The 52,514-nt window shown below is 71.5% G+C and carries 48 protein-coding genes and 1 pseudogene; 25 read left to right on the top strand and 24 right to left on the bottom strand.

Annotated elements, in window-relative coordinates:
- Window positions 1-159 precede the first annotated feature (159 nt).
- A complete protein-coding gene (locus tag ABZZ79_RS21125) occupies window positions 160-1,428 on the top strand; it encodes an ATP-binding protein (RefSeq protein WP_356690903.1) in 1,269 nt (422 codons plus the stop codon).
- A 33-nt stretch (window positions 1,429-1,461) separates the two neighbouring features.
- Here the strand turns inward: ABZZ79_RS21125 and ABZZ79_RS21120 are convergent, their stop codons facing one another.
- Window positions 1,462-2,055 carry a GtrA family protein gene (locus ABZZ79_RS21120; RefSeq protein WP_356690901.1) on the bottom strand — a complete coding sequence of 198 codons (594 nt, stop codon included), beginning with the start codon at window positions 2,053-2,055 and terminating at the stop codon, window positions 1,462-1,464.
- Window positions 2,056-2,207: 152 nt separating this feature from the next.
- Here ABZZ79_RS21120 and ABZZ79_RS21115 point away from each other — a divergent pair, with 152 nt between their 5' ends.
- From ABZZ79_RS21115 to ABZZ79_RS21105, 3 genes are read left to right on the top strand one after another with little or no spacing between them, the layout of a single operon-like run.
- A complete protein-coding gene (locus ABZZ79_RS21115; protein ID WP_356690899.1) occupies window positions 2,208-3,347 on the top strand; it encodes a 5-(carboxyamino)imidazole ribonucleotide synthase in 1,140 nt (379 codons plus the stop codon).
- A complete protein-coding gene (gene purE, locus ABZZ79_RS21110; RefSeq protein ID WP_356690897.1) occupies window positions 3,344-3,868 on the top strand; it encodes a 5-(carboxyamino)imidazole ribonucleotide mutase in 525 nt (174 codons plus the stop codon). The genes ABZZ79_RS21115 and purE overlap by 4 nt, the downstream gene beginning before the upstream one ends.
- Window positions 3,869-3,873: 5 nt before the next feature.
- Complete coding sequence (locus ABZZ79_RS21105) at window positions 3,874-5,052, top strand: dipeptidase (RefSeq protein ID WP_356691162.1); 1,179 nt, start codon at window positions 3,874-3,876, stop codon at window positions 5,050-5,052.
- Here the strand turns inward: ABZZ79_RS21105 and ABZZ79_RS21100 are convergent.
- Window positions 5,001-6,137 carry an alkene reductase gene (locus ABZZ79_RS21100; protein ID WP_356690895.1) on the bottom strand — a complete coding sequence of 379 codons (1,137 nt, stop codon included), beginning with the start codon at window positions 6,135-6,137 and terminating at the stop codon, window positions 5,001-5,003. The genes ABZZ79_RS21105 and ABZZ79_RS21100 overlap by 52 nt on opposite strands.
- 55 nt (window positions 6,138-6,192) lie before the next feature.
- Between ABZZ79_RS21100 and ABZZ79_RS21095 the strand changes: the two genes are divergently transcribed.
- Both ABZZ79_RS21095 and ABZZ79_RS21090 read left to right on the top strand, forming a co-directional pair.
- On the top strand, window positions 6,193-6,552 hold the full coding sequence (locus ABZZ79_RS21095) for a MerR family transcriptional regulator (RefSeq protein WP_356691160.1): 360 nt from the start codon (window positions 6,193-6,195) through the stop codon (window positions 6,550-6,552).
- A 101-nt stretch (window positions 6,553-6,653) separates the two neighbouring features.
- Window positions 6,654-7,772 (top strand): dipeptidase, encoded by a 1,119-nt coding sequence (locus ABZZ79_RS21090; RefSeq protein ID WP_356690893.1) that lies wholly within the window; start codon window positions 6,654-6,656, stop codon window positions 7,770-7,772.
- 22 nt (window positions 7,773-7,794) lie between these two features.
- Here the strand turns inward: ABZZ79_RS21090 and ABZZ79_RS21085 are convergent, their stop codons facing one another.
- Window positions 7,795-8,154, bottom strand: coding sequence for a VOC family protein (locus tag ABZZ79_RS21085; RefSeq protein ID WP_356690891.1), 360 nt, complete (start codon window positions 8,152-8,154; stop codon window positions 7,795-7,797).
- 116 nt (window positions 8,155-8,270) lie between these two features.
- On the opposite strand from ABZZ79_RS21085, the gene ABZZ79_RS21080 reads away from it, so the two are divergent.
- Window positions 8,271-8,771 (top strand): CGNR zinc finger domain-containing protein, encoded by a 501-nt coding sequence (locus tag ABZZ79_RS21080; RefSeq protein WP_356690889.1) that lies wholly within the window; start codon window positions 8,271-8,273, stop codon window positions 8,769-8,771.
- Between the two features lie 382 nt (window positions 8,772-9,153).
- On the opposite strand, the gene ABZZ79_RS21075 is transcribed toward ABZZ79_RS21080, so the two are convergent.
- Complete coding sequence (locus ABZZ79_RS21075) at window positions 9,154-10,497, bottom strand: UDP-glucose/GDP-mannose dehydrogenase family protein (RefSeq protein WP_356690887.1); 1,344 nt, start codon at window positions 10,495-10,497, stop codon at window positions 9,154-9,156.
- A gap of 190 nt (window positions 10,498-10,687) precedes the next feature.
- Between ABZZ79_RS21075 and ABZZ79_RS21070 the strand changes: the two genes are divergently transcribed.
- Window positions 10,688-11,845 carry an acyl-CoA dehydrogenase gene (locus tag ABZZ79_RS21070; protein WP_356690885.1) on the top strand — a complete coding sequence of 386 codons (1,158 nt, stop codon included), beginning with the start codon at window positions 10,688-10,690 and terminating at the stop codon, window positions 11,843-11,845.
- A gap of 199 nt (window positions 11,846-12,044) precedes the next feature.
- Here the strand turns inward: ABZZ79_RS21070 and ABZZ79_RS21065 are convergent, their stop codons facing one another.
- From ABZZ79_RS21065 to ABZZ79_RS21030, 8 genes are all read right to left on the bottom strand, one after another.
- On the bottom strand, window positions 12,045-12,398 hold the full coding sequence (locus tag ABZZ79_RS21065) for a tyrosine-type recombinase/integrase (RefSeq protein ID WP_356691158.1): 354 nt from the start codon (window positions 12,396-12,398) through the stop codon (window positions 12,045-12,047).
- 475 nt (window positions 12,399-12,873) lie between these two features.
- On the bottom strand, window positions 12,874-13,341 hold the full coding sequence (locus ABZZ79_RS21060; protein ID WP_356690883.1) for a hypothetical protein: 468 nt from the start codon (window positions 13,339-13,341) through the stop codon (window positions 12,874-12,876).
- Between the two features lie 93 nt (window positions 13,342-13,434).
- A complete protein-coding gene (locus ABZZ79_RS21055) occupies window positions 13,435-13,659 on the bottom strand; it encodes a DUF397 domain-containing protein (protein ID WP_356584535.1) in 225 nt (74 codons plus the stop codon).
- A 534-nt stretch (window positions 13,660-14,193) separates the two neighbouring features.
- Window positions 14,194-15,024: a helix-turn-helix transcriptional regulator gene (locus ABZZ79_RS21050; protein WP_356690881.1), complete on the bottom strand. Its 831-nt coding sequence runs from the start codon at window positions 15,022-15,024 to the stop codon at window positions 14,194-14,196.
- A complete protein-coding gene (locus ABZZ79_RS21045; RefSeq protein WP_356690879.1) occupies window positions 15,021-15,545 on the bottom strand; it encodes a DUF6879 family protein in 525 nt (174 codons plus the stop codon). Before ABZZ79_RS21045 ends, ABZZ79_RS21050 begins: the two co-directional genes overlap by 4 nt.
- A complete protein-coding gene (locus tag ABZZ79_RS21040) occupies window positions 15,529-15,720 on the bottom strand; it encodes a hypothetical protein (protein ID WP_356690877.1) in 192 nt (63 codons plus the stop codon). The genes ABZZ79_RS21045 and ABZZ79_RS21040 overlap by 17 nt, the downstream gene beginning before the upstream one ends.
- A 453-nt stretch (window positions 15,721-16,173) precedes the next feature.
- Window positions 16,174-16,362 (bottom strand): DUF397 domain-containing protein, encoded by a 189-nt coding sequence (locus tag ABZZ79_RS21035; RefSeq protein WP_356690875.1) that lies wholly within the window; start codon window positions 16,360-16,362, stop codon window positions 16,174-16,176.
- Window positions 16,363-16,373: 11 nt separating this feature from the next.
- Window positions 16,374-17,222 (bottom strand): helix-turn-helix transcriptional regulator, encoded by an 849-nt coding sequence (locus ABZZ79_RS21030; protein WP_356690873.1) that lies wholly within the window; start codon window positions 17,220-17,222, stop codon window positions 16,374-16,376.
- A 224-nt stretch (window positions 17,223-17,446) separates the two neighbouring features.
- Between ABZZ79_RS21030 and ABZZ79_RS21025 the strand changes: the two are divergent.
- The 3 genes and pseudogenes from ABZZ79_RS21025 to ABZZ79_RS21015 all read left to right on the top strand — a co-directional run bounded on the left by ABZZ79_RS21025 (window position 17,447) and on the right by ABZZ79_RS21015 (window position 19,613).
- A pseudogene (locus tag ABZZ79_RS21025) lies at window positions 17,447-17,936 on the top strand (ATP-binding protein).
- A 40-nt stretch (window positions 17,937-17,976) separates the two neighbouring features.
- Entirely contained in the window at window positions 17,977-18,798 is an 822-nt protein-coding gene (locus ABZZ79_RS21020) for an SAM-dependent methyltransferase (protein WP_356690871.1), read from the top strand.
- The gene (locus tag ABZZ79_RS21015) at window positions 18,795-19,613 is read left to right on the top strand and encodes a class I SAM-dependent methyltransferase (protein WP_356690869.1); all 819 of its coding nucleotides are present in this window, start codon (window positions 18,795-18,797) and stop codon (window positions 19,611-19,613) included. The genes ABZZ79_RS21020 and ABZZ79_RS21015 overlap by 4 nt, the downstream gene beginning before the upstream one ends.
- Window positions 19,614-19,662: 49 nt before the next feature.
- Here the strand turns inward: ABZZ79_RS21015 and ABZZ79_RS21010 are convergent, their stop codons facing one another.
- The gene (locus ABZZ79_RS21010; RefSeq protein ID WP_356690867.1) at window positions 19,663-20,943 is read right to left on the bottom strand and encodes an LCP family protein; all 1,281 of its coding nucleotides are present in this window, start codon (window positions 20,941-20,943) and stop codon (window positions 19,663-19,665) included.
- Between the two features lie 119 nt (window positions 20,944-21,062).
- Between ABZZ79_RS21010 and ABZZ79_RS21005 the strand changes: the two genes are divergently transcribed.
- On the top strand, window positions 21,063-21,620 hold the full coding sequence (locus ABZZ79_RS21005; protein WP_356690865.1) for an acyl-CoA thioesterase: 558 nt from the start codon (window positions 21,063-21,065) through the stop codon (window positions 21,618-21,620).
- 85 nt (window positions 21,621-21,705) lie between these two features.
- Here the strand turns inward: ABZZ79_RS21005 and ABZZ79_RS21000 are convergent, their stop codons facing one another.
- Entirely contained in the window at window positions 21,706-23,067 is a 1,362-nt protein-coding gene (locus ABZZ79_RS21000) for an LCP family protein (RefSeq protein WP_356690863.1), read from the bottom strand.
- Between the two features lie 228 nt (window positions 23,068-23,295).
- On the opposite strand from ABZZ79_RS21000, the gene ABZZ79_RS20995 reads away from it, so the two are divergent.
- Window positions 23,296-24,324 (top strand): glycosyltransferase family 2 protein, encoded by a 1,029-nt coding sequence (locus ABZZ79_RS20995; protein WP_356690861.1) that lies wholly within the window; start codon window positions 23,296-23,298, stop codon window positions 24,322-24,324.
- A gap of 165 nt (window positions 24,325-24,489) precedes the next feature.
- On the opposite strand, the gene ABZZ79_RS20990 is transcribed toward ABZZ79_RS20995, so the two are convergent.
- The 4 genes from ABZZ79_RS20990 to ABZZ79_RS20975 all read right to left on the bottom strand — a co-directional run bounded on the left by ABZZ79_RS20990 (window position 24,490) and on the right by ABZZ79_RS20975 (window position 30,444).
- Window positions 24,490-26,145 carry an LCP family protein gene (locus ABZZ79_RS20990; protein WP_356690859.1) on the bottom strand — a complete coding sequence of 552 codons (1,656 nt, stop codon included), beginning with the start codon at window positions 26,143-26,145 and terminating at the stop codon, window positions 24,490-24,492.
- A gap of 113 nt (window positions 26,146-26,258) precedes the next feature.
- A complete protein-coding gene (locus ABZZ79_RS20985; RefSeq protein ID WP_356690857.1) occupies window positions 26,259-28,010 on the bottom strand; it encodes an LCP family protein in 1,752 nt (583 codons plus the stop codon).
- A gap of 252 nt (window positions 28,011-28,262) precedes the next feature.
- Window positions 28,263-29,480, bottom strand: coding sequence for an LCP family protein (locus tag ABZZ79_RS20980; protein ID WP_356690855.1), 1,218 nt, complete (start codon window positions 29,478-29,480; stop codon window positions 28,263-28,265).
- 205 nt (window positions 29,481-29,685) lie between these two features.
- Window positions 29,686-30,444 (bottom strand): TIGR03089 family protein, encoded by a 759-nt coding sequence (locus ABZZ79_RS20975; protein WP_356690853.1) that lies wholly within the window; start codon window positions 30,442-30,444, stop codon window positions 29,686-29,688.
- Between the two features lie 152 nt (window positions 30,445-30,596).
- Here ABZZ79_RS20975 and ABZZ79_RS20970 point away from each other — a divergent pair, with 152 nt between their 5' ends.
- Together ABZZ79_RS20970 and ABZZ79_RS20965 are read left to right on the top strand one after the other, a co-directional pair.
- Window positions 30,597-32,018 (top strand): peptidoglycan recognition protein, encoded by a 1,422-nt coding sequence (locus ABZZ79_RS20970; RefSeq protein ID WP_356690851.1) that lies wholly within the window; start codon window positions 30,597-30,599, stop codon window positions 32,016-32,018.
- 187 nt (window positions 32,019-32,205) lie between these two features.
- The gene (locus ABZZ79_RS20965) at window positions 32,206-33,288 is read left to right on the top strand and encodes an NDP-sugar synthase (RefSeq protein WP_356690849.1); all 1,083 of its coding nucleotides are present in this window, start codon (window positions 32,206-32,208) and stop codon (window positions 33,286-33,288) included.
- A 441-nt stretch (window positions 33,289-33,729) separates the two neighbouring features.
- On the opposite strand, the gene ABZZ79_RS20960 is transcribed toward ABZZ79_RS20965, so the two are convergent.
- The 4 genes from ABZZ79_RS20960 to ABZZ79_RS20945 form a co-directional block, all read right to left on the bottom strand.
- Window positions 33,730-34,737: a DNA-3-methyladenine glycosylase 2 family protein gene (locus ABZZ79_RS20960; protein ID WP_356690847.1), complete on the bottom strand. Its 1,008-nt coding sequence runs from the start codon at window positions 34,735-34,737 to the stop codon at window positions 33,730-33,732.
- A gap of 91 nt (window positions 34,738-34,828) precedes the next feature.
- Window positions 34,829-36,136 (bottom strand): coenzyme F420-0:L-glutamate ligase, encoded by a 1,308-nt coding sequence (locus ABZZ79_RS20955; protein ID WP_356690845.1) that lies wholly within the window; start codon window positions 36,134-36,136, stop codon window positions 34,829-34,831.
- Window positions 36,133-37,092 (bottom strand): 2-phospho-L-lactate transferase, encoded by a 960-nt coding sequence (cofD, locus tag ABZZ79_RS20950; RefSeq protein ID WP_356690843.1) that lies wholly within the window; start codon window positions 37,090-37,092, stop codon window positions 36,133-36,135. Before cofD ends, ABZZ79_RS20955 begins: the two co-directional genes overlap by 4 nt.
- Window positions 37,093-37,125: 33 nt before the next feature.
- Window positions 37,126-37,656, bottom strand: a complete 531-nt coding sequence (locus tag ABZZ79_RS20945; RefSeq protein WP_356690841.1) for a cysteine dioxygenase family protein — start codon at window positions 37,654-37,656, stop codon at window positions 37,126-37,128.
- 714 nt (window positions 37,657-38,370) lie between these two features.
- On the opposite strand from ABZZ79_RS20945, the gene ABZZ79_RS20940 reads away from it, so the two are divergent.
- The 3 genes from ABZZ79_RS20940 (at window position 38,371) to ABZZ79_RS20930 (ending at window position 43,901) form a co-directional block, all read left to right on the top strand.
- Entirely contained in the window at window positions 38,371-38,634 is a 264-nt protein-coding gene (locus ABZZ79_RS20940; RefSeq protein ID WP_010986447.1) for a WhiB family transcriptional regulator, read from the top strand.
- 180 nt (window positions 38,635-38,814) lie between these two features.
- A complete protein-coding gene (locus ABZZ79_RS20935; protein WP_356690839.1) occupies window positions 38,815-42,423 on the top strand; it encodes a glycosyltransferase family 2 protein in 3,609 nt (1,202 codons plus the stop codon).
- A complete protein-coding gene (locus tag ABZZ79_RS20930) occupies window positions 42,420-43,901 on the top strand; it encodes a DUF5719 family protein (protein WP_356690837.1) in 1,482 nt (493 codons plus the stop codon). Before ABZZ79_RS20935 ends, ABZZ79_RS20930 begins: the two co-directional genes overlap by 4 nt.
- A gap of 40 nt (window positions 43,902-43,941) precedes the next feature.
- Here the strand turns inward: ABZZ79_RS20930 and ABZZ79_RS20925 are convergent, their stop codons facing one another.
- Window positions 43,942-44,391, bottom strand: a complete 450-nt coding sequence (locus tag ABZZ79_RS20925) for a metallopeptidase family protein (RefSeq protein ID WP_356691156.1) — start codon at window positions 44,389-44,391, stop codon at window positions 43,942-43,944.
- 297 nt (window positions 44,392-44,688) lie between these two features.
- Between ABZZ79_RS20925 and ABZZ79_RS20920 the strand changes: the two genes are divergently transcribed.
- The 6 genes from ABZZ79_RS20920 (at window position 44,689) to ABZZ79_RS20895 (ending at window position 50,697) form a co-directional block, all read left to right on the top strand.
- Entirely contained in the window at window positions 44,689-45,105 is a 417-nt protein-coding gene (locus tag ABZZ79_RS20920) for a DUF3499 domain-containing protein (protein WP_356690835.1), read from the top strand.
- Window positions 45,106-45,280: 175 nt separating this feature from the next.
- Window positions 45,281-46,645, top strand: coding sequence for a phosphomannomutase/phosphoglucomutase (locus ABZZ79_RS20915; protein WP_356690833.1), 1,365 nt, complete (start codon window positions 45,281-45,283; stop codon window positions 46,643-46,645).
- Window positions 46,646-46,980: 335 nt separating this feature from the next.
- Window positions 46,981-47,151, top strand: coding sequence for a Trm112 family protein (locus ABZZ79_RS20910; RefSeq protein WP_007382472.1), 171 nt, complete (start codon window positions 46,981-46,983; stop codon window positions 47,149-47,151).
- 90 nt (window positions 47,152-47,241) lie between these two features.
- Window positions 47,242-48,369 (top strand): SIS domain-containing protein, encoded by a 1,128-nt coding sequence (locus ABZZ79_RS20905; RefSeq protein ID WP_356690830.1) that lies wholly within the window; start codon window positions 47,242-47,244, stop codon window positions 48,367-48,369.
- Window positions 48,370-48,443: 74 nt separating this feature from the next.
- Complete coding sequence (manA, locus tag ABZZ79_RS20900; RefSeq protein ID WP_356690828.1) at window positions 48,444-49,595, top strand: mannose-6-phosphate isomerase, class I; 1,152 nt, start codon at window positions 48,444-48,446, stop codon at window positions 49,593-49,595.
- Between the two features lie 124 nt (window positions 49,596-49,719).
- Window positions 49,720-50,697 (top strand): cation diffusion facilitator family transporter, encoded by a 978-nt coding sequence (locus ABZZ79_RS20895; RefSeq protein WP_356690826.1) that lies wholly within the window; start codon window positions 49,720-49,722, stop codon window positions 50,695-50,697.
- Between the two features lie 95 nt (window positions 50,698-50,792).
- Here the strand turns inward: ABZZ79_RS20895 and lepB are convergent, their stop codons facing one another.
- Complete coding sequence (lepB, locus tag ABZZ79_RS20890; RefSeq protein WP_356690824.1) at window positions 50,793-51,488, bottom strand: signal peptidase I; 696 nt, start codon at window positions 51,486-51,488, stop codon at window positions 50,793-50,795.
- 349 nt (window positions 51,489-51,837) lie between these two features.
- On the opposite strand from lepB, the gene ABZZ79_RS20885 reads away from it, so the two are divergent.
- Window positions 51,838-52,514: adenosylhomocysteinase (locus tag ABZZ79_RS20885; protein ID WP_356690822.1), on the top strand; the 677-nt coding region annotated here is incomplete at its 3' end.

The following is a 52,514-nucleotide window of genomic DNA, read 5'->3' as shown; positions in this document are numbered from 1 at the left end:
GCAACCCCTTCAGGGGCGCGGGGAACTGCGCGACAAGCCCGTGACGACCTGCGGCCGATCGGCGACGGCAACCCCCCGAGGGCATGGGACGGCCGCTTGGGGCGTTGATGTCGGGGATGTTGGCAGACTGGTGGTTGTGAAGCCGCTCCCGGAGGATCTGTGCGTCGTCGTCTGATTCAGTCCACGCTCGCTGTCGTGCTCGTCGTGATCGCCGTGTTCGGCGTGTCGTTGGTGATCGTCGAGACGAGGACGATCACCACCACCGCCCAGGAGCGGGTGAACTCCGAGTCCGTGCGGCTGGCTGGCATCGTCGACGGGCGGATCCTCGGGGACGAGCAGATCTCCGCGGAGATCCTGCGCGAACAGGTCGGCGACGCCCGCTACGCGGTCATCCGCATCCCAGGCCGGGAGGCCATCGAGATCGGGGACGAGCCCGACGGCGATGTCATCGAGCACACCGCGCGGGGCGAGGAGGGCGAGACGGTCACCGTCCAGGAGCCCCGCTCGCAGATCACCCGCGAGGTCGGCCGCACCCTGCTGATCATCGGCGCGGTGGCCCTGCTCGCGGTCATCGCGGCGGTCCTGCTCGCGTTGCGCCAGGCGAGCCGTCTGGCCTCCCCGCTCACCGACCTCGCCGAGACCGCCGAACGCCTCGGCTCCGGCGACCCGCGCCCGCGCCACAAGCGCTACGGCGTCCCCGAGCTGGACCGGGTCGCCGACGTGCTGGACGCCTCCGCCGAGCGCATCGGCCGCATGCTGACCGCCGAGCGGCGGCTGGCCGCGGACGCCTCCCACCAGTTGCGCACCCCGCTCACCGCGCTGTCGATGCGGCTGGAGGAGATCACCCTCACCGACGACCCGGAGACGGTGAAGGAGGAGGCGACCATCGCGCTGACCCAGGTGGAACGCCTCACGGACGTCGTCGAGCGGCTGCTGACCAACGCCCGTGACCCGCGTACCGGCTCCGCCGTCACCTTCGACCTCGACGAGGTCATCCAGCAGCAGCTCGCCGAGTGGCGCCCCGCGTACCGCGGTGTGGGCCGGGCCATCGTCAGCTCCGGCAAGCAGCACCTCCAGGCGGTCGGCACTCCGGGCGCGGTCGCGCAGGTGCTGGCGGCGCTGATCGAGAACTCCCTCATGCACGGCGGCGGCACCGTCGCCCTGCGCACCAGGGTCACCGGCAACCAGGCCGTCATCGAGGTCACGGACGAGGGGCCGGGCGTCCCGGCCGACCTCGGCGCGCGCATCTTCGAGCGGGCCATCAGCGGCCGCAACTCCACCGGTATCGGCCTCGCCGTAGCCCGTGACCTCGCCGAGGCCGACGGCGGCCGGCTGGAGATGCTCCAGGCCCAGCCTCCGGTCTTCGGCCTGTTTCTGTCCCGCACGGCCCCGCTGAAGCCCGAGGAGAACGCCCCCACGGTGCGGTGAGGGGCCCGGCCGGGCGCGTTGCCGTGGCGGCCCTCAGACCCGCTGCCTGACCCGCTGCCGTCCCGACCGTGCCCCGCCGGCGGAGCGGTGGGCGGCCCTGCCCGAGCCGGTCCGGGCCGTGCCGGGCGGCTCGGTGGCGGCGGTGGCCCGCGGGGCGGGCGTCTCCTGCGGCAGGGTCTTGAAGACCCAGCTGCGGTAGGCCCAGAAGCGGAACAGGGTCGCGACACCGATGCCGAGGAACTTGAAGACGTTGTTCTGCACCGGGCTGTCCCAGCCGAGCCCGTACGTCGCCGCGTACAGCACACCGTTCTCGATGACCAGGCCGATCGCGCTGAACACGATGAACAGGGTCATCTCACGGGTGCGGCCGCTCTTGTCGCGGTCGCGGTAGGTGAAGTACCGGAACCCGATGTAGTTGAAGACGATCGCCGCGACCGTGGCGACGACGCTGGCCCGCACCACCTGGAGGTCGGTGACACTGCGTACCAGGTTGAACACGCCGAGGTTGACCAGCAGCCCCGCACCGCCGACGGCGCCGAACTTCGCCACCTCCCGGAGCAGGTGGTCGATGCGCAGCCGCAGCGCGCCGGGCGGCGCCGAGTGAAGCCCCGAGGAACCACGTCCCATGGCGATGAAGGCCCCGTCCGTCGGAAATCGTCAACTCGGTCATGCTAACCACCCCCCTCCGGTGATCGCTTGCCGCGGAGCACAGAGGTTGCCGACGGGGCCCGGTCAGGAGCGGAATCCGGCCGTCCCCGCGCGGCGGATACCCTGGGGGCGTGACGTTCCCGGTAGTCGGCATGGTCGGCGGGGGTCAGCTCGCTCGTATGACACACGAGGCGGGCATCCCGCTCGGCATCAGGTTCAAGCTCCTCAGTGACACCCCGCAGGATTCCGCGGCGCAGGTCGTGAGCGATGTCGTCATCGGCGACTATCGCGATCTCGACACGCTGCGTGACTTCGCGCGCGGGTGCGATGTGATCACCTTCGATCACGAACACGTTCCCACCGAGCATCTGCGGGCTCTGGAGGCGGACGGCATTCCCGTGCGCCCCGGCCCCGACGCGCTGGTGCACGCCCAGGACAAGGGGGTGATGCGCGCGAGGCTCGACGCGATCGGTGTGCCCTGTCCACGGCACCGGATCGTCTCCGGCCCGCAGGACGTGGCCGCGTTCGCCGCGGAGGGCGACGGCTTCCCCGTGGTCCTCAAGACCGTCCGCGGCGGCTACGACGGCAAGGGCGTGTGGGTCGTGGACTCCGCCGAGGAGGCCGCCGAGCCCTTCAAGGCGGGCGTCCCGGTCCTCGCCGAGGAGAAGGTCGACTACGTCCGTGAGCTGGCCGCCAACGTGGTCCGCTCCCCGCACGGCCAGGCCGTCGCCTACCCGGTCGTGGAGTCCCGCCAGGTCGGCGGCGTCTGCGACACGGTCATCGCCCCGGCCCCCGGCCTGGACGAGGCGCTCGCCCTCAGGGCCGAGGAGATGGCGCTCAGCATCGCCAAGGAGCTCGGGGTCGTCGGCCACCTCGCCGTCGAGCTGTTCCAGACCCGCGACGGCCGCATCCTCGTCAACGAGCTGGCGATGCGCCCCCACAACTCCGGCCACTGGACCCAGGACGGCGCGGTCACCAGCCAGTTCGCCAACCATGTCCGCGCGGTCCTGGACCTTCCGCTGGGCGACCCGCGCCCGCGGGCGCGCTGGACGGTCATGGCGAACGTCCTCGGCGGCGACTTCCCCGACATGTACTCCGCGTACCTGCACTGCATGGCCCGCGACCCCAAGCTCAAGATCCACATGTATGGCAAGGACGTGAAGCCCGGCCGCAAGGTCGGTCACGTCAACACCTACGGCGACGACCTGGACGACGTGCTGGAGCGCGCGCGTCACGCTGCCGACTACCTGAGAGGCACCATCACCGAATGAGCCCTGTTGTTGGCATCGTCATGGGGTCGGACAGCGACTGGCCGGTCATGGAAGCCGCCGCCCAGGCCCTCGACGAGTTCGAGATCGGCTACGAGGTCGACGTCGTCTCCGCCCACCGCATGCCGCGCGAGATGATCGCGTACGGCGAGCAGGCCGCGGACCGGGGTCTGAAGGCGATCATCGCCGGGGCGGGCGGCGCCGCGCACCTGCCCGGCATGCTCGCCTCCGTCACGCCGCTGCCGGTCATCGGCGTGCCGGTGCCGCTGAAGTACCTCGACGGCATGGACTCCCTGCTGTCGATCGTGCAGATGCCGGCCGGTGTTCCGGTGGCGACCGTGTCCGTGGCCGGGGCCCGCAACGCCGGTCTGCTGGCCGCCCGCATCCTCGCCGCGCACGACGAGGAGCTGCTGGCGAAGATGCGGGAGTTCCAGCAGGAACTGAACGACCAGGCCACCGAGAAGGGCAAGCGCCTGCGCGCCAAGGTCGAGGGGTCCGTCGGCGGCTTCGGCTTCGGGAAGTGACCGCGATGACCGCCCTGGAGGCAGTCCGGGAACTCCTCGCGGAGTTCCCGGTCGTCGACGGTCACAACGACCTGCCGTGGGCCCTGCGCGAGCAGGTCCGCTACGACCTCGCCGCCCGGGACATCGCCGTACGGCAGGACGGCCGTCTGCACACGGACCTGCCCCGGCTGCGCGAGGGCGGGGTCGGCGCGCAGTACTGGTCGGTGTACGTGCGCACGGACCTGCCCGACCCGGTCACGGCGACGCTGGAGCAGATCGACTGCGTACGGCAGCTGATCGACCGTCATCCGCGTGAGCTGCGAGCCGCGTTCACGGCCGCGGACCTGGAGGCGGCGCGCGGCGAGGGCCGGATCGCCTCGCTGATGGGCGCCGAGGGCGGGCACTCGATCGCGAACTCGATGGGCGCGCTGCGCGGTCTGTACGCGCTGGGCGTGCGCTACATGACCCTCACCCACAACGACAACGTCGACTGGGCGGACTCCGCGACGGACGAGCCGAACGTCGGCGGGCTGTCCGCGTTCGGCCGCGAGGTCGTGCGGGAGATGAACCGCCTCGGCATGCTGGTGGACCTCTCCCACGTGGCCGCGACGACGATGCGGGACGCGCTGGACACCTCCACGGCCCCCGTGATCTTCTCCCACTCCTCCTCGCGGGCCGTGTGCGACCACCCGCGCAACGTCCCCGACAACATCCTGGAGCGGCTGCCCGCCAACGGCGGCATGGCGATGGTGACGTTCGTGCCGAAGTTCGTGCTCCAGGCCGCGGTCGACTGGACGGCCGCCGCCGACGACAACATGCGCGTCCACGGCTTCCACCACCTCGACACCACCCCCGAGGCCATGAAGGTCCACGCGGCCTTCGAGCAGCTGCACCCGCGCCCGGTCGCCACGGTGTCGACGGTCGCCGACCACCTCGACCACATGCGTGAGGTCGCGGGCGTCGACCACCTCGGCATCGGCGGCGACTACGACGGCACGGCCTTCACACCCGAGGGCCTCGGCGATGTCTCCACCTACCCGCACCTGCTCGCCGAACTCCACGACCGCGGCTGGTCCAACGCCGACCTCGCCAAGCTGACCTGGCAGAACGCGGTCCGGGTGCTGGACGCGGCGGAGGACGTGGCCCGCCACCGTCAGGCCACGTGCGCCCCGTCCAACGCGACGATCGAGTCGCTCGACGGCTGACCGTCCTCCCCGAGGGCGGGGTAGTCGGTGTACCCGGCCGCCCCGCCCGTGTACATGAAGTACCGCTCGCGCACCGGGTTCAGCGGGGCGCCGAGGCGCAGCCGCCGCACCAGATCGGGGTTGGCGAGGAACGGGCGGCCGAGGGCGACCAGGTCCGCTCCGGCGGCGAGCATCTCCTCCGCAGCCGTGCGCACGGCGTCGGTGGTGAGGTCGGTGAGGACCGGGTTGCCGATCAGCGTGCCCGGCCAGTCCCGGCGCAGCCGCCGCAGGAGTGCCGAGTCGGGGACCGCGTGCACGATGTGCAGATAGGCGAGCCCGAGCCCCTTCACACGTGCGACCAGCGCCGGGTACAGCTCGTCGGTCTCGCCCTCGTCGATGCCGTTGACCGTGTTGCCGGGGGAGACGCGCAGCCCCACCCGCTCGGGGCCGATCTCCGCGGCCACGGCCTCGACGACCTCCGCGGTGAAGCGGATCCGGTTCTCCACCGGGCCGCCGTAGCCGTCGGTGCGGAGGTTGGTGTTGCGGGACAGGAACTGGTGCAGCAGATGCCCGTTTGCGGAGTGCACCTCCACGCCCTCGAACCCGGCGTCGAGCGCGCGGCGCGCGGCGGCCGCGAAGTCCGCGACCGTCTCCCGGATCTGCCCGGCGGACAGCTCCCTCGGCACGACGGCCGTCCGGTGGCCCTCGGGCGTGAAGATCGTCTCCGGCAGCGGCACCGGCGAGGGCGCGACCGGAAGGTGGCCGCTGGTCGCCGGATGACCCACCCGGCCGCCGTGCTGGAGCTGGAGGAACATCCGCCCGCCGGCCGCCCGCACGGCGTCCGTCACCCGCCGCCATCCGGCCACATGGGCCGGGGTGTGGATCGCGGTGATGTTCGGGTACGTCTGCCCGACCGCGTTCGGCGTGGCCGCCTCGGCGATGATCAGCCCGGCCGAGGCGCGCTGGACGTAGTACTCGACCATCAGGTCCGTGGGTGTGCCGTCCTCGGCCGCGCGGTTGCGGGTGAGCGGGGCCATCACGAGGTGGTGGGGGAGGGCGAGGGGACCGAGTGCGGCGGGCTCGAAGAGTGCTGTCGTCTGCGTCATGGCCGTACCGTAGAAGCTGACATCAGTGTCAGATTCAAGCCCGGAGGTGCGGACGGTGCGGATCGGTGAACTGGCCCGGCGGACCGGTGTGAGCGAGCGGTCGCTGCGCTACTACGAGACCCAGGGGCTGCTGCGCGCCGAGCGCACGCCCGGCGGCCACCGGGACTACGCGGAGGCCGCCGTCGACCGGGTGGTGCTGATCCAGGAGCTGTTCGCGGCCGGACTGCACAGCGACAAGATCCGGCAGCTGCTGCCGTGCATGCGGGACGCCGACGGCGGCCCCTCCGAGATCGCCACACCGAGGCTGGTCGCCGACCTCGCCGCCGAGCGCCGGCGCATCGACCGGATGATCGCCGACCTGGTGCGCTCCCGGGACACCCTGGACGAGGTGATCCAGGTGGCGAGCGACGGCTGACATACCCCCGAACGGGCCCGCCCACCAGGAAGGCCCCGGACGCCCGTGCGACGGTGACGGTACGGCGGAGCGCGCCGTGATCCCGACATACGGAGACCGTCATGGCCGACCTCCACGACGAACTGCACCCCAGCACCGGGATCGCCGAGCTGCCTCTCGCGGAGCCGTTCGAGGAGACGGTCCCCGAGCCGTCCCTGGCCGTCCCCGAGGGGGCCGCTCCGCTCGAACAGGCGCACGCCCTGCTGGCCACGCACCCCGTCGCCGACGGCTACAGCGGACTGCCCTGGGCGCTGCGGCACCTGCCCTGGTACGACCTCCAGCTCGGTGAGAGCGCGGTCGACACGGATGTGCCACGGCTGCGGGAGGGACAGGTCGGGGCGTTGTTCTGGTCGCTGCAACTGCCCGAGGGGCTGGCTGCCGACCGGGCCGTGGGCGCCACGCTGGAGCAGCTCGACCTGGTGCGCTCGGTCATCGGCTCGCACGCCGAGGGGCTGCGTCCGGCCCGCACCGCCGGGCAGGTCATCGACGCCCGCAACTGCGGACGCGTCGCCGTCCTGCTCGGCCCGGCCACGGCCGCCGCCCTGGACGACTCCCTGCCCATCCTGCGTGTCCTGCACCGGCTCGGGCTGCGTGTCCTCACCCTCAGCGGCACCTCCTGGGCCAGCGAGGCCGGGCTGACCCGGTTCGGCGAGGAGGTCGTGCGCGAGATGAACCGGCTCGGGGTCCTCGCCGACCTGTCCGGCGCCTCCGAGGCCACCGTCGCCCGCACGATCACTTTGTCCAGGGCGCCCGTGATGTGCACCCGCTCCGCCGCCCGCGCGCTGCGCCCCCACCCGTCCAACCTGCCCGACGACCTGCTCGCCGAGCTGGGTGCGGCGGGAGGCCTGTGCATGGTGCCGCTGACCGCCGAGCAGACCGGGCCGACCGTGCGGGACGTCGCCGACCATCTCGACCACGTCCGTGCGGTCGCCGGGCCCGGTTGCGTCGGTCTGTCCGGCACCTACGACTCCGGCGCGGCCCACCCCCAGGACCTCGGCGACGCCTCCGGGTACCCGCGTCTCGTCGCCGAGCTGTTCCAGCGTGGCTGGCCGGCGGCCGACATCGCCCTGCTCACCTGGGGCAACGTCCAGCGCGTGCTGCGCACCGCCGACTCCACGGCCCGCGCCGCTCAGCAGCGCCGCGAGCCGTCGACAGCGAGGATCGCCGAGTTGGACGGCTGACCGCGGGATCCACCACGGGGTCTCAGCTCGCGCAGAGACAGAAGGGGTGACCCGCCGGGTCGGCGTACACCCGCCAGCCCCGTGCCCGGTCCTCGGCGTCCAGTGGGCGGGCGCCCAGGGCGAGCACCTCCTTCTCTGCCGCGTCCAGATCCCGGACGTTCAGGTCCAGATGGAACTGCTGGGAGTGATCGGCGGCCGGCCACTTCGGCGGCACGAAGCCCGGCGCGGCCTGGAACGCCAGCGACTGGCCGCCCGGCACCTTCAGATCCACCCACTCGCCCTCGCCCTCGACGCTGCCGCCCAGGACGGCGGCGTAGAACCCGGCGAGCGCGGCGGGATCGGGGCAGTCCAGGACGACGACACCCAGTTCGGCGACAGCCATGACTCCTCCTCGGGAATACGGGGTTACCGCTAAGTACTGGTAACCGGTAACCGTTACCCCATGGTCCTCCATAAGAGGTAACGTCGCAAGGGAGATCGGGGAGGTAGCGTGCAGCCATGAGCGAGAGATCACCCGCGCCCGGAGGCCTCGCCCTGATCGAGTCCCTGGTCAACACGCTGGACATCGAGTCGGGCGCCGACGCGCTCGACACGGCGGACGGGCGGGCGCGTCTCGGTCTCACCGAGGAGGAGCTGGTGCACGCCCGCGACCTGCGTGAATCCCTGCGCGCGACCCTCCTCGCCCACGCCGGCCACCCGCCGCACCGCACGGTCGCCCCGCTCGGCACGCTGCTCGCCGGCGCGCCCCTGCTGCTGACCGTCGAAGACGGTGACGGCTCGGCCCGGCTGACACCCGCGGACGACGGCCCCCTGCTCTCGCGCGTCGCCGCCGCGGTCGCCGAGGCCCTGGTCGCCGGTACGTGGACCCGCCTCAAGGCGTGCGAATCGGACACCTGCCACTGGGCGTACTACGACCGCAGCCCGGCCGGACGCGGCCGCTGGTGCTCGATGCAGGTGTGCGGGGCGCGCGCGAAGATGCGGCGGTACCGGGCGAAATAGCCCTGCTGCGCAAAGGATGCGTGAGGCGCGTGACGTTCACCGGCCGCGGCGGGAGTGTGTGGGGCAGAATGCGGGAAGACGCCGGTTCGGCCGACTGAGCCTCGGCCGAACCGGCGTCGCCAGTTCGCGGCGAACGCCGTTGCCTGCCCGACGGACGCCAGGGCCCATTAGCCCCCGTGGACCGGCCAAGGCTCGTGGAATCGTCAAGCCCCCGTGGGCCCGTGAAGGCCGGTGGACCGGAAGGCCCGTGGACCGGTGAAGGCCCGTGGGCCTGTGAAAGCCCCGAAGCTCCGCCACGCCCTCGACGGTCTCCCGCCACGCCCTCGACGGTCTCCCGCGGCGCCCTCGACGGTCTCCCGCGGCGCCCGGTCCTCCACGGCACTCAGGCCGTGGGGCGTCCCATCGCCCGGTACGTCCAGCCGGCCCGCCGCCACAGCTCCGGGTCCAGCGCGTTGCGCCCGTCGAGGATCACCCGCTGCTCGACCGCCTCGCCCAGCCGGGCCGGGTCCAGCTCGCGGAACTCCCGCCACTCGGTCAGATGCAGGACGACGTCCGCGCCGCGCACCGCCTCCAGCGCCGTGTCGGCGTAACCCAGGGTCGGGAACAGCCGCCGCGCGTTGGCCATGCCCTTCGGGTCGTAGACGGTCACCTGGCCGCCCTGGAGGTGTATCTGCCCGGCGACGTTGAGCGCGGGCGAGTCCCGTACGTCGTCGGAGTCCGGCTTGAAGCTGGCGCCGAGCACCGCCACGCGCCGGCCCAGGAACGAGCCGCCGCCGAGGGCCTCGCGGGCCATCTCCACCATCTGGCCGCGCCGGCGCATGTTGATCGAGTCGATCTCGCGCAGGAAGGTCAGCGCCTGGTCCGCGCCCAGCTCGCCCGCGCGGGCCATGAACGCCCGGATGTCCTTCGGCAGACAGCCGCCGCCGAAGCCGATCCCGGCGCGCAGGAACTTCTTGCCGATGCGGTCGTCGTATCCGATGGCCTCGGCCAGCTGGACGACGTCGCCGCCCGCGGCCTCGCAGACCTCGGCCATGGCGTTGATGAAGGAGATCTTGGTGGCGAGGAAGGAGTTCGCGGAGGTCTTCACCAGCTCGGCGGTGGGGAAGTCGGTCACCACGAACGGGGTGCCCTCGCCGACCGGCGTCGCGTACACCTCGCGCAGCAGCTTCTCGGCGCGCTCGCTGCGCACGCCGACCACGATCCGGTCCGGGTGCAGGGTGTCCTGCACCGCGAAGCCCTCGCGCAGGAACTCCGGGTTCCAGGCGACCTCCGCGTCCACCCCGGCCGGCGCGTGCTCGGCCAGATAGGCGGCCAGGCGCTCCGCGGAGCCCACCGGCACGGTCGACTTGCCGACCACCAGCGCGGGGCCGGTCAGATGCCGGGCCAGCGAGGCGAAGGCGGAGTCGACGTAGGACATGTCGCAGGCGTAGTCGCCGTGCCGCTGCGGGGTGTTGACGCAGACGAAGTGCACATCGCCGAACGCGGCGGCCTCGGCGTAGTCGGTGGTGAAGCGCAGCCGCCCGGACGAGCCCTCGATCCCGGCCACGTGCTTGCGCAGCAGCTCCGCCAGGCCCGGCTCGTACATCGGCACCTCGCCCCGCCGCAGCAGGTCGATCTTCTCCTCGACGACGTCGAGACCCAGTACCTCGAAGCCCAGCTCGGCCATGGCCGCGGCGTGGGTGGCGCCGAGATAGCCGGTGCCGATCACGGTGATCTTCAGGGCCATGGAAGAACGCTCCAGGAGTGCGGCGACGGTGATGCGCTGCCCGAGCATAGCCGGGGCCCGCGGAGCCCATTCAGCGGGCACTTTCCGCGTTGTCGTCTACCTCACGTATCCGCCTCGGGAGGGGACGCACTAAAATTTGGGTTACTTAACGGTAATTAGCGTCAGTAGCGTCTTTGGAGCGTGAGAGACCTTGGCCGGATCGGCTGACTTCGACCTGTACCGCCCGTCCGAAGAGCACGACATGCTCCGCGACGCCGTCCGCTCCCTGGCCGAGGCGAAGATCGCCCCGTTCGCCGCCGCGGTGGACGAGGAGGCCCGCTTCCCGCAGGAGGCCCACGACGCGCTGGTCGCGAACGACCTGCACGCCGTCCACGTACCCGAGTCCTACGGCGGCGCGGGCGCCGACGCGCTCGCCACGGTGATCGTGATCGAGGAGGTGGCGCGCGTGTGCTGCTCGTCCTCCCTGATCCCGGCCGTGAACAAACTGGGCTCCCTGCCGGTGATCCTGTCCGGCTCCGAGGACCTGAAGAAGAAGTACATGACCCCGCTCGCCAAGGGCGAGGGCATGTTCTCCTACTGCCTCTCCGAGCCGGAGGCGGGCTCCGACGCGGCCGGCATGAAGACCCGCGCGGTCCGCGACGGCGACCACTGGATCCTCAACGGCGTGAAGCGCTGGATCACCAACGCGGGCGTCTCCGAGTACTACACGGTGATGGCCGTGACGGACCCGGAGAAGCGCTCCAAGGGCATCTCGGCCTTCGTCGTCGAGAAGGGCGACGAGGGTGTCTCCTTCGGCGCCCCCGAGAAGAAGCTCGGCATCAAGGGCTCCCCGACCCGCGAGGTCTACTTCGACAACGTCCGCATCCCCGCCGACCGCATGATCGGCGAGGAGGGCACGGGCTTCGCCACCGCGATGAAGACCCTGGACCACACCCGCATCACCATCGCCGCCCAGGCCCTCGGCGTCGCCCAGGGCGCCCTCGACTACGCCAAGGGCTACGTCAAGGAGCGCAAGCAGTTCGGCAAGCCGATCGCCGACTTCCAGGGCATCCAGTTCATGCTCGCCGACATGGCCATGAAGATCTCGGCCGCCCGCGCGCTGACCTACCAGGCCGCCGCGGCCTCGGAGCGCGGCGACGCGGACCTCACCTACCTGGGCGCGGCCGCCAAGTGCTTCGCCTCGGACGTCGCCATGGAGGTCACTACGGACGCCGTCCAGCTGCTCGGCGGCTACGGCTACACCCGTGACTACCCGGTCGAGCGCATGATGCGCGACGCCAAGATCACCCAGATCTACGAGGGCACGAACCAGGTCCAGCGCATCGTCATGGCCAGGAACCTCCCCTAGCAGGGTTTTTGCAGGTCAGGGGCGGTTTCGAGGGTCCGCATGGGCATCCTGGGCTTTCCGTCCGTTGCGGCCTGATCAGGGCCGTTCCTGGGCGTCATGCTGGGGGAATCCTGGGCGGATGTCGGGCTGGAAACGGCCACTGACCTGCACAAACAACGCAGCCCCCGGCGCGATGCCGGGGGCTGTTGTCGTATGCGGATCAGGCAATCTCTGACGCCTTCGCAGGGTCGTCGGCGCCGGGCGTGAGCATCGTTGCGATGGCGGCCCGGCCGCGCTGCTCGGCCCCTTCGAAGATGTAGTGGTAGTGCTCCCTCAGAACGTCCGTACTGCTGTGGCCCATCCAGTCGGCCACGTCGTTCTCGGGGACTCCGGCGTACAGCAGCCGCGACCCGTAGTAGTGCCGAAGTGAGTGAGCCTTGCAGTACTTCACCTGCCCCTGGCCCAGAGCCTCCATCCAGATCTTCGGGTAGAAGTACGACGCGTAGAGGTAGCCAGTACGCGTCACGTTGGGGAAGAGAAGCCGTTCCGGCCCCCATACGCCGTGGTTCTTGATGTGCCGCCGAAGCTCGAAGGCGACGTTCGGCGGGAGGGGGACGGTACGCCCTGGCTCGCTTCGTCACGAGCCTTGATGTGCCGACGCTGGATCGCGCTGTTCTTCCCCGACTCGGTATCTCCGTCCTCCGCAATCTGGAAGTCGACGCGAAGCGTCTCGGCCATGAAGTCGATCTGATCGCGGGATACCGCCATGGCCTCACCCAGCCGCAGTCCACACCCGGCCATGAGCCACAGCATCGCTCGGTATCGCGGAGGAGCGGCATCGAGCATCGCCGCCGCTCAGCCTTGAGGACAGGTTCGGGCCCGGATCGAAATACACGGTGGCCGGGCCACGTCGTCTCAGGTTCTCCCGTACGTCGGGGCCCAACCGCAGCAGGCGAAACCGCTCGCGGACTCAAACCCCTTCCGTGCGCTGCTCTAACCAACCAAGGGAACAGCCGTGGCCACTGGCCGGGGCTTCGTTGTTGCTTCGACTACGGGGCAGGGCACGCCAGTTCAGGCTTCGAGCGATTCGGGGAACACGTCACCACCGCCAGAGACAGGTACGAGGGCCGTTCGAGGTAGAACCCGAGCGACACATCAGCCCCCGAACCCAACTGCTCAGCAGCGGAGTTGATCAGGGCGGCCAGATGGGTGGTGTCACGGTCCCTCTCCGAGGCGCACCGGGGCGCGTACTCCGCCAACCGCTCCCCGAGCCAGGCCGCCCCTTCCTTCGCCTCATCCCACGTGCCACGAACTAACGAATGCGGCTTGACCAGCCAATACGCAGTTTCCAGCGGAGGCAGATCAACGGTTGGGAACTCCGCCGCCACTTCCCGGTAGCGCTGGATGAGTTCCGGTTTGCTTCCGGCCGGGGGCGGCTCGGGATGTGGGGGCCGCCGTAGCGTTTCCTGGTCGAAACGCTGTTTCGGGCCGGTCCACAGATAGCCGTGATGGTGCACCAGTCGTTCCCGTTCAATTCTCTTGAGGGGCGAAGGGCCAGCCGGTCCCGACCCGATGGAGGGATAGGCCGGGACCGACTGGAGAGGGGTGGGTCAGACGGACAGACCGAACCGCGCCGGGTCGATCCCGGCCGCGTCCAGCTCCTCCGTGGTGAACCTCAGCGGCTCGGCGCCCGGCCGCTTGCTGTCACCCAGAGCCCATGCGTCGTCGCCGATGCGGGCCAGGGTCACGCACCCCTCGGTGCAGGGGCCGCCGCACGCCTTCACGAACGAGGCCCCGTCGATGTCGAGCGCGTACAGGTCGGTTCCGTTCAGCATCACTGCACCTTCCTGCTCAACTGATCGCGGCCATGGCTGACCGCCGCCGCCCATGTCGGGCGGGAGTTCATGGAGGAGAGGGAGAGACTTCAGCGCCTGGAACCTTGGCCGCGTTCCGCGCAGCGCCAGCACTCGCATGGCGGCCAAGCGCTTGTGAGCAGCGGCGGAAGATCGTCCGTCGTGGCCACGGCTTGCTCCGGCCCCCAGGTCTGCCCTGAGTCGCGAGAGACCCGCATGGTCATCAGGGGTCGGTCGGCGAAGAGCATTGAGCCTGTTCCCTTGCTCATGACGCGTGCACCTCTGCGTGGTGCTGGCGCATCCATACATTGGCGTCGGATGCGGCGCTGTAGTCGAACGTGGAGCGAGCGTTCTCGCGGGCTACCGATATGGACAGGCAGTCAGCGCAACCGGGTTTGGGTGATGGCTCGCGAGGTGGCCCCGACAGGCACGTCCGTGCTGTCGTGTGGGTTCCAGGATCTGAAGTTCTCTCTTCGCTCTCCATGGCGCCGTCTTCGGCGGGCTGTGGATGCTGCTCTAGCCTGTTTCCTGTTCCCGCAAAAAGTCGTCGCGGATACCTTCGACCAAGCCCCGCATGTGGTCACCAGACAATGCCACTTGTTCGAATCCCTCGAACTTCTCGACGTAGAGACCAACGTCCCTAGGGTCCGTGACAACTACCTCGGCGTGGACGGTCTCAACTGTGACCATTCGATCGTCGCGGATGACGAACGCATGATTCGCAATGTCGCGCTGCTGAATCCGCAACGGGACTACACGGATCTCCACATGAGGCAGGCGGGAAATGGAAACGATTCGGTCGAGCTGTGCCGCCATCATCTGTGGCGGGACAATGCGCCACCGCAGGACTGGCTCTGTGATGATGAATCGCAGCGACTTGGCGTTGTCGTAGAGGACCGCTTGACGTTCAAGCCTGCCGTTGATTGTACGGGAGAGAGAGTCCTCACTCAGATTGTGCCGTTGGAGAACGGCACGGATGTACTCCGGCGTCTGGAGCAAGCCCGGCACCAGGGCCGGTTGAAACAGCCGGAGCGTGGACATCTGGGCTTCAAGGGCCTTGGCGGCTTGCTGGCCCTTGTGGACTCCTATGCGCTTCAACAGACGCCATGCCGTTGCCTCCGTTGCCGATGCCCGCGCAGCTTCGGTGTACTCCGCCTTGACCTCATCCGAGACACCGATGGCGGTCAGGATGCGCTCTACGTCCGTCGCGCTGGCCGCGAGCTTCGCGTTTTCAATCTTGGACAGCTTGGACGGAGACATGAGGGCGCTGCGGGCCACCGCTTTGGCCTCCTTGCCGGAAGCTACTCGCAGGGCCCGCAGCGCGGCCCCAAGCTGTGCTCTGTTCACGCCCCGTACTTGGCCCACCATTCCGTGAACGGTTCCGCGTGGGTGAGCGCCGCGTCACGGTGCCCGGCGAATTCCGCTGTTCGTTCCGATGACAGGACTTTCGAGCCCAGGTACTTTCCGGCGCCGTCGTAGTTCATCACGGCCACGGACTCGGAGTCGAAGAGCCAGAAGTCAGGTACGCTCTGCAGGGGGTTCGGCCTGTCGGTGATGTCCAAAATGAAGAACTCCTCGCCCCCGGACATGTTCTTCCGGTATCCCCACCCGAGTTCGAACCTAAGATAGTCCGTGAGCGGGCGACGCAGAATGTGCACCCGGTAGACTCGTTTCCCTTTTCCGGTGTGTGAGCGGAGTTCTTCGACCCAGCCCGCGTTGTATTCGTCCGGCTGTGGCTCCCCGGCCAGGAACGCGTGATAGGCATCGACGTTCCCCGACTTGCTGTAGTCATTGAGGGTTTCGAGCCGGAACGCCTCACGCTGGAACGTGTCGAAGAGGTCGCCGAGGGTCCTAGATGAGGTTGTCACGGATGGCCTTCTGGATCAGTTCCATCGGGATCTCGACCAGGGTTTCGTTAGCGGGAATCTGAAGCCCGTGGTCGGCCGGAGTCTCCCCCTGAACCAAGAGCGTGCCGCGATCCGTCGCGTAGATCGTCGGGCAGTCCTTGATGTCGCACGTGCTGACCAGCTTGGTGACCTTCATGGTCTGGGTTTCCCCTCTCCCGTGCTGCCAGTACCCCGCATCTGGGTTGATGCTCCCGAGGCCAGGGCGCGCGGGTCAAGCGATCACGGTTGACGGAACGGGAAACCGCGTAACCTCCCCGGAGCCTGCCGCTCCTCCGACCGGTCGGGGAGGCTGCCGCCAGTACGGCGCCGACCTGGGCAGACTCCTGACGACCATGGGGAAATGCTGGGGAGGGCTCCGCCAAGAGGGGTGTCCGTGCAGGTCAGCGCCGTATGACCCGTAAAGCATTTATGAAGGCACGAATCAGGTTCAGCGGATCGTGATGGCGCGCAATCTGCCGCCCCCGGCCGGGGGCTGTCGCTGTCCGCGCCTACCCTGCCGCGCAGGTGAGGTGGGGCAACGAGCGGTGGGGAGAACAGGTCACGGCGGCCAGATGCAGATTTCCGGCCCGGACGAGGGACACGCGCCGTCTTATGCGCCGTCGTCGGGCCCCGACGCGCCGACGAGAAAGTCCGCCCAGGCAGGGGCCGGGAAAGCGAGGCGGGCGCCGGTGGGGTTCTTGGAGTCGCGGACGTGGATGGTGGTGGGGGTGGCGGCTATCTCGACGCAGTTGGCCGCCTCGGCGCTGTACGTCGACTTCTGCCAGGTGAGTTCGGGCACGGGACGGCTCCTCAGAGGTCTGTGGCGATGCGGTGGATCAGGTCCCGGGACGCGGGCTCCGGGAGGGCGCGTGACTCCATGCGGTCCAGTACAGAGCGGTACCGGTGCAACTGGGCCTCGGCGTCGAGAAATTCGCAGCCGTGGTCGGTGTCCAGGACGACGGTGTCGAGCTGAGGGACCGGCCCGGTCGCGTACGTGATCGGCTGGCCGGCGGCCGGGAAGCCGGTCTGCCCGAAGGGCAGCACCAGGACGGTGACGGTGGGCTCCTCGCTCATCTCCAGGAGGTGCTGGAGCTGGGCTCGGGCCACGTCGGGGCCGCCGAACCCCATGCGCAAGGCCGCCTCGTGGACGACGGCTGTGTAAGGCGTCGGCCCCTCGAACAGGACGGCCTGACGTTTCACGCGGTACGAGGCGCGGTGCTCGATCTCGTACGGGCGCAGCGGCGGCACCGCCTCGCGCATCGTGGCGCGGGCGTGCTCGGGGGTCTGAAGCAGACCTGGCATGTGGACGGTGACGGCGACTCGCAGCGCTGCCGCGTGGTGTTCGAGCTCGGCCAGGTCTAGGAGGCCCGACGGCAGGTTGTCGCGGTACTGCTCCCACCAGCCCTTGTGGCGGGCCCCGGTCAGGCCGGCGAGTGCGTCGACGTAGGCCTCGTCGGCACAGCTGTAGTTGCGGGCCAGTGTGCGCACGCGGTCGGCGCTCACCGCGTACCGCCCGGCTTCGATATTGCTGATGCGGGCCTGAGGGCTGCCGAGGAGCGCGCCCGCGGCGGTCGACGTCAGTCCGGCGCGCTCGCGGAGCTTGCGCAACTCGGTGCCGAGGCGCTGCTGGCGCAGGGTCAGGGTGGGAGCTGGGGGCATGGTGAGTCGAGTCTCTCCTGAACAAGGGCTCGCGGCGTCACTCACACGGATGGTTGCTGGTAGATCTTCGCAGATCTGATGGAAGAACTTCCATCGATGCGGCTACGTTGTGCTCAGTCGCCCAATTCCCCGCCCCATAAGCCGGAAGCGCACCTACCCCAGGCACTGCCACCGCCCGGCGCGGCCGTTGGGTCAGCCCTGTCTCCCTTCTCGCGGAGGTCTACATGCGCACCGTATCCCTGCCCGACACCTGGGTGTACGCCCTTCGCCTGCCGCACGACCTCAGAGCCGCACGCGTCGCACGGATGACCGTGCGGGCCGCTCTCGACGGGCACGGCAGGCCGGAACTGCGGGACACCGTCGAGCTGTTGACGTCTGAGCTGGTCGGCAACGCCTACCGGCACACCCGTGGCCCCTGCTCCCTGCCGGCTCACCGCGCTGGGCGACGGGCGGCTGCGGGTCGGCGTATGGGACGGCGACCCGCACATCCCCGCTCCTTTCGCCGAACCGCCCGGGGGCCGGGTCGCGCCCGCCCCGCCTGACGCGGACAGCGGACGGGGACTGCGTCTCGTGCGGGAGTACGCCGACTCGTGGGGCGGCCTGACACTCGGTGACGAACTCCTCGGGCGCGGGGCCGGGAAGCTGCTTTGGTTCGAGGTACGGAGCCGTATTGACCAAGTGGCCGACGCGGACGGCCGATTGTGTCTAGGTTGAGGGCGCGATCGGATCGTTCACGACCAAGGAGACCCACCTCATGTCCGACCCCCTCCACACCCACGACGAAGGCGTCGGCCGGGTGAACCGCCTGCGCACGGACGTGTCCCACTCGGCGCGGATCTGGAACTACTGGCTGGGCGGCAAGGACAACTACCCGGTGGACCAGGAGGTCGGTGACCAGATCCTGTCGTTCGTGCCGGAGCTGCCCCGCTCGGCCGTCGCCGACCGTGCCTTCCTCGCGCGGGCGGTGCGGTACCTCGCCGGGGAGGCGGGGGTGCGGCAGTTCCTGGACATCGGGACCGGGTTGCCGACCGCGGAGAACACCCATGAGGTTGCCCAGCGCGTCGACCCTTCGTGCCGGATCGTGTACGTCGACAACGACCCGCTCGTGCTGAACCACGCCCACGCGCTGCTCACCAGCACCCGTGAGGGAGCCACCGACTACATCGAGGCGGACATCCACGACCCCGAGGCGATCCTGCGCGGGGCGGCCGCGACGCTGGACCTTGAGCGCCCCGTGGCGGTCACCATGCTGGGCATCCTCAACTTCGTCATGGACACCGACGAGGCCGCCTCCGTCGTGCACCGCCTGCTGGACGCCCTGCCCTCCGGCAGCCACCTCGCGATATCGCACCCCACGACCGAGGTCGACGGCGAGGCGATGACCCAGGCCGTCGAGTACTGGAACAGCCAGGGCTCGGCCCTCATGACCCTGCGCACCCGCGACGACCTCGCAGGTTTCTTCGACCGCGTCGAGCTGCTGGAGCCCGGCATCGTCAGCTGCTCCCGCTGGCGGCCCGAGCCGGGCGGCGAGCCCGCCCAGGTCACGCACTTCGCGGGAGTCGGGCGCAAGCCGTGAGCCCGGCCGACCCCGCCACCGCCTTCGACACCGCGGAGCGGCGGATGTGGGCCGGGCGCGCCGAGGCCTACGGCTCGACCTTCGCCCGGCTTTGCGCGCACCCGGTGCCGGAGCTGCTGGACACGGCGGACGTCGGCGCCGGGACGTACGTCCTGGACGTCGGCACCGGCACGGGCACGGCGGCCCTCGCCGCCCAGGAGCGCGGTGCGCGGGTGCGGGCTGTGGACGCCGAGCCCGCGATGGCGGCGGCGGCACGCGGCCGGGGCGTCGCCGCCGAGGTCGCCGCCCTGCCCGAACTGCCCTTTGCGGACGGCGAGTTCGACGCGGTCGTCGGCAACTTCGTGCTCAACCACGTCGGCCGCCCCCGCACCGCCCTCGCCGAGCTGCGCCGTGTCCTCAGGCCGGGCGGGCGCCTCGCCCTCACCCTGTGGAGCACGGGCCGCCAGGCGGGCATGGAGCTGTACGGCCGCGCGCTGGAGGCCGCCGGTGTGATCCCGCCGCCCGGCCTGCCGCGCCTGGAGGCCGCGGAGGACTTCCCTCGCACCGCGGAGGGCGTCGCCGCCCTGCTCACGGAGGCGGGCTTCACCGGCGCCGCCTGCGCCGAGACCCGCTTCGAGCACCGCGCGGGCGTCGAGGAGTGGTGGACCGCCGCGGTCTCGGGCCTCGCCACGATCGGCCTGATCGTCACGGCCCAGGACCCCGGCACCGTCGCCCGCATCCGCGAGGAGTACGGCCGTATCGCCGCGGCCGAGTACACGGACGGGGGCGAACTGATCCTGGAGCACGGGGCGTTGCTCGCGCGGGCGACGGCGTAGCCCGGTCACCTGCCGGAACCGGTGAGCGGTCCGGCAGGACACCGCCGGGTCAGTCGCCCGACACCGTGACCGTCTCGTCGTTCTTCAGCTGGCTCACCAGCGTCTTGACCTTGTCCTTGTCCCACAGCAGGTTGCCGCCCGTGGAGCCCGCCAGCGGCATGTTCATGGACTTGCCGTCGCCGCCGCTGACGCCCTTCATCGCCCAGAACATGTCGGCCAGGTCGAACAGGCCCATGTCCTCGTCGACGATCAGGGAGTCCAGGCCCGCGCCCATGGTCGGGTAGAGCTTGAAGGGGTTGAGGATCGTGCCCGGGGTGGCGACCTGGCTGGCCAGGGCCGACAGGAACTTCTGCTGGTTCTTGGTGCGGTCCAGGTCGGATCGGGCGAACGCGTAACGGGTGCGGACGAAGGCGAGGGACTGCTCGCCGTTCAGGGTCTGCTTGCCCGCCTCGAAGTCCGCGCCGGACTTCTTGTCCTTGAAGGCCTTCGGGATGTCGATCTCGACGCCGCCGACGGCGTCCACGATGTTCGCGAACCCGGCGAAGCCGATCTCGACGTAGTGGTCGATGTGCAGGCCGGTGTTGAACTCGACCGTGCGCACCAGCAGTTCGGGCCCGTCCTCGGCGTACGCGGCGTTCAGCTTCACGTGCCGGCCGGTGCCGGGGTAGGTCTTGCCGGACTCGGAGCCCTTGAAGGTGGGGATCTCCACGTCCGAGTCGCGGGGCAGGGAGATCAGCGTCGGGGCGCCGTCGCCGGTGTGCAGGATCATCATCGAGTCCGTGCGCTTGCCGTCGGCGGACCCCGTGTGCAGCTTCTTCTTCTGCTCGGAGGTCATGCCCGCGCGGCTGTCGGAGCCGACGATGAGGTAGTTCGTGCCCTCGCCCCCCTCCGGCCGCTCGATGACCTTGGACAGGTCGACCTCGCGGTTGAGCTTGGAGTCGGCCCAGAAATAGGTGCCGACCGCCGTGACGACCAGCACCGTGGTGACGGTGATCGCGGTCCACTTGATCCGGCGCCGCCAGTCCGGCCGGGGCCGGCCGCCGTCGGAGTAGCCGCCCCCGCCCGCGCCGCCGGGACCGCCGCCGTAGACCTGGCCGGTGTTGTAGCCGCTGTCATAGCCGTCGAGGTCGCCGCCGCCGTTGACGTACGACGGCTGCTGCGGAACCCCGGGGTGCTGCGGCGGAGCCTGGCGGCCGCTCCCGCCCGGCCCACGCCGGACCTGCGGCATCACGCGGGCGCCCTCGGGCTGCGCGTCGGCGCTACCGCGACCGTAGGCGGGGCCGCGTCTGCCGCGGTTGTCGTCGGACCATCCCTCGGGCCAATCGTTCATGGGCCCCAGTGTGCCGGTCGAAGGCGTGTGCTTCACAAGAGTGGTCGGAAAACAGGGGCAGTGCTGTTGCCAATCTGACACAAAGCTCCCACCTGCCGGTTCGGCATAAGGTGGAGGCCATGACAGACCAGGCCAGCAACGCCGACATGGACGATTCCGGCATTCCCGGCAAGTCGACCTCGGCTTCCCGGACGACGCTCAGCCACATCATGACCCACAACGACACCAACCTCCTGGGTACGGTGCACGGCGGCGTGATCATGAAGCTGGTCGACGACGCGGCGGGTGCGGTGGCCGGCCGGCACAGCGGCGGGCCCGCTGTCACCGCCTCCATGGACGAGATGGTCTTCCTGGAGCCGGTCCGCGTGGGCGACCTCGTCCACGTCAAGGCCCAGGTCAACTGGACCGGACGTACGTCGATGGAGGTCGGTGTGCGGGTCCTGGCCGAACGCTGGAACGAGTCCACGCCCGCGACCCAGGTCGGCTCCGCCTATCTCGTCTTCGCCGCGGTCGACGCCGACGGCAAGCCGCGCTCGGTGCCGCCGGTCGTCCCCGAGACCGAGCGTGACAGGCGTCGCTACCAGGAGGCCCAGATCCGCCGCACCCACCGGCTCGCCCGCCGTCGCGCGATCCGGGAACTGCGGGAGAAGCGCGCGGCGGAGGGCTACGAGGACTGACCCCGGCTCGGGCCCGGTACCGCCTGATTCCCAGCGGACCGGCCCGCCCCGGCCACGGGTTCACCCTCGAACCGGCCCGCCCCGGCTAAGGGCACCCCACCTCGTCGCCCCGCACCACCCCGAACTCCCCCTGCCGGGCGTCCTCCGCGCGGACCTTGCGCACCTTCTCGAAGTCCGTGCCCACGATCACCTTGAGCGTCGCCCCCTGCCCCTTCACCGCGCGCAGCTCACTGCCGGGCAGGGCCGTGGCGAGGGACTTGGCCGAGCGGTCCCAGCGGGGGTCGTGGGCGACGACGGTACGGCGGGTCGTCGGCCGGGCGGCGTTGGTGGGCTGCCGGGTCGTGCGGAAGCCGGTCGCGGCCAGGGCGGCGTCGACACGGCGGCCCAGACCCGCGGTGCGGGTGCCGTTCTCCACCTGGACCCGGATCTGCTGCGGTGCCACCGGGACCCGGACCGCCGTCCTGCGCGGGCGGTGCGCTGCCAGGGGCCGGTCCTCGCGCAGCGCCCGGAACAGCTTGGCCGACTTCACCGGGTCCCATTTCAGGGTGGAGCCGATGCCCTTGACCGCGTAGGCCATCTTCCCGATGGGGACGGTGGCGAACTCCGAGGACGAGGGGGAGAAGTCGCGCATCGCCCGCCCCAGGTCCAGGAGTTCGTCCGTGCCGAAGCCCTTGTCCGCGCGGACCGAGCCGAGCACGGCCCGGGTCACGTCCCGGAACTTCAGCGGGTTCAGCAGGACGCCCGAGGAGGTCGCGCGCTCCACCAGCGCCGCCAGGAAGCGCTGCTGGCGCTGCATACGGCCGAGGTCGGAGGCGCCGTCGACATGGCGGGCGCGGACGTACTGCAGGGCCTGGCCGCCCTTGAGGTCGTGCGGGCCGGCGGGCAGGTTCAGGCCGGTGTAGGAGTCCTTCAGCGGTGCCGTCGTGCAGATGCGGACGCCGCCGAGGTGGTCGACGGTCTTCATGAAGCTGGTGAAGTCGACCTCCAGATAGTGGTCGATCTTCACATGCGTCATGTGCTCGACCGTCCGCACGGTCAGCTGGGGACCGCCCTCGGCGTAGGCGGCGTTCAGCTTGATGGGATGCGCGTGATGCCGCTCACCCGTCGTCCGGTCGACGTGTGCGGGCAGTTCGGCGTAGGAGTCGCGGGGGAGCGAGATCACACTCGCCCGCTCCCGGTCCTCCGAGATGTGCACGATCATGACCGTGTCGGTGCAGCGGCAGGGCGCGCCGCCCAGGCGGTACTTGCGGCGCTCGGCCTCGGAGATCCGGTCGCGGCCGTCGGTGCCGACCAGCAGCACGTTCATGCCGTGCCCGGCCTGCGGCCGGTTCTTCATGTCCTTGAACGGGTCGACGCGCGCGATGTCCGCGTCGAGGCTGGTGACGACCGCGTGCCCGATCCCGGCGGCGGCCAGGACCACGACCGACAGGCTGGTCACCGCCCGCATGGCCCAGCGGGGCCGTCTGGGCCGCGCGGCGGGGCGTGGGGGGCGGCGGGACGGCCGCGGGCGGGGTTGGGGCCGGCCGGGCGACCTGGGCGGCGTGGGCAAGGGACACCTCCGGTCGAGGCCGTACGCGGGAGCCGTGAGCACCGTAGGCCGATACGATCTCCACCCCGGTGCACCGCCACGGCCGGGGCGCACTGGTGTCCCCCGTTCGCGGTAACGTGAGCACCGATGAACGCCAAGTCCGACGTGCAGCTCCCCGCCGTTTCCGTGATCATGCCCGTCCTCAACGAGGAACGGCATCTGCGCGGTTCCGTCCAGGCGATCCTCGCGCAGGAGTACGCCGGTGAGACGGAGGTCGTGATCGCCCTCGGTCCGTCCACGGACCGTACGGACGAGATCGCGGCCGAACTGGTGCGCGAGGACCCTCGCGTGCACACCGTGCCCAACCCCACCGGACGCACGCCCGCCGCCCTCAACGCCGCGATCAAGGCCTCCCGGCATCCGGTCGTCGTCCGCGTCGACGGGCACGGCATGCTCTCGCCGGACTACATCGCGACCGCCGTACGGCTCCTTGAGGAGACCGGCGCGCAGAACGTCGGCGGGATCATGCACGCCGAGGGCGAGAACGACTGGGAGCACGCGGTCGCGGCCGCGATGACCTCGAAGATCGGCGTGGGCAACGCCGCCTTCCACACGGGAGGCCAGGCCGGGCCCGCCGAGACGGTCTACCTCGGCGTCTTCCGCAGGGAGGCGCTGGAGCAGCAGGGCGGCTACAACGAGGAGTTCATCCGCGCCCAGGACTGGGAGCTGAACTTCCGCATCCGCGAGGCGGGCGGCCTGATCTGGTTCTCGCCGGAGCTGAGGGTGTCGTACCGCCCGCGGCCGAGCGTGCGGGCGCTGGCCAAGCAGTACAAGGACTACGGCCGTTGGCGCCATGTCGTCGCCCGCTATCACTCGGGCTCGATCAACCTGCGCTACCTCGCCCCGCCGACGGCGGTCTGCGCGATCGCGGCCGGCCTGGTCGTGGGTCTGGCCCTCACCCCCTGGGGCCTGCTGATCCCGGGCGGCTACCTCGCCGCGATCACCGCAGGCTCGCTCCCCGCGGGCGGCGGCCTGCCGCTCAAGGCCCGCCTCCAGATCCCCCTCGCCCTCGCCACCATGCACATGTCCTGGGGCTGGGGCTTCCTGACCAGCCCGAAGGCACTGGCCCGCAAGGTGATCGCGTCGCGGCGGCCTGCGGTGCTCGCCGAGCGCTGACCGCGAACGCGAACGAGCGAACCGGTCCTCGCACGGACTCGGTTCGCTCAGCGGCAGTGGTCAGTCGTCAGTGGTCAGTGGGCAGTAGGCAGCGTCAGCGGCAGTGTCGTCGTCGGCCCGGCCGGGCCCGAGGCGGCGCGGCACCATCGCCCGCGCCGGACGTCGTCACCAGGTGAACCCCGGGTTCACATGCATGCATGCCTCGTCGTCCGCGCCGTTGAGGGCGTCGGCGGTGTCGGGCAACTTGTCGCTCCGGGCGGGCACCTTGTACGTGGTGCCCTCGCGCCAGTCGGCGCCGACGACCAGGGTGACGCCGCTGACGTCCGTCGAGCGCTGGACCGCGCTCAGCGGGATCTTCAGGGCGCGGGCCACCGCCTGCGCGTCGCCCTCCAGGTCGGCGCTGGGGAACCGCACCACCGTGCGCTTCTCGGCCGGGGGCGTCAGGGGATCGAACACCGCACCGGTGAAGCCCTGCCGCGCGAGCAGACCCGCCACCTCCGTGGCACGTCCGTTGGCCGGGCCCAGCACGTCGGTGCGCGTGGCGTTCTGGACCTGGACCGCGATCTCGGCGTCCGGCGCGGCCGGGTCGCTGGAGACCTGTTCCGTCTTCTTTTTCTTCTTCTTGTCCTTGCCGTCCAGCGCGATGTCCTCGCGCACCAGCCGGAACAACTGCTCGGCGTCCTCGGTCGGCTCCACGCGCGCGCCCACATAGCGGTTGGGCATCGTGGTCATGGTGACGCGGTCCGGCGCCACCCCCCGCAGTTCGTTGCTGAGGTCGTAGAGCTTCTTGACGCTGTTCAGACCGGGGTCGACCGTGAGCGCCCGGGTGGCTTCCTCGGCGAGCTTGCGCAGCTTGTTGGGGCTGCTCAGGGTGGCGTTCGTACGCAGCTCGCGGACCAGGGAGTTCATATACATGTGCTGGGCCTTGGCGCGCTGGAGGTCGCTGCCGTCGCCGAAGCCGTAGCGGGTGCGCAGCCACTGCAGGGCCTGCTCGCCCTTGACCGGGTGGGTGCCCTCCTCCAACTGCAGGCCCGAGCCGTGGCCCTGGCTGTCCCGGGAGCGGATGTTGGCGTCCACGCACACCGGGACACCGCCTATCGCGTCGGCCATCGACACCACGCCCGCGAAGTCGACCATGACGAAGTGGTCGATGTGGATGCCGGTGAGCTCCTGCCAGGTGGCCACCGTGCAGCCGGGACCACCGTGGCTGAGGCTCACGTTGGTCATGTCGCGGTTGTCGCTCGCCTCGTAGACGTGACCGTCGTCGGGGTCGGTGCACTTGGGTATCTGGACGAGAGTGTCGCGCGGCATGCTGATGACCGACATGTTGGAGCGGTCGGCGGACAGGTGCAGCAGCATCTGCACGTCCGCGCGCGGCGGCGTGCCGAACGTCTCCTTGGCGCCGCCGAGTTTCTGGTTCGCCTCGGAGTCACGCGCGTCGGAGCCTATGAGCAGGATGTTCAGCGGTGTCTGCCCGGCGGCGTTCGGTGTGGGCGCGGCGACGTCGCTGTCGCCGAGGTTGAGATGGTCCTCTTTGATGTTGGCGTTCAGGTGCCGGTAGTAGAGATACCCGGCGCCGGCCGTGCCCACGATGAGCAGCGCCACGGCGCCCGCCGTCCAGCGCAGGACGCGCGCGCCGCGCCGCGGCGCGCGCCGGGACCGCCGTCCGCCGTCCAGCGCCTCGGTCCGTGTCTCCGGCTCCGTGTCCGGTGAGGTGCCGGGCGCGGAGCCGGCCGAGGCCCGGCCGGCGTCCGCACTCGCCTCGTCAGCGTGCCGGACCCGCTGCAGGGTCCCCTCCCCTTGCACACTGCTCTGCGTCATTTCCCGTCCTCCCCACCCTCGCGGCCATCGAACGGGCCTGCCATGCGTCTTGTCAGACGCGTGACAGGCCCGTCTGGTCGCCTGCGGCGCTCAACTTCCCGGCCGGGGCCTCGTCAGCTGGCGCACTGAACCTTGTCCGCCGTGGTCTTGTCTTTCACGTCGATCTTCGCCTGACCGGTCAGCGGGATCCCCGCCCCCTTGAAGTCCTTGCCCAGGGTCAGTGTCATCGTCGGCAGGCCCTGGGAGTTGGTCACGCTCTCGCCCGGCTTCATCGCCGCGCCGGACAGCCCCATGATCGCGGCGAGCGCACGGGCCTGGTCGGCCTGGTCGGGCGCGTACTCCAGTGTGGTCTTGGCGAGATCGGCGGGCGCGTTGCCGCCGTTCTCCGACTTGGTGACGCCCTCGTTCAACTGGAGCCAGTTGAGCGTGTTCTGCGCGGAGCCGTCGGCCGCCCCGCCGTTGAGGACCTGCACCCGCACGTCGGAGGCGGGGGCCTTGGTGCCCTTCAGCCGGGCCGCGAGTGCCGCGCTCTCCTGCTTCTTCTTCTGCTTGACCTCGGTGAAGGAGACGTCGTTCTTGATGGCGTCGAAGATCGGCGGTGCCATGGTCTCGTCGAGGACGACCGTCGCCTTCACCGTCTCGGCCGGATTGTCCTTCACCGGGACGGTCGTGAAGGAGAGGTTCTTCATCGGCACCTTCTTCAGCTCCAGTGCGATGTCCTTGAGCGTGCCGACGTCGCCGATGGCCTTGTCGACGGTGAGCGCCTCGGTGGCCGCCTCCGCCAGCTTCACCAGCTTCGTGGGGCTGGTCAGCGTGTCGCTGGAGGACATCTTGCGCATCAGCGAGGCCAGGAACTGCTGCTGCACCTTGATGCGGTCGAGGTCGCCCATGTTGCCCCAGGCGTGCCGGGTGCGAACGAACGCCAGCGCCTGCTCGCCCTCGATGGTGGAGGGACCGGCGGGGAGCTTCAGATGCGACTTGGGGTCGTTCACGGCCTTCTCGACGCACACGTCGACGCCGTCCACGGCCGTGGTGAGCGTCTTGATGGCGTTGAAGTCGGCCAACATGAAGTGGTCCGGCTTGACGCCGGTCAGGTCGTGCACGGTGCGCATGGTGCAGCCGGCGTCGCGGCCGTCGACTGTCAGGCTGTAGCCGAAACGATTGTGGGCGCCCGGGATCGTCGCGAAGGAGCCGTCCGTCTGCTTGGTCTCGCAGTCCGGGATGTCCAGGATCAAGTCGCGCGGAATGCTCAGCACTGTCGCGTTCGACCGGTCCTTGGCCACATGCAGCAGCAGCGTGGTGTCGGCGTGGCCCGAGCTGCCCTTGTCGCCGTAGCCCTCGTTGCCCTCGCCGGTGCGTTTGTCGGTACCGATCAGCAGGATGTTGAAGGCCTCGTCCTTGCTGAAGTTGCTCGCGGCCGCGTCGCCGACGTCCGTCGTGTTGACGTTGCCCTCAAGGTGCTTCAGATAGAGGTAGCCCGCCGTGCCGACGGCGACCAGGACCAGAGCCATGGTGCCGCCGGTCCACATCAGGATCTTCTTGCCCCTGGGCTTCTTCGCCGTACGCCGCCCGCGCCGCCCCGGCGGCTCCTCGGGTGCGGTGCGCCGTCTGCGCGGCGGCGGGACCTCGCGGCCCGGCGCGCCCTCACGGCCCGGCGCCTCGGGCGCGGTGCGGCCGCCCGGCGCGGGCGTCCGCGAACGGGCGGCACCCTGCGCGGCACGGCGCGCTGCCGCCCGCGGTCCGGGCACGCCCGACTGCGCTGCGGAATTGGCCAGTCGCAGTTCGTATTCGCCGGTGTCCGGATTGAGCACCCACTGGTCTGCGGGATCGATGTTGTCCGCCCGCCCACGGCCTTGCGCGTCCACGGTTGTCCGAATCCTCCGTCGGGGCCACGCGGCGCCTTCCCCCTCAAAGGCGCTCGGCTCTCGTACAAACAGTGCGCGACCCCGGACAGGACCGGGTAGGTCGCTGTGCCGGGGGCACCGGAAGCGCTCACACTATCCGCCCAGTTCAGCGTGGGGCGACGACGGTGACAAATTCCACGCCCATACAACCGGGCAATCCCGCCCAATTCCTTGAACGCGCGTTCGTCCGGGCCGGACTACTTGGGGATGGCTTTACCCGCAGTCGTCCTCGGCGGCGGTGTTTCCGCGGAACGTGGGGGCGGGGGAAGAGGAGTCTTCGCCGTACTCGGAGTGATCGTACGACTGCGAATCCGGATCGCTGTCCGTCGCGGAATCCCGCGGAGCTTCCTTGGAGACGTTGATCGGCGCGTCCCTGCGCAGCCGGGCGAACAGTTTCTCGGCGGCCGGTTCCACGAGCTGGTCGCGGTTGGGGTTGTAGGCGTACGACTCCCGCGGGACGGTCAGAAACCGCACTCGTTCCGTGGGGATGTCGCGCACGCCGCGCACGAGTTCGTACAAACCGCGCAAACTCGCCAGCGAGGGGTCCGTCGTCAACGAGGACGTGGCCGCGTCCAGCACCGGATAGAGCTTGACCGGATTCAGCAGTACGTCGTTGCTGCGCACCTTGCTGACGAGCGCGCCGAGGAAACGCTGCTGGCGGTCCATGCGGTCGGTGTCGCTGCCGTTGCCGATGGATTTGCGGGCGCGGACGTACCCGAGGGCCTGCTCGCCGTTCAGCCGCACGCGACCGGCGGGCAGCCGCAGCTTGGCCGCCTTGTCCCGGATGGGCTTCGTCAGACAGATCTCCACGCCGTCGACGGCGTCGACCATCTTCTTGAACCCGCTGAAGTCCACCACGATGTGGTGATCGATCCGGATCCCGGTCAGCTTCTCGACCGTTCGGATCGTGCAGGCCGAGCCGCCCGTCTCGAACGCGTAGTTGAACATCGCGAACATCGGCTCGGTGCGCGTGCCGTCCGGCTTGCGGCAGCCGGGTACGTCCACCATCAGGTCCCTCGGCAGCGACACCGCGGTCGCGCTGCGCCGGTCCGCCGACAGATGCAGCAGGATCGTCGTGTCCGAGCGCTCGGTGCCCGAGTCGCGCCCGTACTTGCGGTTCCCGCTCCCGGCGCGCGAGTCCGACCCGATCAACAGCAGGTTCCGCGCGCCCTTGACCAGCGCGGTGGGCCGTTCCTTCTCGTACCGCGCGAGCTCCGCCGCGGCGGCCTCGTCGGGGGTGATGTTCCCGTCGAGCTTCGCGTACAGGACCGCTCCCGCGGCCGCGGCCCCCACGACGACGACCGTCACGCCGATCGCGGTCCCCCGCACCCAGCGTCTGCGCCGCCGGCGTATGAGCCCCCGCCCCGAGGCCACCGCCCCGGCCCCGACGACCCCCCGCCTCCCGGAACCCGAACCCGTGCTCTCGCTCACGTCTGAGTCCCCCTCACGGCGTCCGGGCGTCTCGTCCTGTGCCTACGACGATGCCGTGGATGGCGGCGGGGTGCGGGGTGGGGGTGGGCCGAACGGGGGACAGGGGCGAGGCTGACCTGCGGCCCCGTGGGGCGGGGCCGCAGGTCAGCCTAGCTGTCGCGGGTCGGGGCCGAGGCGGGTTACTTCGCGGGCCGGGTCAGTCGGGTTACCTCGCCGTCGCCGTGACCCGCTCGCTCTCGATCCGCTTGGTCAGCGTCTCGTCCGACGCCTGCTCCAGGTGCCGGCACAGTACGACCGAACCGCCGGAGGCCAGCGGCCCGTACAGGCCCGCGCTCAGGCCCTCCCATGTGTCGTACGGCAGCGCCGACAGGAGCCGGGAGCCGGGGCCGGTCAGTCCGAGGGGTGCCGCCTCGGCGCGGGCGCGCTCCACGACCTCGGCGCCGGTCAGCCCTGCCCCGGCGACGACCAGCGCGGGCTCCTCCGGGTCCACGGGCGCGTACGCGACGAAGCGGTCGCCGAAGGTCGGCACCTCGACGGCGTAGTCCTCGTAGCCCGCCGGAGGTCCGCCGGTGAAGCGCCGGCCCAGCGGCGCCAGCGACAGCGCGTAGCGCTCCCCGGCACAGGCCAGGCCCTCGTCGAAGCGGCCCGGACCGGCCACGACGTGGTCCGCCCGCGCCGGATCCCCGTCGACGTCCGCGACCACACCCACCGAGGAACAGGCCAGCAGCCACACCGCCGTCTGCCAGTGCGCGGGCAGCAGAAGCGCCACCCGCTCGCCCGGCTGGGCGGACATCCCGTCCTGGAGGAGGTTCGAGGTCTTGGCCACCCAATTGGCGAAGGTGGCCACGGACAGTTCGACGCGTTCGCCGGTCGCGTCGTCGTAGAAGGTCACGAGCGGTCGCGCGGGGTCCGCGGCGAGCGCGGAACGCAGCAGGTCGGCAGGGGTGCGGTCGGTGGCATTCACCCGCGCAAGCGTACGCGTGCCGACGCGCCCGCGCCGCAGCGCCATGCCACCGGTTCGGCCCAGCGCATACCACCGGTTCGGCCCAGCGGCGGCCGACGGCCCGTCAACTCATCGATGGACAGATTTGTATGACTATGTCCAGGATCAGGGGCATGCGTGGATTCCTTGCCTCTTCGATCGGCGTCACCTGCGCGGCCGCCCTGGCCCTGCCGCTGACCCTGCCCGCAGCCACGGCGACGGCCCGCCCCGTGCCGACCGCGGAGCGGGCCGACGACGCCTCCGCCGCGGTTCCCGGACGGACCCAGTCCCTGCCACTGGTCCCGCTCGCCGCCGAACGTGCCCTCGGCTCCGCCGCCGTACAGGGCCTGACCCGACGCGACGTACGCCACTTCTCCCTCGTCGGCGTCGTATGGGACGACCCGGACGCCGAACTGCACGGCCGCGTCCAGGTCCGCACCCGCGACTCCATGACGGGGGAGTGGTCCGGCTGGCAGGACGTCGAGACCCACAACCATGAACACGCCGCCGACCCCGACACCGCCGAGCGCGTCACCGGCCGGGTCCGCGGCGCCACCGCCCCGCTGTGGGTGGGCGATTCCGACGGCGTCGAGGTCCGGGTCCGGGCCGTCGCCGAGTCCCGAGTCGAGGAGACCGGCCGCGGTGCCCGCACCGCCACCGCCGGGGCCTCGCTGCCGTCGGGCCTGCGCCTCGAACTCGTCGACCCCGGACAGGCCGACGACGCGGCGCCCGTGTCCGGCGCCGTCCCCGCCTCTGGTGCCGTACCCGCTTCCGTTGTCGTACCCGCCGACTCGCCGCGTACCGGCTCGCTCGGTCCCGACGCCGCCCTCGCCTCCGCCGCCAACGCCCCGCTCGCACCGCTCGGCGCCACGGAGCTGCCCGCGCTGAGCCGTGCCGCGACGGAGCGGGAACTGGCCCTGCTCCCGGAGGGCGGGACGCGCGCCCAGCCCAAGATCGGGCCGCGGCCGCGCATCGTCACCCGTCGCGGCTGGGGCGCGGACGAGTCGCTGCGCGAGAAGAAGTTCGTCTACACCAAGTCGGTCAAGGCGGCCTTCGTGCACCACACGGCATCCGGGAACAAGTACCAGTGCTCACAGGTGCCGTCCGTCATTCGCGGTATCTACCGCTACCACGTCAAGAGCATGGGCTGGCGGGACATCGGCTACAACTTCCTCGTCGACAAGTGCGGAAACATCTACGAGGGCCGTGCCGGCGGGGTGGCGAAGGCCGTTCTCGGCGCCCACACTCTCGGGTTCAACACCAAAAGCACGGGGATCGCCGTGCTCGGCACGTTCAACACCTCCAAGCCGTCGGCCTCCGCGGTGACCGCCATCGCGAAACTGACGGCCTGGAAGCTCGGCATCTACGGAGTGGACCCGCGTGCCAAGACCTATCTCACGTCCGGTGGCGGGAATCTCTACCAAAAAGGTAAGAATGTACGACTGAACGTGATCTCCGGTCACCGGGACGGCTTCGCCACGCAGTGCCCCGGCGGGCTGCTGTACGGCAAGCTCGGTTCGGCCCGGACGAACGCGGCCCGCTTGCAGGGGCGCTGACCGGCCGGCCCCAGCCGCTTGGGGGGTATACGTCGTATGCCGGGAGCACGTTCGGGGGGCATGTTCACCGCCGTCGGGGGGAAGGGACGCGACACCGCCGGCAGTCGAGAGCGCCAGACAACGTTCTGCATACACTGACCGGCCGAATGACAGTTCGGCCGGTCCCGGCAGGAAGCAGAGACGACAGGTGACAGAAGCGATCCTCCTGGTCGGCGGCAAGGGCACGCGACTGCGCCCGCTCACGGTGTACACACCGAAGCCGATGGTCAGGGCGGCGGGGGTGCCGTTCCTCACGCACCAGTTGGCGCGGGCGAGGGCGGCAGGGGTCGAGCACATCGTGCTCGCGACGTCCTATCTGGCGGACGTCTTCGAACCGTACTTCGGTGACGGTTCGGCGCTCGGTCTGCACATCGAGTACGTCACCGAGGACGAGCCCCTCGGGACGGGCGGGGCGATCCGGAACGTGGCCTCGCGTCTGCACTGCGGGCCCGACGATCCGGTGCTCGTCTTCAACGGCGACATCCTGACCGGGCTCGACATCCGGGCGCTGGTCGACACCCATGCGCGGTCCGGCGCGGATGTCTCCCTTCACCTGACGCAGGTGACGGACCCTCGTGCGTACGGGCTCGTGCCCACCGACGCCACGGGGCGGGTGCTGGCCTTCCTGGAGAAGCCGCAGACGCCCGAGGAGATCGTCACCGACCAGATCAACGCCGGGGCGTACGTCTTCCGCCGCTCGGTCATCGACTCGATCCCGTCGGGTCGGCCGGTGTCGGTGGAGCGGGAGACGTTCCCGGATCTGCTGGCGGCAGGGGCGCATCTGCAGGGCATGGTCGACAGTACTTACTGGCTGGATCTCGGGACTCCGGCCGCCTTCGTACGCGGGTCCGCGGACCTGGTTCTGGGGCGGGCCCCGTCCCCGGCGGTGCCGGGTCGGTGCGGGGACCGGCTGGTCCTTCCCACGGCGACCGTGGCACCCGACGCGAAGCTGGCCGGGGGGACGGTGGTGGGCGAGGGGGCGTTCGTCGCGGAGGGCGCGCGGGTGTTCGGCTCGACGATCCTTCCCGGGGCGGTCATCGAGCCCGGGGCGGTCATCACCGACTCCCTCATCGGCAACCGCGCCCGCGTGGGCACGCGCTCCGTCCTCAGCGGCACGGTCATCGGCGACGGGGCGGTCATCGGCGCCGACAACGAACTCCGCGAGGGGGCCCGGGTGTGGTGCGACGCCCGCATCCCAGCGGGGTCGCTCCGCTTCTCGTCGGATCAGTAGGGCGCCCCTGTCCGTTGCGGCAGCGCGTGACGTGGGTGGGGGGTGCGGGGGGCCGGGGCGGGTGGTGTCCGTCCCCGGTCCGCCACACCCAGCCGCGGGCATGCGTGCCGCTAGGGGCGGCACGGGTGGGCGCGGCGGCACCTCGTCGCGCCGAGTTGCGCACCGTCCCCCGCCTCAGCCGCGCCGTACGCGACGTCTCTACGCCCGTTGGTTTGGGCTGCGCAGCGCCGTGGCCGGGGGCATGCGTGCGCTGGGGGCGGCACGGGTGGGCGCGGCGGCACGTTGCAGCGCCGAGTTGCGCACCGCCCCCGCCTCAGCCCCGCGCAGCGGAACCTCATAGCGCCGCGCCGAGCAACTCCCCGGCCTCAGCCCCGCCCAGCGGAACCTCGTGGCGCCGAGCCGAGCAACCCCCCGGCCGCAGCGCAGACCCAGCCGTGCCCCTCACAGCCGCCCGATGTCGCCGCGAGGCATACGAGGCGCCCGGCGGGCGGGAGTTCGGCCGCTGAGAAGGATGAGGCGGGCGGCACGATGCCGCTGCCCCGCGTACGGCTCCAGGAGCCGCAGCATGACGTCGTCGTCGGCGTGCCGGTCCCCGGCGAGCGCCCACCCCACGATGCCGGGCAGATGAAGGTCCCCGACCGTCACGGCATCGGCCGCCCCATGACTGCGCTGCACGGTCTCCGCGGAGGTCCAGGGCCCGATACCAGGCACCAGTTCGAGCCGCGCCTGGGCGGCCTCAGGCGCCATCCCCATGGCCTCCTCCATCCGCGCGGCGACGCGAACCGCCCGCAGGATGGTCGACGCCCGCTTGTCGTCGACGCCGGCGCGATGCCACTCCCAGGAGGGAATCAGGGCCCAGGTCCGCGGCGCGGGCATGACCCACAGTCGGCCGCCCGCCGCGGGCCCCGGCGCCGGCTCCCCGAACTTCCGCACCAGCAGCCGCCACGCCCGATACGCCTCGTCGGTCGTGACCTTCTGCTCCAGGATCGACGGAATCAGCGACTCCAGCACCAGCCCGGTCCGGGTCAGCCGTAGCCCGGGCCGCCGATGCCGGGCCGTCGCCAGCAGCCGATGGCGTGGAGCGAAGGCGTCCGGGTCGTCGGCCGAGCCGAGCATCTCCGGGAGCCGGCCGAGGAGCCAGTCCGCCCCGGGCCCCCAGGCCTCGCCCCGTATCTCGCCGCCGCCGCACGGGGACACCCGCAGCGTCCCCGGCCCGGCGGGGGTGCGGCTGGCGCGCCAGACCGAGCCGTCGGGCAGGGCGCGGAACGTCGGATCGGCCGGACCTCGGCGCAGCGGTCCGAGGACCAGTCCGAGATCGAGGGGGCCGCCGGGGGCGTACGTCCGTACCCGGCCGGGACCCGCGGCCGGCCTCGGCACACCGCCGGGTACGGCGACATGGCCCCCGCGCACCGTCGTACGCGTGGGGCGTGGAGCGAAGCGTCCAGCCACGAGTGGTCCCTGGGAAGCCGGTGAGGTTCTTCGAGCGTACGAGCCCCGGCGGGTGGGCGGGGGCCACTCGGGCATTGACGTGCGCCACATGTCAGCGCACCTCGATGAACGCCTCCGCGTCCCGGTCCGCGCGCGGGCGGGGTTCCTCCGCGGGGTGGCCGATCGCGACGGCGCCCATGGGGTCCCAGTTCTCGGGCAGGCCGAGGACCTCGCGCACGACGTCACGGCAGAACATGGTGGAGGACACCCAGGCCGAGCCCAGCCGCTCCCCGGCCAGGGCGACGAGGAAGTTCTGGACGCCGGCGCCCGTGGCGACCACGAACATCTCCCGTTCGGTCCCGTCGCGCCGCGCGTCGCCGTAGGTGTGGGAGCCGTCCATGACGAGGCAGGGGACCACCAGGCCGGGCGCGTTGCGCAGGACGTCGCCGCGGCGGACGCGCCGGGCGATGGACTCCTCGGTCTTGCCGTCCCGGCGCAGGTCGGCGATCCAGGCGTCGCGCATCGCGTCCAGCAGGCGGGTGCGGGACTCGGCGGATTCGAGGAGGACGAAGCGCCAGGGGGTGGTGTGGTGGGGTGCGGGGGCGGTGATCGCCGCCGCGACGGCCCGTCTCACCGCGCCGGGGTCGACCGGCTCGTCGGTGAAGGAGCGGACGGTGCGGCGCCGGGTGACCGCCTCGCGGATCGCCTCCGAGGTGCCGAGCCGGAACATGTCGTCGTGGGCGTCCCGGACGAGGGCTCGGGCGCCCGTCCCGGTCTCGCCGGTCACCTGCGGCAGGCCGCGGACGACGGCCACCGGCAGGCCCGTCGCCTTGCCCTTGACCAGATCGCCGGCCGCGGCCAGCTCGTCGGCCGTGGCCACGACGGTCGCGCTGAGGGGGTTGCCGTGGGCGTCGGTGCCACCGCGCAGGTCGTCCAGGACGTGCACTCCGGCGGCGCCGATCGCGACGTCCGTGAGCCCCGCGCGCCAGGGTCGCCCGAAGGTGTCGGTGACGACGACCCCGATGTTGACGCCGAGGATCGCGCGCAGGCCCTCGCGGATCGCGCGGGCGGACGCGTCGGGGTCCTCCGGGAGCAACAGGACCGTGCCGGAAGGGGTGTTGGAGGCGTCCACCCCGGCGGCGGCCATGACCAGGCCCTGACGGTTCTCGACGATCCGCAGGGCGCCGCGGCGGGCCACCACCCGGACCGTCTCGGCGTCGATCGCGGCCTCACGGTCGGCCGCCTCGACGATCCGGCCCTCCGCCTTGGAGACGATCTTGGAGGTGACGAGCAGTACGTCCCCGTCGGCCAGTTCCGGCTCGGCGGTGGCGATCAGCTTGGCGAGGTCGTCGCCGGGCGCGACCTCGGGCAGTCCGGGCACGGCCCAGACGCGGTAGCCCTGCGCGGACGCCTCGGTCATACGGTCCGCACCTCCTCGGCCAGCGCCAGCGCCTCGCGGGCCATCAGCGCCGTCGCGTCGAGGTCGGTCATCATCAGCGGTACGGCCCTGCAGCGGATGCCGGCGGTCTCGACGCGCTCCACCGAGGCCGCGTCGACCGTGTCCACGAGCCAGCCGTCCAGCAGGCCCGAGCCGTAGTGCTCGGCGACCGCGGCGGCCGTGGACTCCACGCCCACCGCCGCGAGCACCTTGTCGGCCATGCCGCGCACGGGTGCGTCCCCGACGATGGGGGAGAGACCGACCACGGGCACGCCTGCCTCGGCGATCGCCTCCCGGATGCCGGGCACCGCGAGGATCGTGCCGACCGAGACGACGGGGTTGGAGGGCGGGAAGAGGACGACGTCCGCCTCCGCGATGGCCTCCAGCACGCCGGGCGCGGGCTTGGCCTGCTCGGCGCCCACCGGGACGACCGCCTCGGCGGTGACCGACGCGCGCAGCCGGACCCAGTACTCCTGGAAGTGGATCGCCTTGCGCTCGCCGTCGACCTCGACGGCCACATGCGTCTCCACGCGGTCGTCGGTCATCGGGATCAGGCGGACGCCCGGCTGCCAGCGGTCGCACAGGGCCTCGGTGACCGCGCTCAGCGGGTAGCCGGCGCCGATCATCTGGGTCCGCACGATGTGCGTGGCGAAGTCCCGGTCGCCCAGTCCGAACCACTCGGGGCCGACGCCGTAGGCCGCGAGCTCCTCCTTGAGGTGGAAGGTCTCGTCGGAACGGCCCCAGCCCTGTTCCTCGTTGATGCCGCCGCCGAGGGTGTACATCACCGTGTCGAGGTCCGGACAGACCTTCAGCCCGAACAGATGGATGTCGTCCCCGGTGTTGCCGATGACCGTGATGTCCGCGTCCGGCGCGGCCTGCTTCAGACCGCGCAGGAACCGGGCACCGCCGATGCCGCCTGCCAGAACCACAATGCGCATGGGCCAAGTCTCGCAGGCGGGTCCGACAACGGGTCAGGTGGTCACGGGGCGCGCCTCGCAGTGGGGCGCGTCGGGGGTTCCCCCTGTCGAGTGAAGCTGAGACTGGGGGAGCATCGGCATCTCGGTCAGGCCGGGGTGGTAGATGTGCAGGCTGACCGCGGGCTCCAGAGCGTCGTTGACGATCTCGTGGACGTAGCCCGGGGCGAACACCCGCTGGCCGCCGGCCGCCAGCGCGCGCGTGTCGCGCCCGGTGCGCTCGGTGAGGGTGCCGTCCAGGACGGTCAGCACGCCGGAGGAACGGCCGTGGTCGTGCAGTCCGCTGCCCTGGCCGGGCACCCAGGACAGCAGCCACACCTCGTAGCCGGGGCCGGTGCGCAGCCGGTGGTACCAGCGGCTGGTGGCGTCGTACTGGACGAGGTGCTCCCACTGGGAGCGGTCGGCGGCGATGGAGCGGGCGAGTCCCACGAACTCGGCGACGGTGGCCGGGTGCTCGCGCGCGGGCTGGAGCAGGTGCTGCACTTCGAGGATGTCGCCGGCGATCTGGAGGTCGCTGTCGCTGTTCATGGGTGGGGTGGTTCCTCGGAGGAAGTGGGGGATGGCTGGGTGTCGCGGCCGTCCGCCCGGATCGCGGGGGACAGGAGTGCCCGGGTCCGGGCGGCGGGAACAAGCAGCCGAGTCGCGGTGGACTCAGGGTGCGGCTGGAGCGCTCTTCGGGCTCAACAACCGCGACAACAGCAACAGCTACGGCGAACAAGGGCAGCACCGAAGGACCCGGCGGCGCGGGTCGGGGTGAGTGCCGAGTTCGCGAGCATGCCCACTAGGACAGCGGTTCACACCATCACTGTCAACTCGACGCCCGGTATGTGGGACATGTTTCACCTCATCCGGTTCATCTGTGTGGTGAAAGGTTTGTTCCACCGCCCGCCGGGACACATGGCGCACAACCGGGCGGGCGGGTCTCGTTGCGATCCCGTGATCCCGCTGTGATCCGGTTCGCTTCGGCGCGCGTGCCGGAACGAGATCGAACGTCCGGGCGTCCTCCTCCGTACAGGTCTGTGCGGGGCCGGAGGCCCACGGGGATCCCATCTGCGTGTCAAGGTTTATGGCGATTTGAACACTTTCCGCACGGCCTTGGTTCCGCAGAGTGAATAAGGGGCCCAATAGCAGATCTCGGCTTGACTCGCCCGGAGCAGCACACTTGTAATTTCACTCGTGTCGTTCAGCCGGAATCGGTAACGGCTAGATCACGGGGACGCGAAAGACAGACGAGGGGCGCACATGACCGAGCTGGTGCAGCAACTGCTGGTCGACGACGCGGACGAGGAACTCGGCTGGCAGGAGCGCGCGCTGTGCGCCCAGACCGACCCCGAGTCCTTCTTTCCCGAGAAGGGCGGCTCCACCCGTGAGGCCAAGAAGGTCTGCCTCGCCTGCGAGGTCCGCTCCGAGTGCCTCGAGTACGCCCTCGCCAACGACGAGCGCTTCGGCATCTGGGGCGGTCTGTCCGAACGCGAGCGCCGACGCCTCAAGAAGGCCGCCATCTGAACGAGCGCACGAAAAACACGGACCCAACGGCCCGTCGCAAGTGGGTTGTCCACAGGCGGCGGGCCGCTGTCATGCCCAGCCGATAGTGTGGTCGCTCGTCCGAGACGCCCCGCTGTCCCCTCGACACACGAGGAGACGCAGGCGTCCACCGCAGTCCAGCGAACCGGGGCCCGTACCTCGATGTCCGTGCACAGCCACACGGCGGCGCAAAACGGCACCGCCACACCAGAGTTCCCGCGCCATGTCGTGACCGCGGTGATCGTCTCCCACGACGGTGCCCGCTGGCTGCCCGACGCGCTCGCCGCCCTGCTCGGCCAGGAGCGCCCCGTCCAGTACGTCATGGCCGCCGACACCGGCAGCGCCGACGACTCCGCGCGGCTGGTCACCGACGCCCTCGGCCCCGACCGGGTGCTCCACCTCGCCCGCCGCACCGGCTTCGGCCAGGCCGTCGAGGAGGCCCACCGCACGGCCCCCCACCTCTCACCCGAGGACCTGCCGTATCTGAAGCGGCCCAGCGGCTGGGACCCCGTCACGCGCACCTGGCGCGACGACGCCTACGACCTGCCCGAGCTCCCGCACGGCGAACCCGTCCAGTGGCTCTGGCTGCTGCACGACGACTGCGCCCCCGAACCCGACGCGCTCGCCCACCTGCTGCGCGTCGTGGAGAACGAACTCGAACTGGGCCGCGACGACGTCGCCGTGGTCGGTCCCAAGCTCCGCGGCTGGTACGACAAGCGCCAGCTCCTGGAGGTCGGCGTCTCCATCGCCAACTCCGGCCGCCGCTGGACCGGCCTGGACCGCCGCGAACAGGACCAGGGCCAGCACGACCACGTCCGGCCCGTCCTGTCGGTGTCCACCGCCGGCATGCTGATCCGCCGCGACGTCTTCGAACAGCTAGGCGGCTTCGACCGGCGCCTGCCCCTGATGCGCGACGACGTCGACCTGTGCTGGCGCGCCCACGCCGCTGGCCACCGCGTCCTCGTCGCCCCCGACGCCGTCGTGCGGCACGCCGAGGCAGCCTCCCGTGAACGCCGCGCCGTCGACTGCGCGGGACGCACCACCGCCTCCCCGCACAAGGTCGACAAGGCCGGCGCCGTCTACACCCTGCTCGTCAACACCCGTAGCGCGACGCTGCCCTGGGTCCTGCTCCGGCTCGTCCTCGGCACCCTGCTGCGCACCCTCGCCTACCTCGTCGGCAAGGCCCCCGGACAGGCCCTCGATGAGATCCGCGGACTGCTCAGCGTGCTGCTGCGGCCCGAGCGGATCATCGCCGGGCGGCACGGCCGGGGCAGCCCGCAGATCGACAAGGGCGAGTTCAGACAGCTGTTCCCGCCGCCGGGCGCGACCGTCCGCGTCACCGTCGAACAGGTCGCGGGCAACTTCTTCGGCAACTCCGACGCCGAAGCGGCCCCCGGAGCCGGACGGCACGGCGGCGCGGTGGAGTCCGGGCCCGGCGGCGACGACGCCGACTTCCTGGAGGTCGAGCAGTTCGCCCGCCTCAAGCGCCTGGCGCGCAGACCCGCGCCGGTGCTGTTCCTGGTCCTGCTCCTCGCCTCGCTGGCCGCCTGCCGCGAACTCCTCGGCACCGGCGCCCTCGCGGGCGGCGCCCTGCTGCCCGCCCCCGCCACCGCGGGCGACCTGTGGGCGCGCTACCTCGACACCTGGCACCCGGTCGGCGCCGGCGGCACCCCCACCGCGCCGCCCTACCTCGCGATCGTGGCCCTGCTGGCCACCGTGCTGTTCGGCTCCACCGGACTCGCCGTCACCGTCCTGCTGGTCGCCTCGGTGCCCCTCGCCGGACTCAGCGCCTACTTCGCCTCCCGCCCGCTGGTGACCTCCCGGCTGCTGCGCGCCTGGGCCGCCGTCGCCTACGCCTTCCTGCCCGCCGCCACCGGCGCCCTCGCCGGAGGCCGCCTCGGCACCGCCGTCCTCGCCGTCCTGCTGCCGCTCATCGCCCGCGCGGGCATCGCGGCCGCCGGCCTCGCGAACGCCTCGGGCGCCCGCGGCAGCTGGCGCGCCACCTGGGCGTACGCGCTGCTGCTGACGATCGCCACCGCGTTCACGCCGATCGTGTGGCCCGCCGCGCTCCTCCTCGGCTTCGCCCTGCTCGCCGTGCGCCGCGGCGAGATCACCGCCCACGGCCTGCGCTTCGCCGCCCACCTCGGCACGCCCCTGCTGATCCTGGCCCCCTGGTCGCTGACGCTCCTGCCGTTCGGGTTCTTCACCGAGGCAGGCCTCGACTACGGCGCCTCGTCCGCGTCCGCGCTCGACCTGCTCGGCGCCAGCCCCGGCGGACCCGGCACCATGGACGGACTGATGCTCATCGGCATCGTCCTCGCCGCGCTCGCCGCCCTGCTGCGCGCCGAGCGCCGCCCCGCCATCCTCACCGCCTGGGCCGTCGCCCTGGTCGGCCTGCTGCTCGCCGTCCTGTCCAACCGCTCCACCTGGGCGGGCCCGGCCACCCTCGTCTACGGCCTCGCCCTCCTGGCGGCCGCCGTCCTCGGCGCCGACGGGGCACGCGCACGCGTGGCCGAGCAGAACTTCGGCTGGCGCCAGCCGGTCGCCGCGCTGATCGCCTTCGCCTCCGCCGCGGGCCCGCTCCTCGTCGCCGCCGGCTGGATGATCCGCGGCGCCGACGGCCCCCTGGACCGGTGGCCCGACGCCCTGCAGGTACCCGCGTTCGTCGCCGAGGACGGCCCCGGCTGCGCCCAGCCGCGCACCCTCGTCCTCGACAGCACGTCCGCCGCGCACGTCGACTACACCCTGGTCCGCGGCTCCGGCGCCCGCCTCGGCGACGCCGAACTCGCTGCCGCGGACGGCCGCGACGACCGCCTGGACAAGGTCGTCGCCAACCTCGTCGCCGGCTCCGGCGCCGACCAGGCCACCCAGCTCGGCGACTTCGCCGTCTGCTACGTCCTCGTCCACAAGGGCGCGCCCCGCGAGATCGCCCGCGTCCTGGACGCCACGCCCGGCCTGACCCGCCTCAGCGAGAAGGACGGCGGCGCCCTGTGGCGGGTCGAGCGCGAGGTCGCGCGGGCCACGATCGTCCAGGCCGAGGGCACCGAGACCAAGCCCGTAGAGGCCGGCCCGGTCGAGATCCACACCACCCTCCCGGCCGGGTCCGAGGGCCGCGTCCTGCGCCTGGCGGACAGCGCCGCCGACGGCTGGACCGCCACGCTCGACGGCGCCCCGCTCACCCGCACCACCGTCGACGGCTGGGCCCAGGGCTTCGAGCTCCCCGCCGCCGGCGGCCGCCTGGACGTCACCTACGACAACCCCACCGGCCACACCGCCTGGCTGTGGACGCAGGGTCTCCTCGCCCTCGTCCTGGTGGTCCTCGCCCTGCCCGGCCGCCGCCGCGACGTCGACGACGACCTGCCCGAGGAGACGCCGGTCCCGGCCCAGGCCACCGCCGGAGAGGGCCGCCGCGCCCGCCGCCTGCGCGCCCAGGCCGAGGCCGAAGAGGCCGCCACCGCGGACGAGTTCGCCGTCCCCGCGCCGGAACAGCCGCCGGCCGCCGTCCCGCAGCAGCAGTCCTACGACACCTGGAACACCGCCGACCAGTACGCCGGTCACGCCGACCAGTACCAGACAGGCACCTACGACGGCGCCTACCAGGCCGACCCTTACCAGTCCGGCCAGTACGACCCGTACGCCTACGGAGGCACCGCGCAGACCGCGCCGTACGACCAGACGTACACCCAGGGCTACGACATGGCGTACGACCCGGCGCACCAGGACCAACCGCACGCCAACGGCAGTGAGCGCCCCGACGGGAGCCAGCAGTGAACCGCACGACCCTGTCCCTGATCGCCGCCACGGCCGCGCTCGCCGCCGTCACCGGCCTGGGCGCGCTCACCGCCCCCGACGCCTCCGGCTCGGACACCACCCAGGCGGCCGAGTACCTGCCCGTGGAGCGCACCAGCCTGCTGTGCCCGGCGCCCAGTACCTCCGACCTCGCCGAGACGACGTACACGTCCTTCACGCCCGCCACCAAGGGCACCGGCAAGGACGGCAAGGCCGACCTGGTGCCCGCCACCGCGGACGCGGGCGGCAAGCGCGCGAAGAAGACCCCCAAGGCCGTCGTGAAGCCCGCAAAGCCCGGCACACCCGTCAGCGGCGACACCTCGGGCGCCCAGTCGCCCGCGCTGATCGGCACCGCCGAGGGCAACACCGCGCCCGGCTGGACCGTCCAGCAGACCACCGAGGTCAGCGCGGGCACCGGCCGCGGCCTCCAGGGCGTCAACTGCACCGCCCCCGACACCGAGTTCTGGTTCCCCGGCGCGAGCACCGGCGACGGCCGCACCGACTACGTCCACCTGACCAACCCCGACGACTCCGCGGCCGTCGTCGACATCCAGCTGTACGGCGAGGACGGCCTGCTGGAGTCCACGGTCGCCGAGGGCATCACCGTCAAGCCCAGGTCCACCGAGCCGGTCCTGCTGTCCACCCTCACCGACGGCTCACACCCCGACGTCACCGTGCACGTCGTCGTGCGCAGCGGCCGCGTCGGCGCCGCGATGCTCGCCCTGGACGACAAGCTCGGCGGCGACTGGCTCGCCGCGTCCGCCGACGCAGCCGACACCCTCGTGCTGCCCGGCATCCCCGAGGACGCCACGTCCGTGCGCCTGGTGGCCTTCACCCCGGGCGGCACCGACGCCGACCTCAAGGTCCGCCTCGCCTCCCCGACCGGCCTGATCACGCCCGCCGGGCAGGAGACGCTGCACGTGAAGTCGGGCATGACCAGCGCGGTCGACCTCGGCGACATCACGCGCGGGGAAGCCGGTTCGCTGGTGCTGAGCCCCACGGACCGCTCGGTGCCGGTCGTCGCCGCCGTACGGATCGTGCGCGGCAAGGGCGACCGGCAGGAGACGGCGTTCGTCGCGGCGGCCCGGCCGGTCGGCACGCGCGCCAGTGCCGTCGCCAACACCGCGAAGGGCACCACCCTGTCGCTCACCGCCCCCGCGGGCGAGGCCAAGGTCGAGGTGACCGCCTCGGCCGGCACCGAGGGCGGCACCGCCGTCACGGAGACGTTCCACCTCAAGCCCGGCACCACCCAGAATGTGACGCTGCCGGTGCCGAGCGGCCTGAAGGGCACCTTCGCCCTCACCGTCGAACCGGTGTCGGGCGGCCCGGTGTACGCCTCCCGCACCCTGGAGACGGACCAGGACGGTCTGTCGGCGTTCACCGTGCAGACCCTGCCGGACGACCGCGGCATGGTCGCCGTACCGGAGGCGGAGCAGGATCTGTCGGTGCTCCAGCGCTAGCCCGTCCCGGGGCCGTCGGTCCCCGGACCGGCGGAGGGCGTCAGTCCTCGCCGTAGCGCGGATCCACCGTCTCCGGTGTCAGCCCCAGCAGTTCGGCGACCTGCTCCACGACGACCTCGTGCACCAGGGCGGCGCGCTCGTCGCGCCCCTTGGTGCGGATCTCCACGGGCCGCCGGTAGACCACCACGCGCGCGGGGTGTCCCTCGCGCGCGGCGATCGTGCCGCCCAGCGGGACCGGCTCGTCGTGCCAGGAGTCGCCCGGCCCGGTGAGCCTCGGCACCTCCAGCACGAGGAAGTCGATGTCGGCGAGCTGCGGCCAGCGCCGCTCAAGGCGTTCCACGGAGTCCTGCACCAGATCCGCGAAGAGCTCGGCCCGGCTCGCGGCGAGCGGCACCTGCGGCGGCGCGATCGGGCCACGCATGCCCCTGCCGTGGCGGTCACGACGGCGGGGCCCGGGGCCGGTGGCACGGGGCGGTACGGGGGTGTCCATCACTGAGGAAGCCTAGTCCCCGCCCCTCGCGAGTGCCCCGCGCCCACGCCTTGGGCGGGGCGGCATCCGGCCACCCCCGCAGAACGTGTCGCAGGTTGACCATTCCAGCCAAGCTTGGGCTCGATTCCGTATCTCTCCGGGACCGTCGAACTCAGGCCAAATGACGCGGTTTATGCCGAGAGGTGACCGGCCGCCAGGTCCCAAGTTCCCCGGAATGGGTGTGTCCGTGCAGGTCAGCGGGGTATGACGAGGAGGGTTCGGGGGAAGTTCCGCAACACGACACGGGGGAGTGACCTGGTGGAGAGTCGTCGCGGCCCGCTCAAGAGTGCGGTACCGTCCAACGTCGTGAGCCCTGTACGTCGCTGTTCGCGCACCGCCTGCGGCCGACCCGCCGTCGCGACGCTGACGTACGTCTACGCCGACTCGACCGCGGTCCTCGGCCCGCTCGCCACCTACGCCGAACCCCACTGCTACGACCTGTGCGCCGAGCACTCCGAGCGCCTCACCGCCCCGCGCGGCTGGGAGGTCGTCCGTCTCCTCGACGGCTCCGCCCCGGCCCGCCCCAGCGGCGACGACCTGGAGGCGCTGGCCAACGCGGTGCGTGAGGCGGCCCGCCCGCAGGAGCGCGCCGCCCAGGCCGGCGGCCGCGCCGCGGACCCCATGGAGGTCGCCCGCCGCGGCCATCTGCGCGTCCTGCGCTCGCCGGACAACTGACCTCGCCCGACTGCTGACGCGGTTCCCTCGCCTGCGCGTCCGGATCCCTCCTCGGTCGCCGCACGGACCCGGCCTCGGCCGTCGCCCGCCGGTCCAATCAAGTGGAGCAACCGGCGCCCGCCTGTGCGGTACGGGTAGTTTGAGGTGACCGACAGGACTTTCAGGAGGGTTGGCCGTGGTTGCTGATCTGTCACAGATCGTGAAGGCGTACGACGTACGCGGTGTCGTCCCCGACCAGTGGGACGAGCCGCTCGCCGAACTCTTCGGTGCCGCCTTCGCCCAGGTGACCGGCGCCGACGCGATCGTGATCGGGCACGACATGCGCCCCTCGTCGCCGGGTCTGGCGGCCGCGTTCGCCCGCGGCGCGGCCGCCCTCGGTGTCGATGTGACCGAGATCGGCCTGTGCTCCACGGACCAGCTCTACTACGCGTCCGGCGCGCTGAACCTGCCCGGCGCGATGTTCACCGCCTCGCACAACCCCGCCAAGTACAACGGAATCAAGATGTGCCGTGCGGGCGCCGCCCCCATCGGTCAGGACACCGGCCTCACCGAGATCCGTGAACTCGCCGAGAGGTGGAGCGAGTCGGGCGCCCCGGCCCCGGCCGCGAAGGCGGGAACCGTCACCCGGCGCGAGACGTTGGAGGATTACGCGGTCCATCTGCGCTCGCTCGTCGACCTGACCTCCATCCGCCCCCTGAAGGTCGTCGTCGACGCGGGCAACGGCATGGGCGGCCACACCGTACCCACCGTCTTCGAGGGACTGCCGCTGGACCTGGTGCCGATGTACTTCGAGCTCGACGGCACCTTCCCCAACCACGAGGCCAACCCGCTGGACCCGGCCAACATCGTCGACCTCCAGGCGCGCGTGCGCGAGGAGGGCGCCGACCTCGGCATCGCCTTCGACGGCGACGCCGACCGCTGCTTCGTCGTCGACCAGAACGGCGACCCGGTCTCCCCGTCCGCCATCACCGCCCTGGTGGCCGCGCGCGAACTCGCCCGCAACGGCGGCGAGGGCACGGTCATCCACAACCTGATCACCTCCTGGACCGTCCCGGAGGTCGTGCGGGAGAACGGCGGCACGCCCGCCCGCACCCGCGTGGGTCACTCCTTCATCAAGGCGGAGATGGCCCGCACCGGCGCGATCTTCGGCGGAGAGCACTCCGCGCACTATTACTTCAAGGACTTCTGGAACGCCGACACGGGCATGCTGGCCGCCCTGCACGTCCTCGCCGCCCTCGGCGGCCAGGAGGGCCCCCTGTCCGGCCTCGTCGCCCAGTACGACCGCTACGCCGGCTCCGGTGAGATCAACTCCACCGTCGTCGACCAGGCCGGCCGCCTCGCCGCGATTCGCTCCGTGTTCGAGGGGCAGGAGGGGGTCACGCTCGACGAGCTCGACGGGCTCACCGTCTCCTCGGCCGACTGGTGGTTCAACGTCCGGCCGTCCAACACGGAGCCGCTGCTGCGGCTGAACGCCGAGGCGCGTGACGAGGCGACGATGGCGAAGGTCCGCGACGAGGCGTTGTCGATCATTCGGGGCTGACGGTTCGCTGCGCGGCTCGGCCTGGCTCTGCGGGATGGGGCGTGCGGGCGCGGGTGCGGGGCGAGTGCGGCTCTCGTCGTGGCTGGTCGCGCAGTTCCCCGCGCCCCTCAGGGCGTGTGTGGTTCTGGGCGTCGTGAAGGGTGCTGCCTCAGGTCCGCGCCTTCGCGGCCGTCGTACTCGCGCGCCTGAGGGCGTGTGTGGTTCGGGGCCTCGTGAAGGGTGCTGCCTCATGCCCCCGCCCCCGCGACTGTCGTACCCCCGCGCCCCATCCCTCACGGCGGTACGCTGACCAGGCACATACGCATCGCCTGCCGCACCCCCGAAGGGACGCCCCCATGCCGCTCGAAGCCGGCCTTCTGGAGATCCTCGCCTGCCCGGCCTGCCACGCGCCCCTCAAGGAGCAGGACACGGAGCTGATCTGCACCGGCCAGGACTGCGGTCTGGCGTACCCGGTCCGCGACGGCATCCCCGTGCTCCTCGTCGACGAGGCCCGACGCCCCGCGTAAGCCGCGCGTCACCCTCGTACGCCCCACTCGGCCCCCGCAAAGGCCCGCGCAAGCACCCCGCACCGACCTGGCGACCGGAGGCTTCCGCCCATGCTCGACGAATCGCTGCTCGACACCCCGGACGCTCTCGCGGAGGCCGACCAGCGCGCCCTGCTGCGCGGCGCCGCCGAAGCCGGCGCCCGGGTCCGCACCGCCGCCCGGCACACCGCCGAGGCCGGTGTGGGCGAGCTCAAACCCGACGGCCGCCCGCGCGCCGTCCTCATCGCGGGCCCGGGTCTCGCCGCCATCTGCGTCGCCGACCTGCTCGGCACGCTGGCCGGCCCCGGCAGCCCCGTCACCCGGTTGCCCCCCACCGGCGTGGCCCCCGCCGCAGGCGCCCTGCGCTGGGAACTGCCCGGCTGGGCGGGCTCGGTCGACCTGCTGCTGATCACCACCCCCGACGGCTCCGAACCCGGCCTGTCGCTGCTCGCCGAGCAGGCCTACCGGCGCGGCTGCACCGTCGTCGCCGTAGCACCGGCCGGCACCCCGCTCAGCGACGCCGTGGCGAAGTCGCACGGCCTGTTCGTGCCCCTGGCGACCGCGCCGTACGAGGCGGACGAACCGCTCGCGGCCTCCGCCCCCGGCGTCCTGTGGGCCCTGCTCACCCCGCTGCTCGCGCTGCTGGACCGCATCGGCCTGGTCACCGCCCCCGCGGAATCGCTGGAGAAGGTCGCCGACCGCCTCGACCGCATCGCCGAACGCTGCGGCCCGGCCATCGCGACGTACAGCAACCCCGCCAAGACGCTCGCCGCCGAACTCGCCGACGCGCTCCCGGTGATCTGGACCGAGGGTGACTCCGCGGGACCGGCCGGCCGCCGTTTCGCCTCCGCGCTCGCCGAGCTGGCCGGGCGCCCCGCTCTGGTCTGGGAGCTCCCCGAGGCGCTCGCCGCACACAGCGCCCTGCTCGCCGGGCCGCTCGCCGCCAGCGCCGACCCCGACGACTTCTTCCGCGACCGGGTCGAGGAGGCGCCCGCGCTGCACGCGCGCGTGGTGCTGCTGCGCGACCGCCCGATCGGCGGCCTCACCGCCGCCCCGGCCGCCCGCGAGCTGGCCCTGAGCCACGACACGCCGATCAGCGAGCTGGAGCCCGGCTCCGGCGACGAACTGGAGACCCTCGCTGAACTGATCGCCATCACGGATTTCGCCGCCGTTTACCTGGCGCTCGCCTCGGGAGCCTGATGTAGGCCAGGACGCCCTGACCGTCGTACGCGGAGGCAAACCCGCGTCGTACGCAGAGAGAGCAGCAGACAGCGATGGACCGCCTCGACAACACCGTCCGCCCCTACGCCTGGGGCTCCACAACCGCCATCCCCGAGCTCCTCGGCGTGGAGCCGACCGGTGCGCCGCAGGCGGAGATGTGGCTGGGCGCCCACCCCGGCGCGCCCTCGCGCACCGGGCGCGGCACGCTCGTCGAGGTCATCGAGGCGGACCCGGTGCGCGAGCTGGGCGAGGCGACGGTCGACAGGTTCGGCCCCCGCCTGCCGTTCCTGCTGAAGATCCTCGCCGCCGGCGCCCCGCTCTCCCTCCAGGTCCACCCGAACCTGGCGCAGGCCAAGGAGGGTTACGCCGACGAGGAGCGGCGCGGCATCCCCCTCGACGCCCCGCACCGCAACTTCAAGGACGCCAACCACAAGCCCGAACTGATCTGTGCCCTCACCGAGTTCGACGGCCTGTGCGGCTTCCGCGATCCGGTCGAGACCGCCGCCCTCCTCGACGGCCTCGGCGTCGACTCCCTCAAGCCCTACGTCGACCTGCTGCACGCCCACCCCGAGGAAGCCGCCCTCCGCGAGGTCCTCACCGCGATCCTCTCCGCCGACCCCGAGGAGATGCACCGCACGGTCGCCGAGGCCACCGCCGCGTGCACCCGCCTCGGCGGGGCGTACACCCCGTACGCCGACATCGCCCACCACTACCCGGGCGACCCCGGCGTCATCGCCGCCATGCTGCTCAACCACGTCCGCCTCCAGCCCGGCGAGGCCCTCTACCTCGGCGCGGGCATCCCGCACGCCTATCTGGACGGGCTCGGCGTCGAGATCATGGCCAACTCCGACAACGTCCTGCGGTGCGGCCTGACGCCCAAGCACGTCGACGTCCCCGAACTCCTGCGCATCGTCCGCTTCGAGGCCGCCGACGCCGGCGTCCTGCGCCCGGAGGCCGCCCCGGACGGCGAGGAGGTCTACGAGACCCCCATCGACGAGTTCCGGCTCTCGCGCTACGTCCTCCCGCCCGCCGGTGCCGCCCACGACCTCACGCGCGCCACACCGCAGATCCTGCTCTGCACGGCCGGCACCGTCCGTGTCGGCGAGCACGAACTCGGCCCCGGCGCCTCCGTCTTCGTCCCGGCGAACGAAAGGACCGATGTGTCCGGTACCGGAACCCTCTTCCGGGCCACCGTCGTCGCCTGAACTAACGTCATCCACAGCCTGGCGCACCCGTGTCGCACGGTGCTGCAACAATGACCCACCGGCAAAGGACGGGCAAAGCCGTGGGCCATGCCCCGGACTGCGTACGAAGGGACAACGCGAACACATGAGCGCGTCAGGTGGAACCAGGGCGATCGTGGCGGCACTCGCCGCCAACCTCGCGATCGCGGCATCGAAGTTCGTGGCGTTCGCCTTCAGCGGCTCGTCCTCGATGCTCGCCGAGGGCGTCCACTCGCTCGCCGACTCCGGCAACCAGGCCCTGCTCCTGGTCGGCGGCAAGCGGGCCCAGCGCGAGGCCACCCCGCAGCATCCCTTCGGCTATGGGCGTGAGCGCTACATCTACGCCTTCCTCGTCTCGATCATCCTGTTCTCCGTCGGCGGCATGTTCGCCCTCTACGAGGGCTACGAGAAGATCAAGCACCCGCACGAGATCGAGCACTGGTACTGGCCGGTCGGCGTCCTCGTCTTCGCGATCATCGCCGAGTCGTTCTCCTTCCGCACGGCCATCAAGGAGTCGAACGGCCTGCGCGGCAACCTCTCCTGGACGGAGTTCGTCCGCCGGGCCAAGGCACCCGAGCTGCCCGTCGTGCTCCTGGAGGACCTCGGCGCCCTTGTCGGCCTGGTCCTCGCCCTGGGCGGCGTCGGCCTCGCCCTCATCACCGGTGACGGCGTCTGGGACGGCATCGGCACGGTCTGCATCGGCGTCCTGCTCGTCCTGATCGCCGTCGTCCTCGCCATCGAGACCAAGTCCCTGCTGCTCGGCGAGTCCGCTGGAGTCGAGCAGGTCAAGAAGATCGAGGCCGCCGTCGTCGACGGCGACACCGTCACCGGCCTCATCCACATGCGCACCCTGCACCTCGGCCCCGAGGAGCTGCTGGTCGCCGCCAAGATCGCGGTACGGCACGACGGCACCGCCACCGAGATCGCGCGGGCCATCGACGCCGCGGAGACCCGCATCCGCGAGGCCGTCCCGATCGCCCGCGTCATCTACCTCGAACCCGACGTCTACAGCGCGGCCGAGGCCGCCAAGGGCCCCGACCGCGAGGCGACCCCGGGCGGCCCCGCCCAGGCCGCCGACCACTGACGCGGATCACTGACGCGGATCACTCACCTGCCGCGTCACGCCGTTCGTCCGCGCGGGCCCGTCGGTCTCCTCGACGGGCCCGTCGCCGTTCCCGCTCACACCCCGAGCGGCCCCACCGGCCACGGCGGCGCGGGGACCGTGCCCCGACGGCGCGCCTCCCGCGCGGCCCTGCCGCTCACCAGACCCGCGAGGGCCAGGACCAGCCCGACCAGCCCGAGCACGATCAGAGCCACGGGTGCCCTCCAGCCGTCCACCACCCGGCCCCGCACGGCCGCCACGGGCACCGTGCCGCCCTGCCCGCCCTGGTAGAACCGCGAGTCGTTGGAGTTCGACCGGCGATCGCCCAGCACGAACAGCCGCCCCTCGGGCACCTGCACCACATACGGCTCGTTCGCCCCGCCGGGCCCCCTGCCGTCCACGATCCCGTCGGCGACGTACGGCTCCTCCAGCGGCCGGCCGTCGACCAGCAGACGCTGCCCCGCCCCCGTACCCGCGCAGCACTCGACGCGGTCGCCGCCGACACCGATGACCCGCTTGACCACCAGGGCGTCGAAGCCCTGCACCTCCGGCGCCGAGAAGAGCACCACATCCCCCCGGCGGATCTCACTCCCGTCGACCGACTCGTCGACGACCACCTTCTCCCCGACGGCGTACGTCGGCGCCATGGACTCGCCGTCCACCACCACCCTCTGGCGACCCGCCCACGCCCCCACCACGCTGCCGACCACCAGCAGCAGGCCCACCACTCCCAGCACCCACCCCGTCACCGACAGCCTGCGCGCCAGCTCCATGAAACCGCCCCTCCATGCCCGCGTACGGCCGCCGACAGTAGTGCCTGGCCCGCGACGCGCCACTGGAGAACGGCCAGGGAACGGGCAGTGTTCGGCCAGTGATCGGCCGGATGTGTTCGGAGGTGGACTGGGGGCGGCCGGGTACACCGGTGTAGCTTGGGATGGAGCCAGACGTCGCTGCTGATGGCGGTCGGGCGGTCCCTGAACGGATCGTCCGAGGGAGAGAGGGCCTCCGACGGACTGCGCTGCGCACACGCGGGCATGCCTGTGTCCTCTCGGGCACCCCTGTGTCCGCCGCCGCGCAGATCAGCCCTACCCACCTCGCCCCAATCCCGAGGAGCAGCTCGCAATGACGACTGTCGACAACCGACAGGACTTCAAGGTCGCCGATCTCTCGCTGGCCGAGTTCGGCCGCAAGGAGATCACCCTCGCCGAGCACGAGATGCCCGGCCTGATGGCGATCCGCCAGGAGTACGCCGAGACGCAGCCCCTCCAGGGCGCCCGCGTGACCGGCTCGCTGCACATGACCGTGCAGACCGCCGTCCTGATCGAGACCCTGGTCGCCCTGGGCGCCGAGGTCCGCTGGGCCTCCTGCAACATCTTCTCCACCCAGGACCACGCGGCCGCCGCCATCGCCGTAGGCCCGAACGGCACCCCGGACAACCCCCAGGGCATCCCGGTCTTCGCCTGGAAGGGCGAGACGCTGGAGGAGTACTGGTGGTGCACGGAGCAGGCGCTGACCTGGCCGAACACCCCCACCGGCGGCCCGAACATGATCCTGGACGACGGTGGCGACGCCACCCTCCTCGTCCACAAGGGCGTCGAGTACGAGAAGGACGGCCAGGTCCCCTCGCCCGACACAGCCGAGTCCGACGAGCACCGCGTCATCCTGGAGCTCCTCAACCGCACGGTCGCCGAGACCCCGCAGAAGTGGACCCAGCTGGCGTCGGAGATCCGTGGTGTGACGGAGGAGACCACGACGGGTGTGCACCGTCTGTACGAGATGCAGCGGGACGGGGTTCTGCT

Origin of the sequence: Streptomyces sp. NPDC006458, assembly GCF_040612135.1 — a bacterium.
GTDB lineage: Bacteria > Actinomycetota > Actinomycetes > Streptomycetales > Streptomycetaceae > Streptomyces.
This window is presented reverse-complemented; position numbering and strand designations above follow the sequence as displayed.

What these genes read in the sequence shown, in the direction of transcription:
- ABZZ79_RS21000 (WP_356690863.1), bottom strand. Translation starts at nt 23,067, where the DNA reads ATGCGGGCGGTGACCAGCCTGTCGGTCGTGGTCCTGGCCGCCGCCGGG.
- ABZZ79_RS20940 (WP_010986447.1), top strand. Translation starts at nt 38,371, where the DNA reads ATGACCGAGCTGGTGCAGCAACTGCTGGTCGACGACGCGGACGAGGAA.
- ABZZ79_RS20945 (WP_356690841.1), bottom strand. Translation starts at nt 37,656, where the DNA reads ATGAACAGCGACAGCGACCTCCAGATCGCCGGCGACATCCTCGAAGTG.
- ABZZ79_RS20970 (WP_356690851.1), top strand. Translation starts at nt 30,597, where the DNA reads ATGCGTGGATTCCTTGCCTCTTCGATCGGCGTCACCTGCGCGGCCGCC.
- ABZZ79_RS21100 (WP_356690895.1), bottom strand. Translation starts at nt 6,137, where the DNA reads ATGACGCAGACGACAGCACTCTTCGAGCCCGCCGCACTCGGTCCCCTC.
- ABZZ79_RS21085 (WP_356690891.1), bottom strand. Translation starts at nt 8,154, where the DNA reads ATGGCTGTCGCCGAACTGGGTGTCGTCGTCCTGGACTGCCCCGATCCC.
- purE (WP_356690897.1), top strand. Translation starts at nt 3,344, where the DNA reads ATGAGCCCTGTTGTTGGCATCGTCATGGGGTCGGACAGCGACTGGCCG.
- ABZZ79_RS20935 (WP_356690839.1), top strand. Translation starts at nt 38,815, where the DNA reads ATGTCCGTGCACAGCCACACGGCGGCGCAAAACGGCACCGCCACACCA.
- ABZZ79_RS21055 (WP_356584535.1), bottom strand. Translation starts at nt 13,659, where the DNA reads ATGCTGAACGGAACCGACCTGTACGCGCTCGACATCGACGGGGCCTCG.
- ABZZ79_RS21105 (WP_356691162.1), top strand. Translation starts at nt 3,874, where the DNA reads ATGACCGCCCTGGAGGCAGTCCGGGAACTCCTCGCGGAGTTCCCGGTC.
- cofD (WP_356690843.1), bottom strand. Translation starts at nt 37,092, where the DNA reads ATGCGCATTGTGGTTCTGGCAGGCGGCATCGGCGGTGCCCGGTTCCTG.
- ABZZ79_RS20995 (WP_356690861.1), top strand. Translation starts at nt 23,296, where the DNA reads ATGAACGCCAAGTCCGACGTGCAGCTCCCCGCCGTTTCCGTGATCATG.
- ABZZ79_RS20990 (WP_356690859.1), bottom strand. Translation starts at nt 26,145, where the DNA reads ATGACGCAGAGCAGTGTGCAAGGGGAGGGGACCCTGCAGCGGGTCCGG.
- ABZZ79_RS20895 (WP_356690826.1), top strand. Translation starts at nt 49,720, where the DNA reads ATGAGCGCGTCAGGTGGAACCAGGGCGATCGTGGCGGCACTCGCCGCC.
- ABZZ79_RS21090 (WP_356690893.1), top strand. Translation starts at nt 6,654, where the DNA reads ATGGCCGACCTCCACGACGAACTGCACCCCAGCACCGGGATCGCCGAG.
- ABZZ79_RS21005 (WP_356690865.1), top strand. Translation starts at nt 21,063, where the DNA reads ATGACAGACCAGGCCAGCAACGCCGACATGGACGATTCCGGCATTCCC.
- ABZZ79_RS20905 (WP_356690830.1), top strand. Translation starts at nt 47,242, where the DNA reads ATGCTCGACGAATCGCTGCTCGACACCCCGGACGCTCTCGCGGAGGCC.
- ABZZ79_RS20925 (WP_356691156.1), bottom strand. Translation starts at nt 44,391, where the DNA reads ATGGACACCCCCGTACCGCCCCGTGCCACCGGCCCCGGGCCCCGCCGT.
- ABZZ79_RS21010 (WP_356690867.1), bottom strand. Translation starts at nt 20,943, where the DNA reads ATGAACGATTGGCCCGAGGGATGGTCCGACGACAACCGCGGCAGACGC.
- ABZZ79_RS21080 (WP_356690889.1), top strand. Translation starts at nt 8,271, where the DNA reads ATGAGCGAGAGATCACCCGCGCCCGGAGGCCTCGCCCTGATCGAGTCC.
- ABZZ79_RS21030 (WP_356690873.1), bottom strand. Translation starts at nt 17,222, where the DNA reads ATGCCCCCAGCTCCCACCCTGACCCTGCGCCAGCAGCGCCTCGGCACC.
- ABZZ79_RS21075 (WP_356690887.1), bottom strand. Translation starts at nt 10,497, where the DNA reads ATGGCCCTGAAGATCACCGTGATCGGCACCGGCTATCTCGGCGCCACC.
- ABZZ79_RS20910 (WP_007382472.1), top strand. Translation starts at nt 46,981, where the DNA reads ATGCCGCTCGAAGCCGGCCTTCTGGAGATCCTCGCCTGCCCGGCCTGC.
- lepB (WP_356690824.1), bottom strand. Translation starts at nt 51,488, where the DNA reads ATGGAGCTGGCGCGCAGGCTGTCGGTGACGGGGTGGGTGCTGGGAGTG.
- manA (WP_356690828.1), top strand. Translation starts at nt 48,444, where the DNA reads ATGGACCGCCTCGACAACACCGTCCGCCCCTACGCCTGGGGCTCCACA.
- ABZZ79_RS20955 (WP_356690845.1), bottom strand. Translation starts at nt 36,136, where the DNA reads ATGACCGAGGCGTCCGCGCAGGGCTACCGCGTCTGGGCCGTGCCCGGA.
- ABZZ79_RS21040 (WP_356690877.1), bottom strand. Translation starts at nt 15,720, where the DNA reads ATGAAGGTCACCAAGCTGGTCAGCACGTGCGACATCAAGGACTGCCCG.
- ABZZ79_RS21120 (WP_356690901.1), bottom strand. Translation starts at nt 2,055, where the DNA reads ATGGGACGTGGTTCCTCGGGGCTTCACTCGGCGCCGCCCGGCGCGCTG.
- ABZZ79_RS21020 (WP_356690871.1), top strand. Translation starts at nt 17,977, where the DNA reads ATGTCCGACCCCCTCCACACCCACGACGAAGGCGTCGGCCGGGTGAAC.